At 70.0% G+C, this 57,671-nt stretch carries 45 protein-coding genes, 1 tRNA gene and 3 rRNA genes (2 of these 49 cut by a window edge); 8 read left to right on the top strand and 41 right to left on the bottom strand.

The genetic code is table 11. The annotated features are described in order from the left end of the window. The 15 genes from JOF43_RS12575 to JOF43_RS12505 all read right to left on the bottom strand — a co-directional run. On the bottom strand, positions 1 to 609 hold the start of the coding sequence (locus tag JOF43_RS12575; protein WP_209903307.1) for a CTP synthase. Its footprint begins 1,164 nt before the window's first position; 609 of the gene's 1,773 nt are visible here — the first part of the coding sequence; its start codon is at positions 607 to 609; its stop codon lies beyond the left edge, outside the window. A 62-nt stretch (positions 610 to 671) separates the two neighbouring features. Further along, positions 672 to 1,730, bottom strand: a complete 1,059-nt coding sequence (locus tag JOF43_RS12570) for a glycosyltransferase (RefSeq protein WP_209902478.1) — start codon at positions 1,728 to 1,730, stop codon at positions 672 to 674. Beyond that, positions 1,727 to 3,709, bottom strand: coding sequence for a murein biosynthesis integral membrane protein MurJ (gene murJ / locus JOF43_RS12565; protein ID WP_245354104.1), 1,983 nt, complete (start codon positions 3,707 to 3,709; stop codon positions 1,727 to 1,729). Before murJ ends, JOF43_RS12570 begins: the two co-directional genes overlap by 4 nt. Next, positions 3,706 to 4,566 carry a hypothetical protein gene (locus JOF43_RS12560; RefSeq protein ID WP_209902477.1) on the bottom strand — a complete coding sequence of 287 codons (861 nt, stop codon included), beginning with the start codon at positions 4,564 to 4,566 and terminating at the stop codon, positions 3,706 to 3,708. Before JOF43_RS12560 ends, murJ begins: the two co-directional genes overlap by 4 nt. After that, positions 4,563 to 5,621: a copper transporter gene (locus tag JOF43_RS12555; RefSeq protein WP_209902475.1), complete on the bottom strand. Its 1,059-nt coding sequence runs from the start codon at positions 5,619 to 5,621 to the stop codon at positions 4,563 to 4,565. Before JOF43_RS12555 ends, JOF43_RS12560 begins: the two co-directional genes overlap by 4 nt. Before the next feature lie 14 nt (positions 5,622 to 5,635). Further along, positions 5,636 to 6,814: a putative cytokinetic ring protein SteA gene (gene steA, locus JOF43_RS12550; RefSeq protein WP_209902473.1), complete on the bottom strand. Its 1,179-nt coding sequence runs from the start codon at positions 6,812 to 6,814 to the stop codon at positions 5,636 to 5,638. Next, positions 6,811 to 8,562 carry a DNA repair protein RecN gene (recN, locus tag JOF43_RS12545; protein WP_209902470.1) on the bottom strand — a complete coding sequence of 584 codons (1,752 nt, stop codon included), beginning with the start codon at positions 8,560 to 8,562 and terminating at the stop codon, positions 6,811 to 6,813. Before recN ends, steA begins: the two co-directional genes overlap by 4 nt. Before the next feature lie 16 nt (positions 8,563 to 8,578). Next, positions 8,579 to 9,523: an NAD kinase gene (locus JOF43_RS12540; protein WP_209902468.1), complete on the bottom strand. Its 945-nt coding sequence runs from the start codon at positions 9,521 to 9,523 to the stop codon at positions 8,579 to 8,581. A 4-nt stretch (positions 9,524 to 9,527) separates the two neighbouring features. After that, positions 9,528 to 10,373, bottom strand: a complete 846-nt coding sequence (locus JOF43_RS12535) for a TlyA family RNA methyltransferase (protein WP_209902467.1) — start codon at positions 10,371 to 10,373, stop codon at positions 9,528 to 9,530. Then, positions 10,370 to 11,386, bottom strand: coding sequence for an HAD-IIA family hydrolase (locus JOF43_RS12530; RefSeq protein ID WP_209902464.1), 1,017 nt, complete (start codon positions 11,384 to 11,386; stop codon positions 10,370 to 10,372). Before JOF43_RS12530 ends, JOF43_RS12535 begins: the two co-directional genes overlap by 4 nt. Next, the gene (locus JOF43_RS12525; RefSeq protein ID WP_342592171.1) at positions 11,383 to 12,381 is read right to left on the bottom strand and encodes a hypothetical protein; all 999 of its coding nucleotides are present in this window, start codon (positions 12,379 to 12,381) and stop codon (positions 11,383 to 11,385) included. Before JOF43_RS12525 ends, JOF43_RS12530 begins: the two co-directional genes overlap by 4 nt. A 1,286-nt stretch (positions 12,382 to 13,667) precedes the next feature. Beyond that, positions 13,668 to 13,784 (bottom strand): 5S ribosomal RNA (gene rrf, locus JOF43_RS12520). A gap of 111 nt (positions 13,785 to 13,895) precedes the next feature. Beyond that, positions 13,896 to 16,965, bottom strand: a 23S ribosomal RNA gene (locus JOF43_RS12515). 351 nt (positions 16,966 to 17,316) lie between these two features. Then, a 16S ribosomal RNA gene (locus JOF43_RS12510) occupies positions 17,317 to 18,836 on the bottom strand. The 16S, 23S and 5S rRNA genes sit together here, the layout of an rRNA operon. 501 nt (positions 18,837 to 19,337) lie before the next feature. Beyond that, a complete protein-coding gene (locus tag JOF43_RS12505) occupies positions 19,338 to 20,036 on the bottom strand; it encodes a demethylmenaquinone methyltransferase (protein WP_209902462.1) in 699 nt (232 codons plus the stop codon). 130 nt (positions 20,037 to 20,166) lie between these two features. Between JOF43_RS12505 and serC the strand changes: the two genes are divergently transcribed. Beyond that, positions 20,167 to 21,324 (top strand): phosphoserine transaminase, encoded by a 1,158-nt coding sequence (serC, locus tag JOF43_RS12500; protein WP_209902460.1) that lies wholly within the window; start codon positions 20,167 to 20,169, stop codon positions 21,322 to 21,324. Positions 21,325 to 21,487: 163 nt separating this feature from the next. Here the strand turns inward: serC and JOF43_RS12495 are convergent, their stop codons facing one another. The 15 genes from JOF43_RS12495 to JOF43_RS12425 form a co-directional block, all read right to left on the bottom strand. After that, the gene (locus JOF43_RS12495; protein ID WP_209902458.1) at positions 21,488 to 21,976 is read right to left on the bottom strand and encodes a MarR family winged helix-turn-helix transcriptional regulator; all 489 of its coding nucleotides are present in this window, start codon (positions 21,974 to 21,976) and stop codon (positions 21,488 to 21,490) included. Continuing rightward, on the bottom strand, positions 21,973 to 23,475 hold the full coding sequence (locus JOF43_RS12490; protein ID WP_209902457.1) for an NCS2 family permease: 1,503 nt from the start codon (positions 23,473 to 23,475) through the stop codon (positions 21,973 to 21,975). Before JOF43_RS12490 ends, JOF43_RS12495 begins: the two co-directional genes overlap by 4 nt. 52 nt (positions 23,476 to 23,527) lie before the next feature. After that, a complete protein-coding gene (gene nagB, locus JOF43_RS12485) occupies positions 23,528 to 24,325 on the bottom strand; it encodes a glucosamine-6-phosphate deaminase (RefSeq protein WP_209902455.1) in 798 nt (265 codons plus the stop codon). Between the two features lie 317 nt (positions 24,326 to 24,642). Next, positions 24,643 to 26,016 (bottom strand): NAD(P)/FAD-dependent oxidoreductase, encoded by a 1,374-nt coding sequence (locus JOF43_RS12480; protein WP_209902453.1) that lies wholly within the window; start codon positions 26,014 to 26,016, stop codon positions 24,643 to 24,645. A 135-nt stretch (positions 26,017 to 26,151) separates the two neighbouring features. Continuing rightward, positions 26,152 to 27,111 (bottom strand): Ppx/GppA phosphatase family protein, encoded by a 960-nt coding sequence (locus JOF43_RS12475; RefSeq protein WP_209902451.1) that lies wholly within the window; start codon positions 27,109 to 27,111, stop codon positions 26,152 to 26,154. Beyond that, on the bottom strand, positions 27,108 to 27,683 hold the full coding sequence (locus JOF43_RS12470; protein ID WP_342592170.1) for a DUF501 domain-containing protein: 576 nt from the start codon (positions 27,681 to 27,683) through the stop codon (positions 27,108 to 27,110). The genes JOF43_RS12475 and JOF43_RS12470 overlap by 4 nt, the downstream gene beginning before the upstream one ends. Further along, on the bottom strand, positions 27,680 to 28,366 hold the full coding sequence (locus tag JOF43_RS12465; protein WP_209902449.1) for a septum formation initiator family protein: 687 nt from the start codon (positions 28,364 to 28,366) through the stop codon (positions 27,680 to 27,682). Before JOF43_RS12465 ends, JOF43_RS12470 begins: the two co-directional genes overlap by 4 nt. Before the next feature lie 30 nt (positions 28,367 to 28,396). After that, entirely contained in the window at positions 28,397 to 29,689 is a 1,293-nt protein-coding gene (eno, locus tag JOF43_RS12460; protein ID WP_209902447.1) for a phosphopyruvate hydratase, read from the bottom strand. Positions 29,690 to 29,755: 66 nt separating this feature from the next. Further along, the gene (locus tag JOF43_RS12455; protein ID WP_342592169.1) at positions 29,756 to 30,613 is read right to left on the bottom strand and encodes a MazG nucleotide pyrophosphohydrolase domain-containing protein; all 858 of its coding nucleotides are present in this window, start codon (positions 30,611 to 30,613) and stop codon (positions 29,756 to 29,758) included. Between the two features lie 10 nt (positions 30,614 to 30,623). Next, entirely contained in the window at positions 30,624 to 34,229 is a 3,606-nt protein-coding gene (gene mfd, locus JOF43_RS12450; RefSeq protein WP_209902445.1) for a transcription-repair coupling factor, read from the bottom strand. Next, the gene (gene pth, locus JOF43_RS12445; RefSeq protein ID WP_209902443.1) at positions 34,226 to 34,840 is read right to left on the bottom strand and encodes an aminoacyl-tRNA hydrolase; all 615 of its coding nucleotides are present in this window, start codon (positions 34,838 to 34,840) and stop codon (positions 34,226 to 34,228) included. Before pth ends, mfd begins: the two co-directional genes overlap by 4 nt. Before the next feature lie 200 nt (positions 34,841 to 35,040). Further along, positions 35,041 to 35,673: a 50S ribosomal protein L25/general stress protein Ctc gene (locus tag JOF43_RS12440; RefSeq protein ID WP_209902441.1), complete on the bottom strand. Its 633-nt coding sequence runs from the start codon at positions 35,671 to 35,673 to the stop codon at positions 35,041 to 35,043. 375 nt (positions 35,674 to 36,048) lie between these two features. Next, positions 36,049 to 37,029 (bottom strand): ribose-phosphate diphosphokinase, encoded by a 981-nt coding sequence (locus JOF43_RS12435; RefSeq protein ID WP_209902439.1) that lies wholly within the window; start codon positions 37,027 to 37,029, stop codon positions 36,049 to 36,051. Then, positions 37,026 to 38,525: a bifunctional UDP-N-acetylglucosamine diphosphorylase/glucosamine-1-phosphate N-acetyltransferase GlmU gene (gene glmU, locus JOF43_RS12430; RefSeq protein WP_209902438.1), complete on the bottom strand. Its 1,500-nt coding sequence runs from the start codon at positions 38,523 to 38,525 to the stop codon at positions 37,026 to 37,028. Before glmU ends, JOF43_RS12435 begins: the two co-directional genes overlap by 4 nt. 62 nt (positions 38,526 to 38,587) lie before the next feature. Then, a tRNA-Gln gene (locus JOF43_RS12425) sits at positions 38,588 to 38,659 on the bottom strand. Between the two features lie 168 nt (positions 38,660 to 38,827). Here JOF43_RS12425 and JOF43_RS12420 point away from each other — a divergent pair. The 3 genes from JOF43_RS12420 to JOF43_RS12410 all read left to right on the top strand — a co-directional run bounded on the left by JOF43_RS12420 (position 38,828) and on the right by JOF43_RS12410 (position 42,199). After that, the gene (locus JOF43_RS12420; protein WP_245354103.1) at positions 38,828 to 39,475 is read left to right on the top strand and encodes a TetR/AcrR family transcriptional regulator; all 648 of its coding nucleotides are present in this window, start codon (positions 38,828 to 38,830) and stop codon (positions 39,473 to 39,475) included. 79 nt (positions 39,476 to 39,554) lie between these two features. After that, a complete protein-coding gene (locus tag JOF43_RS12415; RefSeq protein WP_209902436.1) occupies positions 39,555 to 40,091 on the top strand; it encodes a MarR family winged helix-turn-helix transcriptional regulator in 537 nt (178 codons plus the stop codon). A gap of 233 nt (positions 40,092 to 40,324) precedes the next feature. Continuing rightward, complete coding sequence (locus JOF43_RS12410; protein WP_209902434.1) at positions 40,325 to 42,199, top strand: ABC-F family ATP-binding cassette domain-containing protein; 1,875 nt, start codon at positions 40,325 to 40,327, stop codon at positions 42,197 to 42,199. 208 nt (positions 42,200 to 42,407) lie between these two features. Here JOF43_RS12410 and JOF43_RS22640 read toward each other — a convergent pair whose 3' ends face one another. The 6 genes from JOF43_RS22640 to JOF43_RS12380 form a co-directional block, all read right to left on the bottom strand. After that, positions 42,408 to 43,238 (bottom strand): PKD domain-containing protein, encoded by an 831-nt coding sequence (locus tag JOF43_RS22640; protein WP_245354102.1) that lies wholly within the window; start codon positions 43,236 to 43,238, stop codon positions 42,408 to 42,410. A 236-nt stretch (positions 43,239 to 43,474) separates the two neighbouring features. Beyond that, entirely contained in the window at positions 43,475 to 44,113 is a 639-nt protein-coding gene (locus tag JOF43_RS12400) for a DUF6318 family protein (RefSeq protein WP_209902433.1), read from the bottom strand. A 112-nt stretch (positions 44,114 to 44,225) separates the two neighbouring features. After that, a complete protein-coding gene (locus JOF43_RS12395; RefSeq protein ID WP_209902431.1) occupies positions 44,226 to 45,995 on the bottom strand; it encodes an HNH endonuclease in 1,770 nt (589 codons plus the stop codon). Between the two features lie 408 nt (positions 45,996 to 46,403). Further along, positions 46,404 to 47,330, bottom strand: coding sequence for a GHMP family kinase ATP-binding protein (locus JOF43_RS12390; RefSeq protein WP_209902429.1), 927 nt, complete (start codon positions 47,328 to 47,330; stop codon positions 46,404 to 46,406). Next, entirely contained in the window at positions 47,330 to 48,223 is an 894-nt protein-coding gene (gene rsmA / locus JOF43_RS12385) for a 16S rRNA (adenine(1518)-N(6)/adenine(1519)-N(6))-dimethyltransferase RsmA (protein WP_209903296.1), read from the bottom strand. The genes JOF43_RS12390 and rsmA overlap by 1 nt, the downstream gene beginning before the upstream one ends. Positions 48,224 to 48,354: 131 nt before the next feature. Beyond that, positions 48,355 to 49,359: a TatD family hydrolase gene (locus tag JOF43_RS12380; RefSeq protein WP_209902427.1), complete on the bottom strand. Its 1,005-nt coding sequence runs from the start codon at positions 49,357 to 49,359 to the stop codon at positions 48,355 to 48,357. 274 nt (positions 49,360 to 49,633) lie between these two features. On the opposite strand from JOF43_RS12380, the gene rpmF reads away from it, so the two are divergent. Further along, entirely contained in the window at positions 49,634 to 49,804 is a 171-nt protein-coding gene (gene rpmF / locus JOF43_RS12375) for a 50S ribosomal protein L32 (RefSeq protein ID WP_209902425.1), read from the top strand. 181 nt (positions 49,805 to 49,985) lie between these two features. On the opposite strand, the gene rsmI is transcribed toward rpmF, so the two are convergent. After that, positions 49,986 to 50,828 carry a 16S rRNA (cytidine(1402)-2'-O)-methyltransferase gene (gene rsmI / locus JOF43_RS12370; RefSeq protein ID WP_209902423.1) on the bottom strand — a complete coding sequence of 281 codons (843 nt, stop codon included), beginning with the start codon at positions 50,826 to 50,828 and terminating at the stop codon, positions 49,986 to 49,988. A gap of 83 nt (positions 50,829 to 50,911) precedes the next feature. Here rsmI and JOF43_RS12365 point away from each other — a divergent pair, with 83 nt between their 5' ends. Further along, on the top strand, positions 50,912 to 52,513 hold the full coding sequence (locus JOF43_RS12365) for a dolichyl-phosphate-mannose--protein mannosyltransferase (protein WP_342592168.1): 1,602 nt from the start codon (positions 50,912 to 50,914) through the stop codon (positions 52,511 to 52,513). Between the two features lie 85 nt (positions 52,514 to 52,598). Next, positions 52,599 to 54,731: a 4-alpha-glucanotransferase gene (gene malQ, locus JOF43_RS12360; RefSeq protein WP_209902420.1), complete on the top strand. Its 2,133-nt coding sequence runs from the start codon at positions 52,599 to 52,601 to the stop codon at positions 54,729 to 54,731. Here malQ and JOF43_RS12355 read toward each other — a convergent pair. The 4 genes from JOF43_RS12355 to JOF43_RS12340 all read right to left on the bottom strand — a co-directional run bounded on the left by JOF43_RS12355 (position 54,718) and on the right by JOF43_RS12340 (position 57,543). Beyond that, entirely contained in the window at positions 54,718 to 55,191 is a 474-nt protein-coding gene (locus JOF43_RS12355; protein WP_209902418.1) for an S-ribosylhomocysteine lyase, read from the bottom strand. The two genes, malQ and JOF43_RS12355, sit on opposite strands and share 14 nt — an antisense overlap. Positions 55,192 to 55,261: 70 nt before the next feature. Further along, a complete protein-coding gene (locus JOF43_RS12350; RefSeq protein WP_209902417.1) occupies positions 55,262 to 55,807 on the bottom strand; it encodes a LysR substrate-binding domain-containing protein in 546 nt (181 codons plus the stop codon). Between the two features lie 202 nt (positions 55,808 to 56,009). Then, positions 56,010 to 56,834 (bottom strand): alpha/beta fold hydrolase, encoded by an 825-nt coding sequence (locus JOF43_RS12345; RefSeq protein WP_209902415.1) that lies wholly within the window; start codon positions 56,832 to 56,834, stop codon positions 56,010 to 56,012. After that, positions 56,827 to 57,543 (bottom strand): alpha/beta fold hydrolase, encoded by a 717-nt coding sequence (locus JOF43_RS12340; protein ID WP_209902413.1) that lies wholly within the window; start codon positions 57,541 to 57,543, stop codon positions 56,827 to 56,829. The genes JOF43_RS12345 and JOF43_RS12340 overlap by 8 nt, the downstream gene beginning before the upstream one ends. A 64-nt stretch (positions 57,544 to 57,607) precedes the next feature. Between JOF43_RS12340 and JOF43_RS12335 the strand changes: the two genes are divergently transcribed. Further along, on the top strand, positions 57,608 to 57,671 hold the 5' portion of the coding sequence (locus tag JOF43_RS12335; RefSeq protein WP_209902411.1) for a hypothetical protein. 275 nt of this gene lie beyond the right edge of the window; 64 of the gene's 339 nt are visible here — the first part of the coding sequence; the start codon lies at positions 57,608 to 57,610; its stop codon lies off the right edge, out of view.

The following is a 57,671-nucleotide window of genomic DNA, read 5'->3' as shown; positions in this document are numbered from 1 at the left end:
CAGCTCCTGGGAAGGACCGATGAACGGCACCAGGGAGACGTGCACGAAGAAGACGCTGTCGCGGCCGATGTCCTGGCGCACCTGGCGGGCCGCCTCGAGGAAGGGCTGGGACTCGATGTCGCCGACGGTGCCGCCGATCTCGGTGATGATCACGTCGACGTCGTCCCCGGCCTGGGAGCGCATGGACTCCTTGATGGCGTTGGTGATGTGGGGGATGACCTGGACGGTGTCTCCGAGGTACTCGCCGCGGCGCTCCTTGGCGATCACGCCGGAGTAGACCTGGCCCGTGGTCACGTTCGCGTCGGCGCTGAGGTTCTCGTCGAGGAAGCGCTCGTAGTGGCCGATGTCGAGGTCGGTCTCCGCGCCGTCCTCGGTGACGAAGACCTCCCCGTGCTGGAACGGGTTCATGGTGCCCGGGTCCACGTTGAGGTACGGGTCCAGCTTCTGCATCGTCACCCGCAGTCCGCGGCTGCTCAGCAGCATCCCCAGCGAGGATGCGGTCAGACCTTTGCCGAGGCTGGAGACCACTCCACCCGTCACGAAGATGTGCTTGGTGGTGCCGGGATTCCGGAAGGGTTTCGCCGTGGGGACCTGGCCGCCCCGAGGGATGGGGCCGGTGCTGGACTGGGATGCGCTCGCGCTGGTATCTGCCACGGACTCTCAACCTACCATCAGCGCCCGGGCGGGACCAGGATCTCGGTCAGCTGGCGAACCATGTCACGCGCGGTGGGCAGCTCCCGGGCGCGGCGACGGGACCGCGCCTGCGCGTCCCGGCGCCGCTCCGGATCGCGATGGGCGCTGATCGCCTCCGCCAGTGCGACGGGGTCGCCGCTCGGCACCAGCTGTGCCGCCTCGGCGGTGACCCAGCGGGTGCCGCCGGCGTCGGTCGCGACGATCGCGCGCCCGGCCCGCAGCGCCTCCTGCAGGGAGACGGGCTGGCCCTCCCAGAGGGCGGCGGAGACCACCAGGTCGGCGCTCTCGAGCAGGGCGGGGACGTCCTGGCGGCGGCCGAGCAGCTCGACGCTCAGCTGCTCGGCCCGGATCCGGTCGCTCAGCCTCCCGTGCAGGGGCCCGTCGCCCGCCACCCGGATCCTCACCGCCTCGCGATCGAGGAGGGCGGCGGCGTCCAGCAGGTCATCCAGCCCTTTCTGCGGGGCCAGGCGCGCGACCACCAGCACCTCGAGCGTGTCGTCCGGCGTCGCGACCCCGGCGCCCGGGATGGGGACCGAGGGCTCCGGTGCCGGACCCGGCGCGGCCATGCCCGTCGGTGCGGGAGCCTCCGGGGCCGGTATCACGGCGTGGCGCACCTCGCCGGCGCCGGCGCGACGGGCGTCCTCGGCGAGATCCGGGGAGACCGCCAGGACGATCTGCGCACGCCGGGAGAGGACGCGCAGCAGCACCGCGCCGAGGGTCCGGACCGGGAGCGACCCGACGGTGCGATTGTGCAGGGTGACGACCAGGTGCGCGTCGTCGCCCCGGGGCATGGCGCACGCGGCGAGAGCGCCGGCTCGCAGGCCGTGGGCGTGCACGGCGACCGGGGCAGGGGCGGTGCGGACACAGCGCCGCAGGGTGCGGACTGTGCGAAGGTCGGCGAGGGGGCGGGGGCGGTCCTGGATGTGGACCGGCGCCTCGCGCACGTCGAGACCGGCCTCCGCCAGCTCGGCCAGCTCCTGCTCGACGTGGGCGGCGAGACCGCCGCCGGCCTGCGGGCGCACCACGATCACGCTCATCGCTGCGCCCCTGTCTGCGGCTCGTCCGCGTCGGTCGAGGCGTCACCGGTCCAGGCATCGTCCTCGTCGCTCGACGCAGCGGGATCCGTATCGCTCGCGGCGCAGCGGCGACGCGCACGGCGCAGCAGGTCACGCGTGGTCACCGGATCGGCCGCGGCCATCACGGCGCTCGCCAGCACAGCCGCGACGAGGCCGCAGAGGACCCCGGAGGCGACGGCGCCGATCTCCCCGGTGCCCGTGGTCACCAGCCATTTGCCCAGCAGCATGCCGGGGACGCCGCCGACCACGAGGGCCAGGGGGGTGAGGATCGCGGTGCGCCGCACCCGCGGCAGGTCCCCGCCGGGCTCGAGAATGTCGGCGATGCGGGCGAGGCCGACCAGGGCGGAGAGCGCCATGCCGATCGCGATGGTGATGCCGAAGGCGGTGGAGGCCTCCGCGGGCGAGCGGGTCGGACTGGGGATCACCAGCACCAGGATCGCGACGGCGGCGACCCCCCAGCCCACCGAGCCGACCAGCAGCGCATCCCGGGCCCGCAGCGCCGCGGAGAGGATCCGGGTGCACTGGATGGCGACGGCGTACCCGGGCAGCCCCAGGGCGAGCGCCGCCGCGGTGGAGCCGACACCGCTGGCGCCGGCCCGGTCGATCAGACGGAAGAACTGCTCGAGGGCGGGGGCCGCGGCGAACAGCGTCGCCGCCCCGATCACGCCGACGACCATGACGGTGCGCGTCGAGGCGGCGGAGACGCGGGCGAAACCGGTGGTGTCGCCGACCAGACGCAGCTCCGAGAGGTGGGGGAACACGGCGGTGACCAACGGGACCACGAGGACCGCGTAGGGCAGCAGATACAGGGCCTGGGCGTATTGGAACACGGGGAGGGTGCCGGTGCCGCCGGCCCGCATGGCGAGCACCAGCACGAGGGCGAGCACGAGCTGCTGGGCGCCGACGGCACCGAGACCGGCCCCACCCAGGGCCAGGGCCTTGCGCCCGTAGCGCGGGGGCATCGACAGGGTGGGTCGCAGATGCAGGCCCGAGCGCAGCGCGGCGATCAGGACGGGCACCGTCATCGCGGCGACCCCCGCGGTGGTGCCCCATCCCAGCCAGGCGATCGCCGGGTCGTCGATGGTGGTGGTGGTCGCCACCGGCGGCACCAGCCAGGCGTAGACGCGATAGGAGGCGATCACGACCAGGGAGGAGATCAGCGGCATCATCGCGGGCCACAGGAACCGTTTGCGCGCCTGGAGGTAGGCCCCCAGGACCACGGAGATCCCGTACAGGGGGAGCTGGAGCGCGAAGATGCGCAGCAGGACCGCTCCGAGGTGCACGCTGCCGGCGGAGGTGTCCTCGGTGGACAGGAGGAGACCGGCCAGACCCTCCGCGGACACGACGACCACGGCGGTGAGCAGCCCCGTGCCCAGCAGGGTCCAGGTCAGCAGGGCCGAGATGATCCGGTCGGCCCGTTCGGAGCCGTCCCGGCGATCACGACGCGGGGGCAGCTGGTCACGAGCGGGGCGAGGGAGCTGTGGACGCGACGCCGCGGGGTCCGAGGCGGCGGGGCCCACCTGCTGGTGCGCGCCCGCCCGTTGGCCGAGGTCGACCTCCCGCTCGTCATGCCCCCGCCCGCCGTGCTCGTCGTGCGTGGGCCCGTCGGGTTCGACCGTATCGTCCCCGATCTCCGGGTGCTCCGGGTGCTCGGCCGGATCGCGCTCCGGGACCAGACCCGCGATCAAGGGGACGACGACAGCGGCCAGTGCGCCGCCGGCGACGATCTCGAACAGGACGTTGGGCAGCAGGTTCGCGGTGGTGTAGGCGGTGCCGACGTCCCCGGCGCCCACGCTGGCCCCGAAGACGAGGTAGCGCACGAAGCCGGCGATGCGTGCGAGCACGGTGATCACGAGGATCAGCCCGGCACCCCGCAGGACGGCGCGGGCGATACCGGACCGTGCCGGCGTGTCGTCGAGGGCGGGATCGCCGGCGGTCATCGGTCCCCCACCGTCCCGGAGCCGGGCTCCGGCGCCTCGCCGTCCCGCGGAGGCTCGCGTCGCCCCAGGAGATCCACCGCCCGCAGCGCGGGCGTGGTGTCGATGACGGCGCTGAAGCTCACCTTCTCGCTGGCCAGGGTGAGGGCGACGACGACGGTCAGCAGGGCCAGCCGGACGGGACGGGGCAGGGTGCGGGCCGCGGCGGTGCCCACCGCGGCCCCCAGGACGTTGGCGCCGGCGTCGCCGAGCATGCCGTGCTCGCGCAGATCGGTGGGCAGCGCGAGCGCGCCGGGGACCAGTGCGGCCAGGGCGAGCGAGCGGCCGCTGGCGGAGCGGAGGTCCTCGGCGGGGCGGAGCGGGGCGAGCACCGCCAGCGCGGCAGCGGCCGGCAGCACGACCTTCAGGGCGCGGCCCGGCCGCAGGTCCAGCAGGTTCGCGAGGTTCGCGCAGCCCGCCGCGAGGGCACCGTCAGCCAGGACCATCGGCCCGCCGCGCGGGTGCGGCGCGGTCGCCGCGCCGGCCAGGGCGAGCACGGGGATGCCGAGCGCCTTGGCCGCTCCCGTGGTGATCCTCCCCTGCCGCAGGGCACCCAGATGCCCGCGCAGCCCTTTGGAGACCACGCCCCCGGCGCGTCGCTGGCGTGGTTCGAGCAGGTCGTCGATCAGTCCCAGCGCGCCGATGCCGCTCAGCACGGCGGCGTCGGCGGCCCGGCCGGTGCCCAGCGCGATCCCCCCGCCTCCCGCGACCACCAGGGCACCCTCGAGCAGGCTCACCCGTCGTCCGGCGAAGTTGGTGCGGCGCAGCTCGGCCAGGACGGTGCCCAGGACGTCGCGGCAGCTCTCGCTCCCCGCCGTCACTCCGCTCCCCCGCCGTCCGACGGGGCGCCCTGGGCGCCGGTGTCCTGCCCGTCGCCCCCACCCCCGGCCCCGTCCTCGACACCGCGCGTCTCCGGCAGCGCGGGGAGGCGGTCCTGGGCGTCGACCGTGGTGCCGTAGGCGCCCTGCCCGCCGCGGGCCTGCTCGATCAGGGCCAGCACCGACAGCACGGGGCCGTCGGCCTCCTGGAGCCGGTCGGTGGTCGACAGCGCCTCGAAGGCGGCATCGCCGCGGACCGTGCGCAGGATCCCGGTGGAGGCGTCGTTCTGGGGGGTGGCCGCGGAGACCACCGAGGGGATCCCGGCCCCGGACAGGCGGGTGAGCACGGCGGTCTGGGCCGCCAGGAGGCTCTGGGCGCGCTCCGCGGCGACGTCGTCGGACTCGGCCTCGTCGGTGAACTCCTCCGGGGCGGCGCTGGCGACCACGACGCCGTCGACCCCTGCAGGGACCTCTCCGTCCAGGGCGACCATCTCGTGGCCCGTCAGCACCTGCCAGACCTGGGTGCGCAGCTCCTCGGAGAGTTCGCCGGCGGTCGAAGGATTCAGGAGAGCCACCACCACCGCGGTGAGCTGCTCGGAGTCATCCAGCCCGTCCTCCAGCAGCACGGGCGCGATCGCCCGGATCTGCTCGACGGACTCCGTGCGCGCCTGCTCCTGGCCGGGCTCCCACAGCGACGGCTGCAGGTCGACGCGGAGCGTGGACCCGACGCCCGCATCCTCGAGCAGCGAGGTGATCCGATCCGTGTCGGAGCGGGTCGAGGAGTGGTCGGTGAGGATCGCGACGTCGGCCCCCGGCAGGGTGTCGGCCACCAGCTCCGGTCCGATGTCGGTGACGAAGGAGGCCAGCTGCCCGTTGCGGGTGGTGAGCTCGTCGGCCTCCGTGCGCAGCTGGTCCTGCTCGCTGCGCAGCTGTTCGACCTGGCCGGCCAGCTGGTCGCCGAGGCTCTCGCGCAGGGGTCCGGCTCCGAGCACGATGCCGACGGCGAGCGCCAGGAACACGGAGATCAGGGAGACGAGGTGGTAACGGAAATCGATCACGGGTCGAGACCCTCCTACGACCCGGTGGCCCGGGGTGAGAACAGCAAGGTGAACCAGGACAGCAGTGCATCGAGACGGGCGCCGAGGATCTGCACCAGCGCCTGCCCGCCGGGGGTTGCCCAGAGCGCGACCGCGAGGGCGGCGAATCCGGCCAGGGCGAGCAGCACCAGCTGGAAGGTGGAGATCCTCTGACGGTACAGGCGCGAGACCCCTTTGGCATCGACCAGCTTCGAGCCGATGCGCAGTCGGGTGAGGAATGTCGAGCTCATCCCGGCCCGGCCCTTGTCGAGGAACTCCTCGAGCGTGCCGTGGGTGCCGACGGCGACGATCACGGATGCCCCCTTCTCGTCGGCCAGCAGCATGGCGATGTCCTCGCTGGTGCCGGAGGCGGGGAACAGCACCACCTCGTCCCCGAGCCCGAGCTCCTCGAGCCGCTCCGCGCCGGGGGCGCGTCCGTCGCGGTAGGCGTGGACCACCAGCTCGGCGCCGCTGCGCAGGGCCCGGTCGGAGACGGAGTCCATGTCCCCGATGATCATGTCGGGGCGGAACCCGGCCTCGAGCACCGCGTCGGCGCCGCCGTCGACACCGATGATGATGGGCCGGTTCTCGCGGAGGAAGGGCCGCAGCGTCGCGAGGTCCTCCTTGTAGTGGTAGCCGCGCACGACGATCAGTGCCGGTCGCCCGTCCAGGACGGTGCGCACCTCGGGTGCCCCGATCCCGTCGAGCAGCAGGTCGCGCTCGCGCAGCATGTACTCCATCGTGTTCTCGGCGAACAGCTCGAGCTGTTCGGAGAGGCCGGCGCGGGCGATCTCCAGGGAGGCGGCGATCGTGACGTCGTCCTGGTCGGTGCCGTGGGCGATGACGTCACCCTCGAGCAGCACCTCGCCCCCGGCGACCTCGAGGGTCTGTCCGTCGCGGACGCCTTCGAACACCTCGTCGCCGAGACCGTCGACGAGCAGGATCCCGGCGTCGACCAGGATGCGCGGACCGGCGTTCGGGTAACGCCCCGAGGTGGAGGCGGAGACGTTCAGCACCGCGGCAGGGTGCCGCTCGATCAGTGCCTCCGCGGCCACACGGTCGATGTCCTCGTGGTCGATGATCGCGATGTCCCCGGGCTGGAGACGTTTGGTGAGGTCCTTGGTGCGCTTGCCCAGCCGGGCGATGCCGAAGACGGTCGGCGGTGCGGCGCTCATCCGTCGGTCCCGCGCGCCGACAGGCCGCCGGTGGTGACCGTGCGAGCCTCCTCGAGCAGCTCTTCGGCATGGGCGAGGGCCACGTCGGAGGCGTCGTCGCCCGCGAGCATCCGCGCCAGCTCGCGGATCCGCCCGGGTCGCTCCAGGGTCTGGACCGTGGAGCTGGTGGCCCCGTCGTCGTTCGTGGACTTCACGATCTGCAGGTGGGTGCCGGCGTGGGCGGCCACCTGGGGCAGGTGGGTGACGACGATGACCTGTGCGTGACGGGCCAGCTGCGCCAGGCGCTGGCCGACGGCGAGGGCGGCCCGACCGCCGATGCCCGCGTCGATCTCGTCGAAGACGAAGACGGGGGCGGCGGTGCGGTCGCTGCGGGAGGAGGCCAGCGCCACCTCGAGGGCCAGCATGACGCGGGACAGCTCGCCGCCGGAGGCGGCCTGGGAGACCGGGAGGTGCTCGGCGCCGGGATGCGGGGCCAGCAGGATCGCGACCGCGTCGCGACCGTGAGCGCGATGGGTCCGGGTCGAGACGTCGACGCGGAGGGCGGCGTCGGGCATCTCGAGGTGGCGCAGCTCCTCCTGCACGGCCTCGGCGAGGCGCTCGGCCGCGGAGGTCCGTGCGACGGTCAGGGCGTCGGCCGTCTCGTCGAGCTCGTCCTGGACGGTCTCGAGGCGGGCGGCGGCGGTGGCGCGCTCCTGTTCGGCGCCGTCGAAGCGGTCGAGGTCGGCGGCGGCGTTGCGGGAGGTCTCCAGCAGGGCGGTGACGTCCTCGGCGGGGCCATCGGGACCGGGCAGCAGGGCCCCGAGGTCACGGACCAGGACGGTGAGCTCGTGGAGACGCTCGTTCGCCTCCTCGAGACGGCCCGGGGAGGCGTCGATGTCCTCGGCGTAGCGGGTCAGCTCGCCCGAGACGTCCGACAGCTCGAGACGGGCGGCGTCCAGGCGCTCCACCAGCGGTGACAGGGTGGCGTCCGTGCGGGCGGCGCGGCCCAGGGACTCGGAGGCGACGTCGAGCAGGGAGCCGGCGGCGGGGCCGTCGTCATCGCCCACCAGGGCGAGGGCGGCCTGGGTCGCGGCGCCGCGCAGCTCCTCGGCGTTGCCGAGCCGTTCCAGCTCGGCGCGCAGGGCGTCGTCCTCCCCCTGTTGGGGGTCGGTCCGTTCGAGGCGCTCGAGCGCTTCGCGCAGAGCGGTGCCGCGGCGTTCGCGCTCGGCCAGCAGGCCGTCGAGCTCGCTGACGCGCTCGGTCAGCGTGGTGCGTTCTCGCCAGACCTCGCGGTGTCGGGCCAGCAGCGGGCCGATCTCGGTGTCCGCGAAGCGATCCAGCGCCTCCCGCTGGGCATCCGGATCGCGCAGTCGTTGCTGGTCGGCCTGTCCGTGCACGGTCACGGCCGTGCCGACGAGACGGGCGAGCGTGCCGATCGGCACGGGGACCCCGCCGATCTGCGCGCGGGAGCGACCGTCGCGGGTCACGCGACGCACCACCAGGACCTCGCCGTCGTCCTCGTCGGCCCCGAGCTCGTCGAGGGAGGCGGCCAGCTCGTCGTGCCCGGCCAGCGCCAGGGCTCCGTCGACCGTGCTCGACCCGCGGGTGCGGCCACGGTCCAGGCGGTCCCCGAGCAGCATGCTCATCCCGGTGACGATCATGGTCTTGCCGGCGCCGGTCTCGCCGGTCAGCGCGGTGAAGCCGGGGCCGAACTCCAGCATCGCGTCGTCGATCACACCGATCTGGCGGATGCGCAGGGTGGACAGCATGGAACGGATCAGCCCCTCACCGCGTGCGCGGGCTGCGTCCCCGCCAGCCGACGACCGGGAGCTGGAACTTCTCGACGAGGCGGTCCGCGAAGGGAGTCGTGCTCAGGCGGACCAGGCGCACGGACTGCTCGGACAGTCGGGCCTCGACGCGCATCCCGGCGGTGATGTCGGCGGTGCGACGGCCGTCGAGGGTGAGGATGCCGTCCTCGCGGTTGTCGAGGGTCATCTCGATGGCGGCCTCGGAGGAGCGTCCCAGCATCAGCGGGCGGGCGAACAGGGCGTGCGCGGCCAGCGGGATCAGCAGCATCGCGTCGACCTCGGGCCAGATCACCGGGCCGCCGGCGCTGAAGGCGTAGGCGGTCGAGCCGGTGGACGTGGACAGCACCACACCGTCGCAGCCGAAGGAGGAGACCGGGCGGCCGTCGATCTCGATGGCGACGTTGATCATCTTCAGCCGATCGGCCTTCTCGAGCGAGGCCTCGTTCAGTGCCCAGTGCTCTTCGACGGGGCGATCGTCGGCGTCCAGCACATGCACCTCGAGAGCGGCGCGCTTCTCGATCTCGTAGTCGCCGTCGAGCAGCCGCGCGACGGTGATGGAGAGGTCCTCCACCTCGCTCTCTGCGAGGAAGCCGACGTGGCCGAGGTTGACCCCGTGGACGGGGACGTCGGCCTCGCGCACGGCCTCCAGGGCGCGCAGGATGGTCCCGTCGCCGCCCAGGACGATGCCGAGCTCGACGAGATCGGCCGCCGAGACGGCGTCCAGCACGTCGACCCCGCCGTTGGTGAGGAAGGTCAGCAGCTTCGGGGGCGGGACGTCCTCGGGCAGCGCGAAGATCTCGTCGACCTGTTCGTCGACCACGACACCGCGCACGCCGCGCCGGGTGAGCTCCTCGAGGACCGTAAGCATGGCGCCGAGCGCCGCGCGCCGGCCCGTGTGGACGTAGAGGAGGAACCGTCTCATCTGGTCATTCCTCCTGGCTGTCGTTCGGGGCTGCGCGCTGGCGCGGCTGGTTCTCGCGCACGGCGTCCCCGATCATGTCACAGGCGACCTCGTCGGGCGTGCAGGTCACGCCGGTGGGCCGCAGCTGCAGGAAGTACTCGCGGTTGCCGTCCTGGCCGGGCAGGGCGCTGGGGCCGACGGCGCGCAGTCGGAGCCCGGTCTCGGCAGCGGCCTCGGCGACCCCGTGCACGGCATCGACCCGGGCAACGGGGTCGGAGACCACGCCGGTGCGGGGCAGCGCCGCTCGTCCCACCTCGAACTGGGGTTTCACCATGAGCAGGAGGTCGCCGGCGGGGCGGACGACGCGCGCCAGCGGCGCGATCACGGTGCGCAGGGAGATGAAGGAGAGGTCGGCGACCAGGAGGTCGACGACGCCGCCGACCAGCTCCGGGGTGAGGTCGCGCACGCTGGTGCCGTCGAGCACGGTCACCCGGGGATCCGCGGCCACGTGCTCGGCGAGCTGGTCGTGGCCGATGTCCACGGCGATCACCGACCGGGCGCCGCGGCGCAGGAGGACGTCGGTGAATCCGCCCGTGGAGGCGCCCGCGTCCAGGCAGCGCGCACCGGCGGGATCCAGGCCGAGGGCGTCGAGGGCGCCGCGGAGCTTGTGCGCTGCGCGCGAGGCGTATTCGACACCGTCGGGGACGTCGATGACCTGCAGCTTCACGCCGGCGGTCACGGGCGTCGAGGGCTTGGTGGCGAGGTGCCCGTCCACGCGGGCGCGGCCTTCGTCGATGATGCGCCGGGCGTGGGTGCGGGACCGGGCCAGCCCCGCGGCGAGCAGGGCGACGTCCAGACGCTCCGGGCTCACCGGTCGGTGGGGCGCTGCTCGGTGCCGTCGCGGTCCAGGAGGCGGCCGGTCCACGGCGCCCGGGGCGACCGGGCATGGAGGAGGGCCAGGACGGCACGCAGCACCCGCGGGTCCTCGAGCGCACCGGTCAGGACGACGTCTCCGTCGTCCCAGCGCGCGCTGACGGCGCCGCAGCGCGCAGTGTCGCCCTGGACGACGGGCAGCGGGAACGGGGCGCCGAGCTCGGAGAGGTCGGCGAGGATGAAGGTGGGTCGGCGCACGGGATCGGCCCGCAGCGCGGTGTCGATGCCGTCGACGCCCGTGAGGACCAGCAGGGAGTCCATGCCGGCGCGCACCGCGCCCTCGATGTCGGTGTCGAGCCGGTCGCCGATGATCAGCGGCCGCCGGGAGTTCGCGTCGCGAGCGGCGACGGCGAACATGCCGGGCTCTGGCTTGCCGGCGACCTCGGGCACGGCGCCGGTCGCGTGGCGCAGCGCCGCGACCATCGCGCCGTTTCCGGGGGCCATGCCCCGTTCGGTGGGCAGGGTGGCGTCGATGTTGGTGGCCATCCACAGGGCGCCGTGGCGGATCGCGTAGGCGCCCTCGGCCAGGAGGGACCAGTTCAGGTCCGGCGACCAGCCCTGGACGACCGCGACGACGTCCTCGCTGTCGGTCGCCGCGGGCTCGAGTCCGACCTCGCTGATCTCGGCGGCCAGGCTCTCACCGCCGACGACGAGCACCTTCTGTCCCGGCTCGAGACGATCCGCGAGCAGACGGGAGGCGACCTGCGGGGAGGTCACGAACTCCTCGGGCCGGGCGTCGACACCCACCTGGGCGAGGTGGTCGGCAGCCTGGCGCGGGGTGCGGGAGGCGTTGTTGGTCGCGAAGACGACCGTGCGGCCGGCTGTGCGGGCTCGCTCGACCGCTGCCGCGGCGTGCGGGATCGGGTTCCCTCCGTGCATGAGGGTGCCGTCGAGGTCCAGCAGCAGCGCGTCGTGGAGGTCCAGGAGCGACGGGTCGGGCCGACGGATCACGCCCGGCCCTCCGCACTCGATGCCGCGGACTGCGGGACCGAAGTCTCGCCGTCGACCGGAGTACCGGCACCGGCCTCCGCGGAAACGTCCTCGGGGTCCGCGACCTCCGCGGGCTCGTCCTCGGTGGTCGCCACGTTCTCGCTCGCGTCCTCGACGGACGTCGCCCCTGCCGTCGAGTCCTCGGCGGCGGCGGTGACCTGCACATCACCCTCGTCGCCGGAGGACTCGACCCCCGGCCCAGTGCTCGGGCCGCCCGAGGACCGGACCGCCGGTTCCTCGTCCGCCGCATCCGCCTCCTCCGCGCCCTGCTCCTCGGAGCTCGGGTCGTAGGCGTCCAGGACGGCGACCGACTCGTCGTCAGCGAAGGTCGGGTTCTCCTCGACCATCGGCGCGGGCCGTCCCAGGCGCTCGGCGGCGTCGGTCAGCTTTTCGGTGTCGGCATCGGCGGCGAGGGTGAGCCAGCGCTTGGACTCCTCGGTCCGTTCCGCACGGTCCAGCAGATCGGCATATGCGACCCACAGACGAACCTGCCAGCGACCGTCGACCTTGTGCCGGAGGGCGGGGACCTCGAGGGTGCGCAAGGCGGTCTCGACGTCGCCGGTGTCGGCATAGGCGCCGGCGACGACGATCATCAGCTCGATCGCCGCGTCGACCCCGAGCGAGGTGGCGTCGTCGGAGGCCGCGAGGTCGAGGGCGCGCTCCGGGCGTCCCATGCCGCGCTCGGAGTCGGCGATGAGAGGGAGGACATCGGTGCGTCCAGTGATGCGCAGAGAGGTGCGCAGCTCGCGCACCGCGGTGCGGAAGTCACCCGCACGGTAGGCGAGGATCCCATAGGTCTCGCGCACCGCTCCGACCCGGCCGCCGATGCGTGCCGCGAAGCGGGCATGCGCCTGCGACGCCTCGGAGTCGGTGTCCTCCAGGAGGTAGGCCGCGACCAGGTGCTGTGCGACGCGGTCGGCGGTCTCCTTGCTCAGGCCGCGCAGTTCCTCGCGCACCTCCTTGTCGAGCTCGCGCCCGGTGATGCCTTCGGGGATCCTGGGCTCGAAGGGGCGATCCGCTCGCGCCTCCTGGCCGGGCCGCGAGCTGCGACGGTCGTCGTGCCCGCCGCCGGACCTGCCGCGGTCGTCGTGCCCGCCGCCGGACCTGCCGCGGGCGTCGTGTCCGCCGCCGGTCCGTCCGCGGTCGTCCCGGGGTCCCCGCTCACCACGGCGCTCAGGGCCGGAGCCTCGGCCCCGACGGTCACCCGTCGAGTCGCGGTGGGGACGGTCGCCTCCGCCACGTTCATCGCGATCGTTCCCCCGACGCTCATCGCGGTACCCCGCACGGTCACGCCTGTCGCCGGAGCGCCCGTCACGAGGGCCACGCTTCTCCCAGGGACGGTCATCCCGGCGATCGCGCCTCTCCCCCGGACGCTCGTCCCGGCGATCACGCGAGCCGCTGCGATTGCCTCCGCGGTCCTCGGAGCGTGCGCCGCGAGCACCGTCGGTCCGGCGGTCGCCTCGGTACGGACGGTCGCCCGGGCGATCGGAGCGGTACGACCGATCACCCTGCCGCTCGCCGCGATCCTGACGGTTCGGACGATCACCCTGCCGGTCCGGACGCTCGGAGCGAGGGCGTCCGCTCCTCCGACCGTCGTCCGAGCGCTGGGAGGCTTCGCGGCCACGGTCCCCACGCGAAGGACGACCTCCGTACTCCCCCCGCGGCCCACCCCCGCCGGAGGTCGCGGACGAGCCGGACCAGGACTCGCCACCGGGATGCGGAGACCGAGCACGGGGCGCGGACGTGCGCTGGTCGCGCCGCTGGCCGCCCCGGCTGTTGCTGCCGTGCCCGCGGTCGTTCTCGCTGTTGCTGTACTCAGCCACGTGAACCGTCCGTCTCTCGTCGTCTCGCCCTATGCCGTTGTCAGTGGCCCAGCCTAGGGCGTCGGCGGGAATTGACTCACCGGTAGCCCGCCTTCCGTGACTGCTCTCACCGAGCAGGTCACAGCCGGATGAACGCGGGGTGCACCAGGACACAGCGCTCCGCCTCGGCCCCTGCAGAGCCCAGTGAAAAGAACCGGAAGCTCGTCAGGGGCACCCATCGAACCGGTGTGAACGGCGCCGAGCCCTCCCCCAACAGCTCGACTCGACGCCGGCCCGCTGCCACACGCTCAGCGCAGTGCCCACCTGCCGGGGACAGTCCGCTCCACCCGCGACCGCGTCAGGGCATGAAAAAGGGGAGTGGGAGGCGCGAAACCCCGGGGATCCAGGGTCTCCAGCTGCCTCCCACTCCCGTGGAAGATGTCCGGCGGCGTCCTACTCTCCCACACCCTCCCGAGTGCAGTACCATCGGCGCAATCGAGCTTAGCTTCCGGGTTCGGAATGGAACCGGGCGTTTCCTCGACGCTATGACCGCCGTAACACGACGAGACACAACCAGCCCACCAACACCACCCCCAAACGAGATGGCGTCCCGGGGTTGTTTCTCCAGAACCACACAGTGGACGCGAACACAGCACACAATACAAGTGTTGTTAAGTCATCGGCCATTAGTACCAGTCAGCTCCACACATTGCTGTGCTTCCACATCTGGCCTATCAACCCAGTCATCTACTGGGGGCCTCTCACACCACAAGGGTGCATGGATATCTCATCTTGAAGCAGGCTTCCCGCTTAGATGCTTTCAGCGGTTATCCCTTCCCGACGTAGCCAACCAGCCATGCTCTTGGCAGAACAACTGGCACACCAGAGGTCAGTCCATCCCGGTCCTCTCGTACTAGGGACAGGACTTCTCAAATATCCAACGCGCGCAGCGGATAGGGACCGAACTGTCTCACGACGTTCTAAACCCAGCTCGCGTACCGCTTTAATAGGCGAACAGCCTAACCCTTGGGACCAACTCCAGCCCCAGGATGCGACGAGCCGACATCGAGGTGCCAAACCATGCCGTCGATATGAGCTCTTGGGCAAGATCAGCCTGTTATCCCCGGGGTACCTTTTATCCGTTGAGCGACACCCATTCCACAATGGAGTGCCGGATCACTAGTTCCTGCTTTCGCACCTGCCCGACATGTCTGTCTCGCAGTCAAGCTCCCTTGTGCACTTACACTCAACACCTGATTGCCAACCAGGCTGAGGGAACCTTTGAGCGCCTCCGTTACTCTTTAGGAGGCAACCGCCCCAGTTAAACTACCCATCAGACACTGTCCCTGATCCGGATCACGGACCGAGGTTAGGAATCCAGAACGACCAGAGTGGTATTTCAACAATGACTCCACACTCACTGGCGTGAATGCTTCCCAGTCTCCCACCTATCCTACACAAGCCGTCCCGAACACCAATATCAAACTATAGTAAAGGTCCCGGGGTCTTTCCGTCCTGCTGCGCGTAACGAGCATCTTTACTCGTAATGCAATTTCGCCGAGTTCGCGGTTGAGACAGTGGAGAAGTCGTTACGCCATTCGTGCAGGTCGGAACTTACCCGACAAGGAATTTCGCTACCTTAGGATGGTTATAGTTACCACCGCCGTTTACTGGGGCTTAAATTCTCAGCGTCGACCCCCGAAAGGGTCTAACCGGTCCTCTTAACCTTCCAGCACCGGGCAGGCGTCAGTCCGTATACAGCGTCTTACGACTTCGCACGGACCTGTGTTTTTAGTAAACAGTCGCTTCTCCCTGGTCTCTGCGGCCCTCAGAGCTCTCACTCCTCGGGCCCCCCTTCTCCCGAAGTTACGGGGGCATTTTGCCGAGTTCCTTAACCACGATTCTCTCGAACGCCTCGGTATTCTCTACCTGATCACCTGAGTCGGTTTAGGGTACGGGCGACCGTATTCGTCACGCCGGAACTTTTCTAGGCAGTACAGGATCACTCACCTTCGCCCCTACGGGATCCCCATCACGTCTGACCCTCATGGCCCCAGCATTACCCGGGGCCGGGCTGCACGCTTAGACGGACTATTCCATTAAGTCCGCGGAAGCTACCTCACTGCGTCATCCCTCGCGCTGACCTACTACAACCTTGGTTCCCAGCCTCACCACCGACCCATCCCCGAAGGGACAGGAGGCGACTCGGGTGGTTAGCATCAGCTGCCTCGGTATGGGTCCTCCTACGATCGGTTCGGGAATATCAACCCGATGTCCATCGACTACGCCTGTCGGCCTCGCCTTAGGTCCCGACTAACCCAGGGCGGATTAACCTGGCCCTGGAACCCTTGATCAATCGGCGGACGGGTTTCTCACCCGTCTATCGCTACTCATGCCTGCATTCTCACTCGTACAGCCTCCACCACTGGGTTCCCCCGCGGCTTCACCGGCTGCACGACGCTCCCCTACCCACCCCGGCACATACGTCCGGAGTGACACAGCTTCGGCGGTGTGCTTGAGCCCCGCTAAATTGTCGGCGCAGAATCACTTGACCAGTGAGCTATTACGCACTCTTTCAAGGGTGGCTGCTTCTAAGCCAACCTCCTGGTTGTCTCAGCAACTCCACATCCTTTTCCACTTAGCACACGCTTAGGGGCCTTAGCTGATGTTCTGGGCTGTTTCCCTCTCGACCATGAAGCTTATCCCCCACAGTCTCACTGCTGCGCTCTCACGTATCGGCATTCGGAGTTTGGCTAAGGTCAGTAACCCGGTGGGGCCCATCGCCTATCCAGTGCTCTACCTCCGACACGAAACACGCAACGCTGCACCTAAATGCATTTCGGGGAGAACCAGCTATCACGAAGTTTGATTGGCCTTTCACCCCTATCCACAGGTCATCCCCTCCATTTTCAACTGAAGTGGGTTCGCGCCTCCACGCGGTCTTACCCGCGCTTCACACTGCCCATGGATAGATCACTTCGCTTCGGGTCTAGAGCCGGCGACTGAACGCCCCGTTCAGACTCGCTTTCGCTACGGCTACCCCACACGGGTTAACCTCGCCACCGACCACTAACTCGCAGGCTCATTCTTCAAAAGGCACGCCGTCACCCCTCAAGGCTCCGACGGATTGTAAGCACACGGTTTCAGGTACTATTTCACTCCCCTCCCGGGGTGCTTTTCACCTTTCCCTCACGGTACTTGTCCGCTATCGGTCAAGAAGTAGTATTCAGGCTTACCAGGTGGTCCTGGCAGATTCACACCGGATTTCACGGGCCCGGTGCTACTCGGGAACAGCATCACGCCGTACAGCAGTTTCGTCTACGGGGGTCACACCCTCTACGCCATCGCACTCACCACGACTTCGACTACCACTGCACGTCCACGCCGATCCGCCGGCAGACGGACCAGACACGTCCCACAACCCCCAACCTGCAACCCCTGCCGGGTATCACACAGACCAGGTTTAGCCACCTCCGCTTTCGCTCGCCACTACTCACGGAATCACTCTTTGTTTTCTCTTCCTGCGGGTACTGAGATGTTTCACTTCCCCGCGTTCCCTCCACACCACCTATACATTCAGTGGCGGGTACCGCGACATGACTCGCGGTGGGTTTCCCCATTCGGACATCCTCGGATCACAGTTCGGTTGTCAACTCCCCGAGGCTTTTCGCAGACTCCCACGTCCTTCGTCGGCTCTTCTTGCCAAGGCATCCACCGTGCGCCCTTTAAAACTTAGACAACACAAAGACACAAAATCTAAAAATTGCTTACAAGATGCTCGCGTCCACTATGTAGTTCTCAAGAAACAACCCCACACCCACCACCACCGCCAACCAGCGATCCATGGTAAGGGAGGACCAGCCACACACCCCCAGACCCGAAAGCCCAGGAGACGCGTGCAGCCTCACAACCCAATAGCGTGTCTCCACCTCGAACCCGCCACCCCAGCCCGTTCCAGACCCCGAAGGAGTCGTACTAGAGCCGGCCATGACCGGTGAAGTGCCCATCCGTTGATGTTCCACCCGTGAGCAACCACCCCCACCACACTCGGGCAGGAAGATGGCCACCAATACTGGTGATGCTCCTTAGAAAGGAGGTGATCCAGCCGCACCTTCCGGTACGGCTACCTTGTTACGACTTAGTCCCAATCACCGATCCCACCTTCGACAGCTCCCTCACGAGGATGGGCCACTGGCTTCGGGTGTTACCGACTTTCGTGACTTGACGGGCGGTGTGTACAAGGCCCGGGAACGTATTCACCGCAGCGTTGCTGATCTGCGATTACTAGCGACTCCGACTTCATGGGGTCGAGTTGCAGACCCCAATCCGAACTGAGGCCGGCTTTTTGGGATTCGCTCCACCTCACAGCTTCGCAACCCATTGTACCGACCATTGTAGCATGCTTGAAGCCCAAGACATAAGGGGCATGATGATTTGACGTCGTCCCCACCTTCCTCCGAGTTGACCCCGGCAGTCTCCCATGAGTCCCCGCCATAACGCGCTGGCAACATGGAACGAGGGTTGCGCTCGTTGCGGGACTTAACCCAACATCTCACGACACGAGCTGACGACAACCATGCACCACCTGTGCACCAGTCCAAAGAAAGCCACATCTCTGCAGCCGTCCAGTGCATGTCAAGCCTTGGTAAGGTTCTTCGCGTTGCATCGAATTAATCAGCATGCTCCGCCGCTTGTGCGGGCCCCCGTCAATTCCTTTGAGTTTTAGCCTTGCGGCCGTACTCCCCAGGCGGGGCACTTAATGCGTTAGCTACGGCGCGGAGAACGTGGAATGTCCCCCACACCTAGTGCCCAACGTTTACGGCATGGACTACCAGGGTATCTAATCCTGTTCGCTACCCATGCTTTCGCTTCTCAGTGTCAGTAATGGCCCAGAGACCTGCCTTCGCCATCGGTGTTCTTCCTGATATCTGCGCATTTCACCGCTACACCAGGAGTTCCAGTCTCCCCTACCACACTCTAGCCTGCCCGTACCCACCGCACGCCCGAGGTTGAGCCTCGGGTTTTCACGGCAGACGCGACAAGCCACCTACAAGCTCTTTACGCCCAATAATTCCGGACAACGCTTGCGCCCTACGTATTACCGCGGCTGCTGGCACGTAGTTAGCCGGCGCTTCTTCTGCAGGTACCGTCACTTTCGCTTCTTCCCTACTGAAAGAGGTTTACAACCCGAAGGCCGTCATCCCTCACGCGGCGTCGCTGCATCAGGCTTTCGCCCATTGTGCAATATTCCCCACTGCTGCCTCCCGTAGGAGTCTGGGCCGTGTCTCAGTCCCAGTGTGGCCGGTCGCCCTCTCAGGCCGGCTACCCGTCATCGCCTTGGTGAGCCATTACCTCACCAACAAACTGATAGGCCGCGAGTCCATCCCTCACCGAAAAACTTTCCAGAAACCACCATGCGGCGGAAACTCGTATCCGGTATTAGCCTCGATTTCCCGAGGTTATCCCGAAGTGAGGGGCAGGTTACTCACGTGTTACTCACCCGTTCGCCACTAAATCAGACCAGGCAAGCCCGGTCGTCATCGTTCGACTTGCATGTGTTAAGCACGCCGCCAGCGTTCGTCCTGAGCCAGGATCAAACTCTCCATGAAAACATAGAAAAAATCCCGGCAAACAACAAACAACCAGCATAAACTGCTGTATCATCCGTTAAAATTTGCCATTCAAAAAAATGGCATCAACAAACAGACACGCTATTGAGATATCAAGCAACACGCGCACTCGGCCGTCCAAGCCTTTCGGCTCTTCCGCTCCGGGGCAACCCTTATAACTTAGGGCGTCCGGTCCTCCATGTCAACTCGGTGGGATGTGATCCGCGCCGCGCCGACTGCTGTCGGAGAGACCTGCTGTGCCAGTTCAGTGCCGGTTTCCTGGTCGAACCTCTCGGCTCTTCCGCTGTCCCGTTCTGTTGGGCACGAGGAAGAACATTACGCAGGTCGCTCAGGGCCCGTCAAGCCAGAACGGCTCGTCCGGCCGTGTGCTGCGCCACATCCGTCGTGTGATGACAGCATTGCAGGTCACGCCGTTGATCGCACCTTCCGCGGTGTGCCCGTCGACTCTGGCGAGCGAGGGCGACCCTCGGGAATGCTCCGTCAGGTGTGAGGCACGACGCCGCGATGGAGCGCGACGATCCCCCCGGTCAGGTTCCGGTACCGCGCTCGGGTGAGGCCGGCCGCGAGGAACCATCGGCGCAGCTCTTCCTGATCCGGCCATTCGAGAATCGACTCGGCCAGGTAGTCGTAGGCCTCGGCACTCGTGGCGAGCCGGCGCGCCACCGCCGGCAGGGCTCGCAGCAGATACCTCTCGTAGACCGTGCGGAACAGCAGAGAGGTGGGAGTGGAGAACTCGCAGACGACCACGCGACCTCCCGGTCTCACCACGCGCGCCATCTCGGCCAGGGCGTCCTGCGGCCTGTGCACGTTGCGCAGCCCGAAGGAGATCACGGCGGCGTCGAAGGAGTCGTCGGCGAAGGGGAGGTGCTGCGCGTCGGCCCCGATGAAGGGGACCGGCGCTCCGCGACGCCGGCCCTCTGCCATCATCCCCAGGGAGAAATCGGCGGCGACCACCCGCGCGCCGCTCCGTGCGATCGCCGCGGAGGACGTGCCGGTGCCCGCCGCGAGGTCCAGGACCGTACCGTCGGTCTCGATCTCGAGCGCGTCGACCATGGCCGCGCGCCACATCTGGACCTGTCCCAGGGCGGCGACGTCGTTGATGAGGTCGTATCGTCCGGCGATGCTGTCGAACATCCCCGCGACGTCGTACGGCTGCTTGTCGAGATCGGCACGGTTCATGTCCTGATCTTCCCATGACCCGGGCGCGCGCACGGACCGATCGCGAGCTCGATGCCGAGGCCTGGCAGGATGGGCACGCCTGCCGCCGGATCCGCCGACGGCATCGCTCACGCATCTCGAGGAGCAGCCGATGTCCGATGCCCGTACCGCACGCGCCGAGACCATCCGCGGTCTGTCGATCCCCGGGGAGCTGCTCCCGGTGGACGGTCGATTCGGCTCCGGTCCCTCTCGCATCAGGGCCGCGCAGATGGACGTGCTCAGCTCCGTGTCCGGCTCGGTACTGGGCACCTCGCACCGCCAGCCGCCGGTCAAGCAGCTCGTCGCGCGCATCCGGGCCGGGCTGCGCGAACTGTTCTCCCTGCCCGAGGGGTACGAGGTCGTCCTGGGCAACGGCGGGTCGACGGCCTTCTGGGACGTCGCCGCTCTGGGTCTGATCGAACGTCGCTCGCAGCATCTGGTACTCGGGGAGTTCTCCGAGAAGTTCGCGACCGAGGTCGCCGATGCCCCGCACCTCGACTCACCGGAGATCCTGCGGGCCGCCCCCGGCGGCCTTCCCGTCCCGGTGGCTCGCGAGGACGTCGATGCCTACGCGTGGCCCCACAACGAGACCTCGACAGGCGTGATGGCCCCCGTCCGACGTCCCGAGGGGTCGACCGAGGGCCAACTGGTGCTCGTCGATGCCACCTCCGCCGCGGGCGGGGTGGAGGTCGACGTCGCCCAGACCGATGCGTACTACTTCGCGCCGCAGAAGGCCTTCGCCTCCGACGGCGGCCTCTGGCTCGCGCTGCTCTCCCCCGCCGCGATCGCGCGAGCCGAGCGCCTCGCGGCCGACGGGGACCGATGGATCCCCTCGTTCCTCTCGCTCACCAGCGCGATCGACAACTCCCGGAAGGACCAGACCCTCAACACCCCGGCGGTCGCGACCCTGGTGCTGCTGGCCGAACAGATCGACTGGATGCTCGACCAGGGCGGGCTCGCCTGGGCGGATGCTCGCACGGCCGCCACCAGCGGGATGCTCCAGGACTGGGCCGCCCGACGGGAGGAGATCACTCCCTTCGTGACGGACCCACAGGCTCGTTCCCAGGTCGTGACCACGCTGGATGTGGACGAGGCCGTCGACGCCACCGCGATCACCGCGGTGCTTCGCGCCCACGGGGTGCTCGACATCGAGCCCTACCGCAAGCTCGGCCGCAACCAGCTGCGGATCGCGACCTTCCCGGCCGTGGGCGAGGACGACGTCGCGGCCCTCCTGGCCGTGCTCGACCACGTCCTGGACCGCTCCGCCTGAACCGATCCTGAGCCTGTCGGCTCCCCGGGCCCTGGACGAGATCGGCCGGACCACCCCACCGGTGGTCCGGCCGTTCTCGTCGCTGCGGCGATCAGGTCCTCACGCCCCGCGCTCAGGGATCCGGCGGGACGGGTCCCGTCCCCGCCACGGCGGACCTCGACGCTCAGTCGCGCCGTTCGATGAGCGTCCGACGCAGCAGCGCGGTCGCCTCGCGCAGGGTCTCTCGTTCCTCCGGCCCGGCCGCCTGGAGCCGACTGCGCAGCCACGCGTCCCGCTCGGCGCGCCCCTGAAGCACGACCTGCTCCCCCGGTTCCGTGAGCGTCACCCGCACCTGGCGCCCGTCCCCGGGATGCGCGGCGCGCCGCACCAGGCCGGCCTCCTCGAGCCGGCCCAGGATCCGCGTCATGACCGGGGGGCTGACGTGCTCAAAGTCGGCGAGGGCCCCGGGGGTCGACTCCCCCGAGCGCTGGAGGTAGGCGAGCACCGAGTACTGGGAAGCGGAGACGTCCTCGGACGCGGTGTGGGAGCGGAGGATGCGGGAAGAGACGAGCAGCAGCCGGCGCAGCTCGCCCGCCAGCTCCGTGACCTCGTCATGGCCCTCGCCGGGTCCGTCGACCCCGACGGACGGCCCGTCCTCGCCCTGCGGCGTCACAGCAGCAGACCCTCGAAGGCACCGCGCAGGAAGTACACGACGAAGAGCACTGCGATGACGTACATGAGCCAGTGCACCTCGCGCGCCTTGCCGCGCACCACGCGGATCAGCACGTACATGAGGAAGCCGGCGCCCATGCCGACCGTGATCGAGTAGGCGAAGGGCATCAGGATGATGGTGAGGAAGGCCGGCAGCGCGACCTCGACGTCGGTGAAGTCCAGGTCAGCGACCTGCGTCATCATCAAGAAGCCCACCATCACCAGGGCCGGGGTGGCCGCTTCGTAGGGCACCAGCGCGACCAGCGGGGACAGGAACGTCGTGAGCAGGAACGCGATGCCGACCACGACGGAGGCGAGTCCCGTGCGCGCCCCTTCGGCGACACCCGAGGTGGACTCGACGAAGCTGGTGTTGGAGGAGACGCCGCCGGCGCCGCCGGCGATCGCGGCGACCGAGTCCACGACGAGGATCCGCTGCGAGTACGGGATCTCCCCGGCGTCGTCGACGAGGTCTGCCTCGGAGCCGACGGCGACCATCGTGCCCATGGTGTCGAAGAAGTCGGCCAGCAGCAGCGAGAAGACGATGACGATCGCCCCGATGCCTCCGGCGGCCGTGATCCCGCCGATCGGGTCGACGGTGAACAGGGTCGCGAAGTCCGGCGTCTGGACGGGGAACTCCGTGATCGCCGGGACGTTCATGGCCCAGCCCCCGGGATTCCCGCCGGCGCCGGTGTCATCGGGGGCGGCGAAGGCCCCGAGGTGCGTGAAGCGTTCGATGACGATAGCCAGCACCGTCGCCGAGACGATCGCGATGAGGATGGCTCCGGGGACCTTGCGCACCCACAGGACGAACATCAGCAGCAGCCCGGCGACGAACACGAACGTCGGCCAGCCGGTCAGCGAGCCGTCGTTGCCCAGCTGGACGGGGGTGCCGGCAGCAGTGGTCACGAACTTCGCGTTGAACAGGCCCAGAAAGGCGATGAACAGGCCGATGCCGACCGCGATCGCTGTCTTGAGGAAGGGCGGGACCGCGTTGAAGACCGCCCTGCGGAAGCCGGTCAGGACGAGGATCAGGATGACCACGCCCTCGAGCAGGACCAGGCCCATCGCGCCGCCCCAGGTCATCCCGGGCAGGGGGACCACCGAGTAGGCGATGTACGCGTTCAGTCCGAGTCCGGTCGCCAGGGCCAGTGGGAACTTCGCCCATGCCCCCATGAAGATGCTCAGCAGCCCTGCGACCAGCGCGGTGCCGGCGGCGACTGCCGGCAGGTTGGGCTCCGCCCCTCCCCCGAGGTACTGCCCGGTCGAATCCGGCACGGTCCCGATGATCAGCGGGTTCAGGACGACGATGTAGCACATCGAGAAGAACGTGACCAGGCCGCCGCGGATCTCGCGGGCCAGCGTCGAACCGCGCTCGGAGATCCGGAAGAACCGGTCGAAGCCGCTGGGCGGTGCCGTGACCGCCGGGGAGGGGGACGAGGAGGAGGGATCGACCTTCTGCATGAGATCGATCGTATCCGGCCCTCCCCTGCCCGGTCGCCCCCGGCGGTCCTGCTCAGCTGTGAGGTGCGACGGGACCGGAGTGCTCGAGGCCGCGGGCGTACCGGTAGTAGTCGGCCAGTTCGAGGCGGGAGGCGGCGGCCTCGTCCACCACGACGGTGACGTCCGGGTGCAGCTGGAGGCTGGTGGCAGGCCAGCGCGCGCTGATCGCGCCCTCGGCGAGCTGCGCCACGGCCTCGGCCTTGCCCTCCCCGGTCGCCGTCAGCACGATGCGGCGTGCTTCGCGGATCGTGCCCAGCCCTTGGCTGAGGGCGCGGACGGGGACGTCCTCGGAGTTCTCGAAGAAGCGCGCGTTGTCCGCGATGGTGCGCCGGGTCAGACCGACGACGCGGGTGCGGGAGGCCAGCGAGCTGCCGGGCTCGTTGAAGGCGATGTGCCCGTTGGAGCCGATGCCGAGGATCTGCAGATCCACGCCACCTGCCTCCGTGATCCGTCGGTCGTAGGCCGCGGCCTCCGCCGCAGGATCGGCGGCGGAACCGTCCGGTGACAGGACCGCCGAGTCGTCGATGTCGACATGGGAGGTGAAGTTCTCACGGATGAAGCGGTGGTAGCTCTGCTCGTGCCCGGGCGGCAGGCCCACGTACTCGTCCAGCAGGAAGGCGCGAACCCCCGCGAAGGAGAGTCCCTCCTCGCGGTGGCGGCGGATCAGCTCGGTGTAGGCCGGGACCGGAGAGGAGCCGGTGGCCAGCCCCAGGACCGTGCCGCTCCCGACGCTCTCCTGCAGCGTGCGCACGAAGACGTCGGCGACGACCCCCGCCCGCTCGACCGCGTCCGTCACGATGTGGATCTCCATGAGGTCCTTTCCTCCCGGCCCTGCCGCCCTGACAGCGGTCCCTGGCCATACCTGCTCACGTAATGGTGCAAATGAGCATACTCCGTCATCCGTGGGGAGTCGTCTCTCGACGAGCATGAGGTGGACCACCGGTGTCGGGACCACCAGTGTCGGGACCACCGGTGTCGGGACCACCAGTGTCGGGACCACCGGTGTCGGGACCGCAGGGGCCGCGCACCGCGATCATCACCCCGTACGCGAGGAGACACCGCCGCGCAGTGCGCGACGGTGCCTCGATCAGCGACGGGAGCGGCGGCGGTCGGCGGCTCCCGACCGGATCACTTCTTCTTGCCGGTGTTCGCGGCGTACTCGAAGGCGGCGCGCGGGGTCGAGGACTGCGGGATGCCGATGATGTCGCGGCGGGAGATCAGGTTCGTCGCCCAGCCCGCGATCACCGCGGCCTTCCGGCCGAGGGTCGGCATCGCGTACACGTGGTAGGCACGGGCCATGGCCCACGCCGGCAGCCCGCGGATGTCGAGCTCCTTGTCTGCCACGTTCAGGCGGCCGACGCCCTTGTACATACCCAGGGTCGCCATGACGCCGAGGTTCTTGTGGTAGTAGTCCACCAGCGGCCGGCCCTGCACGGAGCGGGCGATGTTGTCGGCCACGCGCTTGCCCTGACGCACGGCGTGCTGTGCGTTGGGCGGGCAGAACTTGCCCTCGCCCGAGGCGAGGTCCGGCACCGCGGCGCAGTCGCCGCCGGTGAACACGTTGTCGAACGGGCCGTCGGTGCCGTTGACGCGGAGGTCCGCCAGGGCGTCGAGCTTGCCCATCATGGGGCCGCGTTCGGTGATCACCGGGAGATCGGAGGACTCCTCGTCGCCGAGCACCGGATTGGGCTTCACACCGGCGTTCCACACCAGCAGGCCGGACTCGAACTCGTCGCCGTCGCTGGTCTTGATGACGCCGTCCTCGGCGGAGTTGAGGAAGGTCTCGAGCTTGACCTCGACGCCGCGCTCACGCAGCTGGTTCAGCACGTAGGCACGCTGGTCCTCGGTGAGCTCGGGGAACACGAACGGCGCGGCGTCGATGAGCACGAAGCGGATGTCCGAGGCGTGCAGATCGGGGTAGTAGCGCAGCGCGTCGCGGACCATGTCCTCGGTCTCGGAGACGGCCTCGCCGCCGGCGAAGCCACCGCCGATGAAGGTGAAGGTGAGCAGGCGCTTGCGGATCTTCGGATCCTTGGTGGAGGCGGCCTCGGCGAGGTTCGCGAGGATGCGGTCGCGCACGGCCACGGCCTCCTCGATCTGCTTGAAGCCGATGGCGTTCTCCGCCAGGCCCGGGATGGGCAGCAGACGCGGGACGGAGCCGAGGCCGACGACCAGGTAGTCGTAGGAGATCTCGAGCTGGACGTCCTCATCGGTGGTCACCACGACGGTGTTCTCCGCGCTGCGGATCTGCGACACCGAGCCGGTGACGACCTTGGTGCCCGCGAGCACCTTGCGCAGGGGGGCGAGGACGTTGCGGGGGTCGATGCTGCCGGCGCCGACCTCGGGGAGGAAGGGCGCGTAGGTCATGTACGGCCGCGGGTCGACGATGGTGATGGCGACCTCGGAGCCGAGGGTCTTGCGCAGATCGGACGCGGTCGTCAGACCGACGGAACCGCCGCCGAGGATCAGGACATGGGGCTTACCGCCGAAAGTGGTGTTCATGGACCCCAGCCTAGAACTGTGTGGGCCCTGAGACAAAAACGACGTCGCCCATGGACAGGCCGTGACGTGCCACGACCCGTCGACAGTCCCGCCACGCGGCGTCCCGTGCGCGCGAGGGAGCCTGTCCTGGGTGGTTCAGCCCACGTGATCCAGCAGGTCCAGGGCGATTCCGTCGAGGATGTCGTGCTCGCTGGTGCGGGTCTGCGTGATCCCGGAGGCCGCAGCCACCCGCTGCATGATCCGCGACCAGATCAGTGCCCCGGCGCCGATCACGTCGATGCGACCGGGGTGGATCAGCCGGTGCTCCGCGCGCTGGACGCGGGTGCGCGAGAGCAGGTCACGACACTCCCGCTCGACGTCCTCGATCTGCAGGGTCGCGCCGTGGGTGACGTCGGGTCGATAGTCCTGCAGGCCCTCGGCCACGGCCGTGATGGTGGTCACGGTGCCGGCGACGCCGACCAGTGCGGTCGCACGCTGGAGCGGCACCGCCGCCGCGGCCTCGTCGAGCAGGGCGTCGATGTCGACGGTGGCTGCGGCGATCTCCGCGGCCGTGGGCGGGTCGGTGGCCAGGTGCCGCTCGGTGAGGCGGACCGAACCGATGTCCAGGCTGATGCGGTGGGTGGGGGTCTCCGTGCCGAGCACGAGCTCGGTGGAGCCGCCTCCGATGTCGACCACCAGGCGCGGTCCCTCGGGCAGTCCGTCGACCGTGCTGACGGCGCCGCGGAAGGAGAGAGCCGCCTCCTCGTCGCCGGTGATCACCTCGGGGCGGACACCGAGGATCTGCTCGATGCCGCCGATGAACACCTCCCGGTTGGCGGCGTCGCGCGTGGCGGAGGTCGCGACGAAGCGCACGTCCCGTGGGGCGACCCCGTGGTGGGTGATGAGCTCCTGGTAACCCCGGGCCGCCCCGAGCGTGCGCTCGATCGCCACGGGGTCGAAGCGGCCGGTGCGGTCCACGCCCAGGCCCAGGCGGACCATCTCCAGGCGCCGTTCGAGGTCGACGAGCGCACCGGTGGTCGGGTCGCGGCGGGCGATGAGCAGACGGATGGAGTTGGTGCCGCAGTCGATGGCGGCGACCGGCGCTGACAGGCTCATCGTGCCTCCCCCTCTCCGCGGGCCTCGGGGTCGGGGCCGGCCCCGGCCTCCGCGCTCTCGCAGCGGCAGACCAGCTCGGGGATCACGCCGTCGAGCCCGGCGAGCACCCGGTCGGCGACTGGGTTGACGCCCGGGCCCTCGGCCAGTGCCTGCCCCGCCAGGGCATGGAGGCATTTCACCCGGGTGGGCATGCCGCCCGCGCTGACGTGGCGGACCTCCTCGGCCTCCCCGATCTCCGCGCGGCGGGCGAGATAGCGCTCATGGGCGCGGCGGTATCCCGCGGCCAGCCCCTCCTCGCCGCTGAGCCGGTCGGTGAGCTCGGCCATGGCGCCGGTGGCCTCGAGCCGGGAGAGGACCAGGGTGAGCCACGGGAGCGTGAGGTAGAACGAGGTGGGGAAGGGGGTGCCGTCCTCCAGCCGGGGTGCGGTGCGGACCACGGCGGGGCGGCCGCAGCCGCAGCGGCGAGCGATGGAGACCACCCCGCGCATGTCCCGCCCCAGCTGCTGCCGCATCACCGCCAGATCGTGCTCGTCCGCGGGGGTGTCGTAGGGAAGAGGAGGGAGTGCTGTCACTGGTCGGGGTCCTGGTCGGTGGTGTCGGCGGGTTCTTCGTCGGGGACGTCCTCGTCGGTGGATCCGGTCTCGTCGGGGATGTCCTCGGGGGTCAGACGGCTGGCACCCTCGACGCTCTTCCAGAGGGTCGAGTACCACTCACCTTCCTGAGCCTTCTCCGCGGCCTGCTCCGCCTCGGTGAGGGGGACGTCCTGCCCGGACGTGTCGGTGAGGCGGTACTGGGTCTCCCCCGGCATCGCGAAGAGCAGCCGCTCGCGGGCACGGGCGGCGACGAAGGCCGGGTCCTCCCAGCGGGCGACCTCCTCGCGCAGAGTCTGAACGTCCTGCTCCTGGCGTTCGACCTGGGTGCGCAGCTCCGCCATCTGCTGACGCTGGGCGACGTAGTTGTTGATCGTGGGGACCAGCGCGGCCAGCGCGATCACCACGAGGGCGACCAGGGCGAGGGTGCGACGGGTGATGGTGATGCCCGGGCCGTCCTCCTCGGGACCGCGCGGGGCGGTGCTGCGAGGACGGGAGGCGGGGGCCGGACCGCGACTGCGGGAGGCACCCGGGCCCTTCGACGCGGCCTGGCGCGAGGGGCTGCCGGAACCGCGTGCGGACGGTCTCGCCCCGGAGCGACGGGCCCCGGACGCAGAGACCGGGCGCCTCGCTGATCGCGGGGCACCCGGTCGTCTGCTGCTCATGCCCCGAGGTTACAACCTCGGGCTGGGCGTTCAGGCGGAGAAACGCGTGAAGCGGGGGAATGCTGCCGCGCCCGCGTAGCGCGCGGCGTCGTCCAGCTCCTCCTCGATGCGCAGCAGCTGGTTGTACTTGGCCACGCGCTCGCCACGGGCCGGGGCGCCCGACTTGATCTGGCCGCAGTTGGTGGCCACGGCGAGATCGGCGATCGTGGTGTCCTCGGTCTCGCCGGAGCGGTGGGACATCATGGCCTTGAAGCCCGCACGGTGCGCGAGGTCCACGGCGTCGAGGGTCTCCGACAGCGAACCGATCTGGTTGACCTTCACCAGCAGGGCGTTCGCGGAGCCCTCGGCGATGCCGCGACCCAGACGCTCCGGGTTGGTGACGAACAGGTCGTCGCCGACGAGCTGGATCCTCGACCCGACGCGGTCGGTCATGGCCTTCCAGCCCTCCCAGTCGTCCTCGTCCAGCGGGTCCTCGATGGAGACCAGCGGGTACGCGTCGACCAGCTCGGCGTAGTAGTCGATCATCTGGGCCGAGGTCTTCTTCTCGCCCTCGAAGGTGTAGGCACCGTCGGCGAAGAACTCGGAGGCGGCCACGTCCAGGGCCAGGGCCACGTCCTTGCCCGCCTCGAAGCCCGCGCGGCCGATGGCCTCGACGATCAGGTCGAGGGCCGCCCGGTTGGAGTCGAGGTTCGGGGCGAAGCCGCCCTCGTCGCCGAGTCCGGTGGCCAGCCCGCGCTCCTTGAGCACGCCCTTGAGGGCGTGGTAGACCTCGGCGCCGACGCGCAGCGCCTCGCTGAAGGTCTCCGCCCCGATCGGGGCGATCATGAACTCCTGGATGTCGACGTTGGAGTCCGCGTGGGAGCCGCCGTTGAGGATGTTCATCATCGGCACCGGCAGGATGTGGGCGTTGGGACCACCGACGTACTGGTACAGCGGCACGCCCGCCGAGTCGGCGGCGGCACGGGCCACGGCGAGGGAGACGCCGAGGACGGCGTTGGCGCCGAGGGTCCCCTTGTTCGCGGTGCCGTCGAGCTCGATCATCGCGGCGTCGATCGCGCGCTGCTCCTGGACGTCCATGCCCAGGATCTTGGGCTGGATGTCGGTGATGACCGCCGAGACGGCCTCCTCGACGCCCTTGCCCAGGTAACGGTTCTTGTCGCCGTCGCGACGCTCGACCGCCTCGAAGGCGCCGGTGGAGGCGCCGGAGGGCACCGCGGCACGGGCCACGATGCCGTCGGACAGGAGGATCTCCACCTCGACGGTGGGATTGCCTCGGGAATCGAGGATCTCGCGGGCGTGAACGGCATCGATCAGAGCGGCCATGGGCTGTTCCTTCCTTCAGGGCGACAAGCGGTCACGGCGGTCGTCGCTGACCGTCCGCAGGCAAGTCTAGGCCGTCGGGCCCTCGGTGCCCGACCCCGGACCGTCGGCCGTGCTGCCGCGCTCCCCCGCACCCTCGTCCGAGCCCGCGCCCGCGTTCCCGCCGAGTTCCTGCATGCGCAGCCGCGCGAGCAGCGCCCGCAGGGCGGTCTCGGGGTCGTCGTCCCGGCCCTCCGCGGCCACGACGAGATCGAGCAGGGCCCGCCCGAGGTCACCGCCCCACTGGGCGGCGTCCGGGGCGTCGGCCGCGACGTCGGCGGCGACCAGCAGCTGCTCGAGCTTCCCGTCGGAACGGGCGCGGTGGACGATCTTGGCCGCGGTCTGGAGGGCGGGCAGCCGCGCGGGGATCCCGTCGGCCCATCCGCGGGGGCCCGTCCCGGAGGCCCGGCGCTCGGCCGCCTTCACGGCGTGCCACTGCGCGATGATCTCCTTGACGTCCTCGTGGTCCGTCAGCGCCTGCTCCCGCTGCGCGGAGAAGATGTGAGGGTTGCGCCGCTCCATCTTGGCGACGAAGCACCGGGCCACGTCGTCGACGTCCCAGGCGGGCTCCTCCCCGCGGCCGATGCGGGCGTGGAAGAGGATCTGGAACAGCAGGTCCCCGAGCTCGTCGGCCAGCGCGCCGGGGCCGTGGGCCGTGGGATCGTCGATCACCTCGAGCACCTCGTGGGTCTCCTCCAGCAGGTACCTCGCGAGCGAGGCATGCGTCTGCTGATGGGTCCAGGCGTCGCCGTCCGACGCGCGCAGGGCATCCATCACCTCCACGGCGCGCAGCAAGGCCGTCCCGCGGGGCGCGGGCTCTCCGCAGGTGTCTCCTGGCTGGTTCCCGGTCGGGTCTGAGGTCCGGTCCCCGGTCTGTTCGTCGCTCACAGGGGCGAGGTTACTGCGCTGTGCCCTCGATCGTGGGCGGCGTCATCGCGTCGGCCGCCGCGGGCACCAGAGTGCGCAGCACCTGACGGGCCCACTCCAGCAGCTCGTGGTCACGCAGCTCCGTGCCGCCGAAGCGGGAGGTCATGGGCCGGGGCACCAGCACCTGGCGGGTGGCGGGCTTGAGCAGGGTGCCCGGGTAGAGGCGCTTCATCCGCATCGCGGCGGAGTCGGGCACCTCGAGGTGGGCGAAGCGGATCATCTTGCCCTGGGCCTGCACCTCGTCCACGCCGGCCGTCCGGGCGTCGATCCGGAAGCGCGCCACGTCCAGCAGCACCTCGACGGGCTCGGGCGGCGCGCCGTAGCGGTCGGTGAGCTCGGCCCGGATCTGGTCGATCTCGGAGACCTCGCGCACCGCGGAGAGCTTGGAGTAGGCCTCCAGCCGGAGTCGTTCGGAACCGATGTAGTCGTGCGGGACGTGGGCGTCCAGCGGCAGCTCGACCCGGATCTCCTTCTCGGGGGCGGCGGACTCGCCGCGGAAGGCGGCCACGGCCTCCCCCACCATGCGCACGTAGAGGTCGAAGCCGACCCCGGCGATGTGCCCGGACTGCTCGCCCCCCAGCAGGTTCCCGGCCCCGCGGATCTCGAGGTCCTTCATCGCGACCTGCATGCCGGCACCGAGGTCGGTGTTGGTCGCGAGGGTGGTGAGGCGATCGTGCGCGGTCTCCGTCAGCGGCTTGGAGGCGTTGTAGAGGAAGTAGGCGTAGGCACGCTCGCTCGACCGTCCGACGCGACCGCGCAGCTGATGCAGCTGGGAGAGCCCGAACTTGTCGGCGTTCTCGACGATCAGGGTGTTGGCGTTGGCGATGTCCAGCCCGGTCTCGACGATGGTGGTGCACACCAGCACGTCGAAGTCGCGCTCCCAGAAGTCGATGATGACCCGCTCCAGCTGCGCCTCGTTCATCTTGCCGTGGGCGACCTGGACCCGGGCGTCGGGCACCAGCTCACGCAGGTGCGCGGCGACCCGATCGATGTCCTCGACCCGGTTGTGGATGTAGAAGACCTGGCCCTCGCGCAGCAGCTCACGGCGGATAGCGGCGGTGACCTGCTTGTCCTCCTGGGCGCCCACGTAGGTGAGCACCGGGTGTCGCTCCTCCGGCGGGGTGGCCAGGATCGACATCTCCCGGATGCCGGTGACGGCCATCTCCAGGGTGCGCGGGATCGGGGTGGCGGACATCGCCAGCACATCGACGTCCGTGCGCAGCGCCTTCAGGGTCTCCTTGTGCTCGACGCCGAAGCGCTGCTCCTCGTCGACGATCAGCAGACCGAGGTCCTTGAAGCGCACGTTGCCGGTCAGCAGACGGTGGGTGCCGATGACGATGTCGACGCTGCCGTCGGCGATCCCCTCGATGGTCCGCTCGGAGTCGGCGGGGCTCTGGAAGCGCGAGAGCCCCCGCACCGTGACCGGGAATCCGATGTACCTCTCGGCGAAGGTGTCCAGGTGCTGCTGGGCCAGCAGCGTGGTCGGGGCCAGGACGGCCACCTGCTTGCCGTCCTGGACGGCCTTGAACGCGGCCCGCACCGCGATCTCGGTCTTGCCGTAGCCGACGTCGCCGAGGATCAGCCGGTCCATCGGGACGGTCTTCTCCATGTCGGACTTGACGTCATCGAGGGTGGAGAGCTGATCCGGGGTCTCGACGAACTCGAAGGCGTCCTCGAGCTCACGCTGCCACGGGGTGTCGGGACCGAAGGGATGACCGGGGGCGGACTGTCGGGCGGAGTACAGGCGCACCAACTCGTCGGCGATCTCCCGGATGGCCTTGCGGGCGCGGGACTTGGTCTTCGCCCAGTCGGCTCCGCCCATGCGGTTGACGCTCGGCTCCTCGCCGCCCACGTACTTGGTGACCTGGTCGAGCTGGTCGCTGGGGACGTAGAGGCGGTCCCCGGGATGGCCCTTCTTGGACGGGGCGTACTCGATGACCAGGTACTCGCGGGTGGTGCGCTTCGCACCGGTGCCGACGGTGCGGCTGGTCATCTCGACGAAGCGGCCGACGCCGTGATGGGCATGGACGACGTGGTCGCCGGGCCGCAGCTGCAGCGGGTCGACGACGTTGCGCCGCCGCGAGGGCATCTTGCGCTCCTCGCCGCGGCGGGCCCCGGACTTGCCCGTCAGGTCGCGCTCGGAGGCGAGGACCAGTCGCAGGTCCTCGACGACGAGGCCGTCGGGGAAGGGGCCGACGGTCACGACCGCCTCGCCGCCGGCGACCGGTCCCTCGAGGTCGGGGGCGAACACGGCCGGCATGCCCTCGGCGCGGAGGTTCTCCGCGACGTGGCGCGCACCTCCGGGCCCGACCATGGTGGCCACGACGCTCCAGCCGTCCGCGCGTCGCGTCTCGAGGTCCTTGGCGGCGTCTCCCGGTTTGCCGGAGTACCCGGGATGGGTGCGGGCGCCGGTGGTGAGGTCGACGTCGGCGTCCAGGCCGAAAGCGGCAAGGGTGAACCACGGGCGTCCGCCCTCGCGAGCATGGCCCTTCGCCTCGGCCAGCGGTACGAAGCTCGCCGCACCCACGTCGAGGGGCAGGCCTCCCCCGGCCGCGGCGCTGGACCAGGCGGCGGCGAGGAACTCGTCGGTGGTGGCGACCAGCTCCTCGGCGCGGGCGCGGGCGCGCTCGGGATCGAGCACCAGGAAGCGGGCCCCGGCGGGGAGGACGTCGGCGACCTGCTCCATGCCGTCGACCAGGACCGGGCTGAGCGACTCCATGCCGTCGGCGGCGATCCCGTCGGCGATGCGCAGCAGCAGGTCGCGGGCTCCGGGCAGCTCCTCGGCCGCGGTGCGGGCGCGCTCGCGCACCGCCGGGGTCAGCAGGATCTCGCGGCACGGCGGGGCGTCGAGCCCGCGCGGGGCCGGGTCCAGGGACCGCTGATCGGCCACGGAGAAGTAGCGCACGTCGTCGATCTCGTCGCCGAAGAGGTCCACGCGGACCGGGTGCGGCTCGGTGGGCGGGAAGACGTCGAGGATCCCGCCGCGCACCGCGAACTCGCCGCGCTTCTCGACCATGTCCACGCGCGCGTAGGCGGCGTCTGCGAGGTCACGCACGAGGTCGTCGAGGGGATGGACGTCGCCGACGGCGGCGCGCACCGCCCGCAGGTCGCCGAGGCCCTTCGCGATCGGCTGCAGCAGTGAGCGCACCGGCATCAGCAGCACGTGCACCGGGTCCTCGGACTCGGGATGGGCGATCCGTCGCAGGGTGGCCAATCGGGCCGCGACGGTGTCCGCGCGAGGGGACAGACGCTCGTGCGGGAGCGTCTCCCAGGCGGGCAGCTCGGCGACGTGCTCGATGCCGATCAGCACCGACAGCGCCGCCCGGAGGTCCTGGAGCGCGCGGGTGGTCGGGGTGACGACCACGAGCGGGTTCTCCGCGGTGGCGCGACGGGCGAGGTCGGCGACGGCGAAGGGGAACAGCCCGGTCGCGGCGACGATGCTGCCGCCCTCGCCGGAGCTCGAGCCCTCCTCGACGAGGTCGCGCAGGGCGGTGAGGTCGCGTCCGTCGGCCAGCTGCTCGAGCAGCGGGCGCAGCGGGGCGCGGGTCGCCGTGGCGGGAAGCGTGTTCGTGGTCATCGTGCCTCTTTGGAGTGGAATCGCTGCTGGGAGGCGGTGAGGCCCTCGAGGACCACGGCCTCCACCGCATCGGCGGCGTCCGCGATCAGCAGCTCGAGGGTCTTGCGCTCGGTCGCGGAGAACGGGGCGAGGACGTGGTCGGCGGTGTCCCGCCCTCCGGCGGGGCGGCCCACGCCGACGCGGACGCGCAGATAGTCCTTGGTGCCCAGCGCCTTGGTGATGTCGCGCAGACCGTTGTGCCCGCCCTCTCCGCCACCACGCTTCATCCGCAGGGTGTCGAAGGGGATGTCGACCTCGTCGTGGACGACGACGATACGCTCCGGAGGAATGTCGTAATAGGCCGCGAGGCCCTTCACGGGACCGCCCGAGACGTTCATGAACGTGGTGGTCTTGGCGAGGACCACCCGCTCGTCGGCGCCGGGCAGGCCGAGGCACCCTTCGACCACGACGGCCTGGGCGCGGCGTGCGGCCGCGAAGCGGGCCCCCGCAGCGTCCGCGATGTGGTCGAGCACCATCTGACCGATGTTGTGCCGGGTCGCGGCATACTTCGGGCCGGGATTGCCGAGCCCCACCACCAGGTGCGGCCCGTGTCGACGGTCGCTCACGGTCATGGACTGCTCCTCGCTGCAGCGTCGACGCCGCCGCCGGATCTCCTGCCGGCGCGGCCTGGTCCCGGCCGGGGCCCTCGGGGCGCCCACCGGCCCCGGACACCGTACCGGGGCGCCGCGCAGTGCGCGACGCCCCGGGCGATGGGTGTGAGGTAACGAGCGGCCGACGGGACCGTGGCCGCGTCAGGTTCCGCTCGGACGGGTCACTCCTGCTCGGAGGACTCCTCGGAACCCTCGGTGCTCTCCTCGTCCGAGGCCACGGCGCCCTCCTCGGACTCCTCGGTCTCGGGCTCCTCCTCGACGCGCGGGGTCTGGACGGAGACGACGAGCAGCTCGGCGTCGGTGACCAGCTCCGCGTCGCCCGGCAGGGTGACGTCGCCGGCGAAGAGCTGGAAGCCGTCCTCGGCCTCCTCGACCGAGATCTCGACGTGCTCGGGGACGTGGAGCGCGTCGACGGAGAGGGTCAGGGCCTGCAGGTCGACGACGGCGATGGCCGGGGCGACGGGCTCGCCGGAGACGGAGACCGGGATGTCGACCTCGACCTTCTCGCCACGACGGACGGTGATCAGGTCGAGGTGGGTCAGGCTCCGCTTGAGCGGGTGACGTTGGATCTCCTTGATGAGGGCCAGGTGCTGGGTGCCGTCGGCGAGCGCGAGCTCGAGCAGGGCGTTGGGATTACGAGCGGCGAGTGCGGTCTCGTGGCCCGGCAGGGAGAGGTGGATCGGGGCCTCGCCGTGGCCGTACAGGACGGCGGGGACGCGCTGCTCGGCGCGGAGACGGCGGGCAGCGCCCTTGCCGAAGCCTTCGCGCAGCTCGACGTTCAGCTTCTCAGCCATGTTGGTGCTCCTCGTGGATGCGGTTGCTCGACGATGAGCGACGCCACGGGGCTCGGGAGACTCCTCCCGATATCCGCACCGCGTCGATCACGGAGGGGCATGGTGCCCGCTCCCTCGCCGAAGTGACCCGGTGAGGATAGCACGCGGTCAGGAGCGGACGCCCGTTGACGTGACGGTCATCGCGGAGCGCCCAGGAGTCCCGCGCCTCTGCTGCCGGGAAGTAGAGCGAGCGCGCCCTGTATCGCCCCGATCAATCGACTCTCTCGCCGTGACGGCAGGTCGAGATCGACATGGGGACCACTTTGCGTGACGAAAAGTGGTCCCCATGTCGATCTCGATGGAGCTCGATGGAGGGAGACGCTCGCAGTACGTCGATCAGACTTCACCGTCGAACAGGCTGGTGACGGAGCCGTCGTCGAAGACTGCCCGGATCGCCCGCGCCAGCAGCGGGGCGATCGACAGCTGGGTGAGGCGGTCGAACTGCTTCTCGGCGGGGACCGGCAGGGTATTGGTGCACACGACCTCGCGCACCGAGCTGCTCTTGAGCCGCTCGGTCGCGGGGTCCGAGAGGATCGCGTGCGTGGTCGCGATGATCACCGAGTTCGCCCCGTTCGCGATCAGGGCATCGGAAGCCTGCACGATCGTGCCGGCGGTGTCGATCATGTCGTCGACCAGGATGCAGGTCTTGCCCTCGACGTCGCCGATCACGCGCTTGGCGACGGCCTGGTTGGGTCGCGTGGAATCCCGGGACTTGTGGATGAAGGCGAGGTTCACGCCACCGAGCTTCTTGGCCCACTGCTCGGCCACGCGGATCCGACCGGCATCCGGGGAGACCACGGCGATGTCCTCCTCGCCGTACTTCTTCTGGATGTAATCGGCCAGGATCGGCAGCGCCATCAGGTGGTCGAGCGGGCGGTTGAAGTAGCCCTGCACCTGCGGCGCGTGGAGGTCGACGGAGATCATGCGGTCGATGCCGGCGGTCTCGTACATGTCGGCGACCAGCCGGGCGGAGATCGGTTCGCGGCCGCGGTGCTTCTTGTCCTGGCGGGCGTACGGAAAGCTCGGGGCGATCGCGGTGATCCGCTTGGCCGACGCGCGCTTGAGCGCGTCGATCATGATCAAGTGCTCCATCACCCACGTGTTGATGGGCGCGGGATGCGACTGCAGCACGAAGACGTCGGTGCCGCGCACGGACTCGCCGTAGCGCACGTAGATCTCCCCGTTGGCGAAGTCCCAGGCGTCCATGGGGAGCACCTCGACGCCGAGTTCCTCGGCAACCTCCTGCGCGAGGACCGAATGGGCCCTGCCCGAGGCGAGGACCAGCCGCTTCTCCCCCGTGGTGACGATTCCGCTCATCGCTGCTCGTGCTCCTTGTGCTCCTCGGCATCTGTACTGGCCGGCGCATCGGCAGCGGACCGGTCCGCCGAGTCAAGGGCGGCGCGTGCCGCGTCCTCGGCCGCGGTCCCCGCGCGGCGTCGCAGGGTCCATCCTTCCACGTTCCGCTGCGAGACCGCGTTCACTCCCAGCGCACCCGGGGGAACGTCCTTGCGCACGATGGTCCCGGCTCCGGTGGCCGCGCCGTCGCCGATCGTGACCGGTGCGACGAGCACGTTGTCGGAGCCGACGCGCACGTGCTTGCCGACGCTGGTGCGGCTCTTCGTCACGCCGTCGTAGTTGGCGAAGATCGTCGCCGCACCGATGTTGGTGCCCTCGCCGATCTCGGCGTCGCCCACGTAGCTGAGGTGCGGGACCTTCGCGCCCTGGCCGATCTGCGCGTTCTTGGTCTCGACGAAACCACCGATCTTGCCCTTCACGCCGAGGTCGGTGCCCGCCCGCAGGTAGGAGAAGGGGCCGACGCTCGCCTCCGCGCCGACCACCGCGAGCACCGCATGGGAGCGGACCACCTCGGCGCCGGCGCCGACCTCGGTGTCCCGCAACGTCGTGTCGGGGCCGATCACGGCGTCCGCGCCGATATCGGTCGCGCCGTGCAGCTGGACGCCCGGCAGGATCACCGCGTCCTGGGCGATCGCGACGTCGGCGTCGATCCAGGTCGTGGACGGGTCGACGATCGTGACCCCGGCTCGCATGTGGCGCTCGAGGGTGCGGCGGTTCATCTCGGCGCCGAGCTGGGAGAGCTGGACGCGGTCGTTGACACCCTCGACCATCATCACGTCCTGGGTGACGACTGCGCGCACGGAGCGGCCATCGGCCCGAGCGATCGAGAGCACGTCGGTGAGGTACAGCTCGCCCTGGGCGTTGTCGCTCGTGATGCGTCCCAGGGCGTCCCGCAGCACGGCCACGTCGAAGGCGTAGATGCCGGAGTTGATCTCGTCGATCCCGCGCTGCTCGTCGGTCGCGTCCTTGTGCTCGACGATGCCGAGCACCTCGGTGCCGTCGTCGCTGCGCAGGATGCGGCCGTACCCGCCGGGGTCGGGGACCCGGGCGGTCAGCACGGTGACCGCGGCTCCCGCGTCCTCATGGGCGCCGACGAGCTCCCTCAGGGTCGCCGGGTCCAGCAGGGGCACGTCGCCGTAGGTGACCAGTACCGTGCCTTCGCTCGCGGTGACCTGCTCGAGGCCGCACTGGACGGCGCGACCGGTGCCGGGGATCTCGTCTTGATCGGCGACGGCCACCTCGGAGGCGTGCTCGGCGAGGTGCTCGGCGACCCGGTCCCGCTCGTGGCGGAGCACCACGACCAGTTCGGAGGGGCCGGTGCCCTCGGCGGCGGTGACCGCGTGCACGAGGAGGGATCTGCCCCCGATCTCGTGGAGGACCTTCGGCGTCCGGGACTTCATACGGGTCCCGGCGCCTGCGGCCAGAACGATGACAGCGGCGGGGGCGGGGGATTCCACGTCGGCAGCTCCTCGGGATCGACGGGTGTTGTGCGGCGACACCACCTGCACGGCGGTGAGCGTTCCGCCATCAGGACTCGAACCTGAAACTTCAGAACCAAAATCTGAGGTGTTGCCGATTACACCATGGCGGACCGCACCCGAGGCACCCGCGTCCGACGGGCGTCGACCTCCGAAGGGTCGGCGGGTGGGAGCGGAGGCTTCGTGAGCGCGAAAGAATCCTAACGTCCGCCCGCGGGGGCCCGGACCGGATCCCCGCCGAACCCGGGTGCTCCTTGCCACGCCTGTGGGAGACTCGCGCCATGGTGGAGAACGGTGCCCCTCGCGGTCGATCGACCCGGATGACGGGACGGGAACGTCGTGAGCAGCTCGTGACCGTGGGCAGGCAGGTCTTCGCCGAACGAGGCTTCGACATGGCCAGCGTCGAGGAGATCGCCTCCCGGGCGACGGTCTCCAAGCCGATCGTCTACGAGCATTTCGGCGGCAAGGAAGGGCTCTACGCGGTCGTCGTCGACCGTGAGGTCTCCACCCTGCTGGCCGCTCTCGAGCACTCCCTGCGAGACCAGCGCGCCCATCCCCGTCTGCTCATGGAGCGGACGGCGACCGCCTTCCTGACCTACATCGACGAGAACGAGGACGGGTTCCGGATCCTGGTGCGGGACTCCCCGGTCAGCCAGACCGGCGGCACCTTCTCCTCCCTGCTGACCGATGTCGCCCAGCGCGTCGAGGAGATCCTCGCCGCCCAGCTGAAACTGCACTCCTACCCCACGCAGGACGCGACGATGTACGCGCAGATGCTGGTGGGGATGGTCGCCTACACGGGCCAATGGTGGCTGGAGTCCCGCAGACCGTCGAAGGGGATCGTCGCCGCCCGCATGGTGAACCTGTCCTGGTACGGGCTGGGGGCGCTGCAGAAGACGCCGTCCCTGCACGCCGGCTCCCGGGGCTGAGCGCGCCGTGCCGTGGCACGGACCACCTGAGGCGGACCGGCCTCTCCCCCTCGCTCGGGCTGCGCCCTAGACTCTGCGCATGCCCACCACGCCTGATGACGCCGCCGTGCCGCGCCTCGACGAGGTCGACCGCATCATCGAGGGCTGGGAACGGGCACGGGGCGATCTGGACATCGAGCCGCTGGCCGTCTTCTCCCGCATCTCGCGACTGGCCCGCTATCTGGAGACCGCGCGCCGCGACTCCTTCACGGCCGCCGGGCTCGAGGGCTGGGAGTTCGACATGCTCTCCGCGCTGCGACGCAGCGGTGACGACGCCCTCTCCCCCGGCGCCCTCATGCACCAGACGCTCGTCACCAGCGGCACCATGACGACCCGGATCGACAAGCTGGTCACCCGGGGCCTGGTCCGCAAGAACCGCAGCCCTCGCGACGGTCGCGCTGTCGAGGTGCGTCTGCAGCCCGAGGGCGTGCGTCGGGTCGACGACGCCATGGAGAGCCTGCTCGCCGCGGAGCGCGACCTGCTCCGCCCCCTCAGCGCGGACGGTCGGACGGCGCTCGCCGACACCCTCCGGTCACTCCTGCTGACCTTCGAGGTGGACGACCCCGTGGGACGTTGAGGGCCGACGGCTCCTCGGCGGCCGCAGCACCGGCCCGGCCGGCTTCGATCCCGTCCGTCAGCGGATCACGGCGATCCGTCGGCAGCTCTCCTCGCACGGTCACTCCGTCGTCCGGCTCATGTCGACCCGGCGACCCGTCGGCGAGCTCACCGGGCTCGTCGGCACTTCGGCCGAGATCCTCGCTCGACCCCCGCACTCACCCCGACACCCTGCTTCCTGAAGGACACTCCTGAATGGCCCATCTGCTCGGCACACAGTCCCTGCACGTCTCCCTGCCCGATCGCGTCCTGCTCGAGGACGTCACCGTCGGGATCGACGAGGGAGACCGCATCGGTGTGGTCGGCCGAAACGGCGACGGCAAGTCCACCCTGCTGCGCCTGCTCGCCCGGCTCCAGGACCCTGATTCGGGCCGGGTCACCGTGCGCGGCGGAGTACGGGTCGGCGTGCTCAGCCAGCAGGACGAGGCCACCGAGGACACCACGGTGCGCCAACGGGTGGTGGGCGAGCGCCCCGATTACGAATGGGCCTCGGATCCGCGGATCCGGGACGTGCTGGCCGGTCTGCTCCAGGAGATGGATCTGGAGACACCGCTCGGGGACCTCTCCGGCGGACAGCTGCGCCGCGTGCACCTCGCGGAGCTGCTAGTGGGCGATTGGGATGTGCTGCTGCTGGACGAGCCCACCAACCACCTCGACGTCGAAGGTATCGCCTGGCTCGCCGAGCACCTGCGTCGCCGGTGGACCGCGAAGGACGGCGGACTCGTGGTGATCACCCACGACCGCTGGTTCCTCGACGCGGTGTGCACCCGGATGTGGGAGGTGCACGACGGCGTGGTCGACCCCTTCGAAGGCGGATACGCGGCCTATGTGCTGCAGCGGGTCGAGCGAGATCGCCAGGCCGCCGCCGTGGAGGCGAAGCGGCAGAACCTCATGCGCAAGGAGCTCGCCTGGCTGCGGCGAGGAGCTCCGGCCCGGACCTCGAAGCCGAAGTTCCGGATCGACGCCGCGAACGAGCTGATCGCCGGCGAGCCACCGATGCGCGACAGCGTGGAGCTGACGCAGCTGGCGACTTCGCGGCTCGGACGCGACGTGATCGACGTGCTCGACGTCGATGCAGGGTACGGAGACGTACGAGTGCTTCACGACGTGACGCTGCACATCGGCCCGGCGGACCGTATCGGGGTGCTGGGCCCCAATGGTGCCGGCAAGTCGACGCTGCTCGCACTGATCACCGGTGACCTCGCGCCGCAGGCAGGTCGGGTCAAGCGCGGCAAGACGGTCACGGTGCGCCAGGTGTCGCAGCGGATCGAAGGGCTGCAGGACCATCTGCGCTCGCGGGTCAGCGACGTGGTGGGCCGGTACCGCAGCTCCTTCCGCGCGGGGAAGGACGAGGTCTCCCCCGGCCAGCTGCTGGAGCGTCTCGGCTTCACCACAGCGCATCAGAAGGTCCTGGTCGGGGCACTGTCCGGCGGACAGCAGCGGAGGCTGGACCTGCTGCTGACGCTGCTGGAGGAACCCAATGTGCTGGTGCTCGACGAGCCGACGAACGACATGGACACCGACATGCTCGCGGCCATGGAGGACCTGCTGGATACCTGGCCGGGCCCGCTGATCGTGGTCTCCCACGACCGGTACCTGCTCGAGCGCGTCACGGACACTCAGTACGCGGTGCTCGATGGCGAGGTGCGGCACGTGCCGGGCGGTGTGGAGCAGTACATCGAGCTGCGCCGCGCGTCCGAGGCGGCGTCGGGCTCGGGGGCGACGAGTGTGGGGGCAACGTCCCGCACGCAGGAGTCGGGCTCGGTGAGTGCTGCCGGTGCGACGACGTCGTCCGCAGGAAGCGGGGCCGGTGGGTCGGCCCTGGAAGCGTCCGCCGCTCCGGCGCTGTCCGGGGCCGAGGCGCGCGCTGCCCAGAAGGAGCTCAGCGCCGTGGAGCGGCGCATGGAGAAGCTGTCGGGACAGACCCGGAAGCTCCACGAGAAGCTCGCGGCGCACGACCAGTCCGACTACCAGGGACTGCAGTCGATCACGGAGGATCTGCGAGCGGTCGAGGCCGAGATCGAAGGGCTCGAGGAACGCTGGTTGGAACTGTCCGAGCAGGTCGGCTGAGGTAGCTCGAGCGCGCATCCGTTCAGTGCAGATCGATTGAGCGCACAATGGTCGAGATCTCGCTGGCTGTGAGTTCGTCTTCTGAAGCGAACTCGCCTGCTGAACTGCAGATACCCGCGCTCAGCTTCCAGATCGTGGTCGCGCCAGGCGATCGCGCGCGCCCGCCGCACGGGCACGCTTCCTACTCCGCTGACTTCTATCGGCGCCCTCAGAGTTCGCGCGCGGTCGCCTCCGGATCGGCCTGCCCCTCGGTCTCGGAGGTCCGCTCCGGAACCCACGGGTCCCCCTCTTCGTCGACCGGGACATCACCATCGACCAGTCGCGATTCGAGGCTCTTGGCGAAGAGTTCCACGGGGTCGGATTCCACGGTCACCGTTCCGACGATGTCCTGCCACTCGCCGCCGTCGACGGAGAACTGCCCCGTGAAGGTCGTGGTCAGCGTGATGTCGTACCAGCCCTCGGACGAGTAGGTGGTCGCCACGTCGCGGCTGGGGAATGGCTTGCCCGGATCGGACGTGACGAGCGTGTTTCCGTCGCCCATGTCCCACTCGTACTCGGTCGGCACTGCTCGCACCGCGACCGGGGTGCCGAGAAGTTCTGTCTGGAGCATCTGCGACTCACCGGTGGCGTAGAGGACGACGTCCATGTTCACGGGGATCCAGCCGGCTTCAGGTCCCGCATGCGCCGACATCGCTTTGATCGGAAGTTTGGCGAATTCGGTCACGCTCATCGTGATCTCAACCGGCTCTGCTTCCGCGGCCGCAGGCGTGCGAGGCTCGCCCGGGGCTCTGCACCTGTATCCCGCGAAGTCCCTGTCGCCGGTCTTCGTGTCCAGCGTATTCACCTCGAAGTTCACGCCGTCCTCCGGGGCATCGGTGGCGCCGCCCGTGTCGACCATCTGGAACACATCGGTGGCCACCTGGCGGGTCTGCGTCCCGTTGGACTCGCAGGTATTACGCGGAGCCCCACACATAGTCGCGCCACTTCCAGTTTCGCGACAACCGGTCAGATCTTCCGTTGCGCGATCGAGGATCTCCATGAAGCGCGGGGGCGGCGGGGAGTCTCGGTTTTCTGTCGTCGATACCCCAGTGCCCGCAGGCTCCTTCGGCGCACTTGGATCGACCGGAGGCGTCGCGTCACTTTGTTTAACTGTTCTACACTCGGCCTCTGGCTCGAAACAAGTCGCCGTAATTTCTGCGTACGCAGTCGGACCCCACAAGGCAGCTACTAAAACAACCAGAACAGCTAGCCACTTTCTACTATTGGGCATTAGAGTCACTCATCTAGTGGGAGGATTGCAAGTCCAGAGACGAGCCATTTTTCACCCTGCCAAAGCATTCCGCCCGCCGATCTGTATTTTTGTACTGGCTCCACACTTTTCACACCGGTCTCTGCGTCAACCTCAGTATGTTCCGACACTCTGAATTCATAGGAGACCATGACGTCAGCACCGTCTTCTGTGCCAGTGTGGCGCACGCTAAGGTCGGTAGACGATACATTACCCCAGAGAGCATCATTGGCTTTTCGGTCACGATGCTCCGCAGCGAATTGGCTACAGCCTTTGCAATCATCGGTCGCCAAATCCGCCAGCGCATCAGTCTCCCCGGTTTGATACGCCCACATCTGCATTGCCCAGTAGTACCGAAACGATTGCTCCGCACCTTCAGGCGTCTCCTCGTCCATTCCCGCAAAATCCGCAGGATCCGGTGCTGGGATGTCGGCCGCAGCGGCGGTCGAGCCTTCATCGGCTCCCCCATCACTCGCTCCGCCGCCGTCGCTTGCGCCTCCCCCGTCGCTCGCGTTCGAGGCGTCAATCGTGGGAGGAGTACGCGGCTCGTCATCTCCACCGCAGGCGACGAGGCTGAAGGAGAGGGCAACAGCAAGGGAGAGGGCGCCGAGGCGACGATGCGACATACGCGTGGACTCCTGAGGAGGGAGAGGGACTCGCTCAACGTAGCGGGCCCCAGGTCCGCTCACCACCGGTTCCTTGAAATTGTGGACAACTCCAGAATTGCCGGGGGTCTTGTCATGTGGGTCGGGGCGGGCGCTGGGAGTCGTCGAAGACGTAGTCGATGTTGCCGCGGGGGAGGTGGTGGCGGTTCAGTCGCACGCCCCGCCAGGCGGGGTGGGGATCCGTCGCCTCGAAGGCACGTCGGCCGATCCAACGCAGCCCGCGATACAGAGGGGATTCGCCGTCCTCTCCTCCGTGGGGGCCGAAGACGTCATCGAGGGTCCAGGTGGTCCACGACCTCGACGCGAACCCCGCCTGCGCGTCGCTTTCGTCCGCAGGTTCGTGTGCGGACTGCTCGCGGGCACGTCGTCGGCGTCGGGCAGTGCCGAGGGGGTCGAAGTTGTATCCCGACCGGCGGGCTTTCTGCCCGTACCGGGTGGTCCACTCCACGCTGCGGCGTTTGCCGTTCTCGTCGCCAACCACCCGGGCAGTGACTCCGGCTTCTTCTTTCTGGTTATCGCCCGCACACAGCCCGTTACCGTTGTCCAGCGATGTCTCCCCGCCTCGGGAGTGGGGCGTGATGTGGTCGTTCTGCCGGATCGGCGCGTCACAGTACGGCGCCCGACACGTCAGATGACTCCACCGCAAGAACCGTGACAGGGCCGGCGGGAACACTCGCGACCGGGCCTGGACAGCGACCAGCTGCCCGTCCTCGGGACCGGTGTAGAGCTGGCGCAACGCCACCCGCAACTGTGGATCCTCCTCGGCAGCGGTGACAGCCTGGAGCATCTCCTCACGCACGTGTTCGTAGGGCACAGAGCCGATCCCCTCGACCGTCGCCGCATCAGCATGCCCCGGTGCCAGCAGCGACCGGTCGGTGATGATCACCCCGATCTCCATCGTCGTCACCAGTTGCCCCGACCCCCGACCCAGCAGCACATCGGTGAAGTCATCGGCCATGATCTGCTGGTGACCCCGCCCATCCCCCCGGGCCCTGGCCTTCTCCGCCCCCAGCGAGAGGGCCTTCCGGATCCTCGCCCCGTCCAGAGCGGTCACCGTCGCCGTCAGCGTGCACATCCCGTGGTCCCCACGACGGACTGTGACCCCACGTGTGGTCCTGGCCCGCAGATGCCGCCCCATCACCCCCTCCGGATCCAACGCATGCATCACCCGCTCAGCCTCCCCCGCCCACTCCTGGACCCCACACCCCTCCAGATAGGCCAGATTCTCGATCAGGACCTCATCGACCTGCCGCCGCAACCCGGCACTGGCCGCCGCGACGACTTTCCCCACCCGGTGCGCGGCCGCGGCCGAGATCCGCCCCTGCGCCATCGCGGCCAGCATCCCCGGCATCGACTGCACCAACCGCCGCGAACTCGACATCGTCTGCCCAGCAGCCGACGGGGAGGCCCGCAACGCGAACGAGGCCTCCTTTCGCGCCACCTTCAACGCAGCACGCGGCCTCTCTCCCCGCGCCAACGCATCCGCCTTGGCCGCCGCCTCCAACTGCACCAGCGCCCGAGCCTGCACCCCCGCGATCGCGGTCGACAGCTCCCGCAAGCCCGCCAGCACATCCACCGTCTCCGGCGCCGACAACCCGTCCAACGACACCGACCCCTTCGCGCCCAGCTCCGCCAGCACGCCCGTGGCCGAGGACACGTCAACCTCCCCCACCTGCAACTGCCCCACCCCCGCCGCAACGACCAACCCCCTGAGCCTCGCCAAGTCGCTGACGCGCCCGCCGGCGGGCGTGGAAGCGACGTCGGCAGCCGGGGATGCATCACCACTCCCCGCAGAGCGGTCCCTCGCTCCCTCGGTGTTCACACCCTCGACCTCTTCATCCATGCCACCTATTATCGCACTCCCGTTCGACTTACCCAAGAGTCACCAATAGATTTCTTCATTCGACGCAAAATGTGGATAACCACCCACCAGGGAGGAACGATGAACCGGCGCCCGACAGCAGAGCACGCAACGTGCCCACGAGGTGAGGCCCGGCTCCGGAGTGTCGGGCGGGACTTTCAGGCTGTGAGCTACATCGGAGGTGACGGCGAGAAAGTTGCTGCTCGTCGCGGCCCGCACGAGGGCCAGCAGGTCTGTCCCGCAGAAGCGCCTTACTGCTCGTCACTGCGTTCGCGACCCCACACCCGAGGCAGCAATCCGAAGGACCATCATTCGGAAACCTGTCAAGAGGCCCCGCAATATTGTGGATAACGCACTACTGTGGAGGGCCAGCGATCTCCGGAAAGCACCTCAGCTCTCCTCGAGCACACCCACCCCGGGTGCCGACCCCCGCACCACCCGGCACGTCTCGACGAGCTTCTCGCTCGTGAGCAGAGCGGCGACCTCCTGCGCCTGCGCGTCGTCCTCGACGAGCACCGCGACCGTCGGCCCGACTCCCGAGACGACGGCACCGAAGGCGCCGGCTCGTTCCGCGGCCTCGACCAATGATTCGAGGTCCGGCAAAAGAGCGAAGGCGGCCGCTTGCAGATCGCTGTGCAGGGTGCGGCCGAGCAGGGAGGCATCGCCGCTGCTGAGCGCCTGGAACTGCTGCTCGTCGATCTCGGGCCGCGCGGCAAGGTCGCGGCCCACGGCCAGGGCGATCTGATCGTGGCGCCGGTACACCTCGGCGATCGACAGCCGGCCACTCGGGCAGGCCAGCAGCCACGTCCACTCGCCATGGGTGAGGACGGTGGTGAGGTCCGCGCCGGTGCCGCGAGCGAGCGCCGTGTGGCCGAGCATCGCGAACGGGACCTCCGCCCCGAGCCGTGCCCCGAGACGGCGTAGCTCCTCGCCGGGCAGCGCGAGGCCCCACAGCCGGTCGAGTGCGACCAATGTCGCGGCGGCGTCGGCCGCTCCTCTGCCCAAGCCGCCCGTGTCCGGCACCTGACGTCGGATCCGGAGCGCGGCCCCGTCGGTCACTTCGTGCTCCTCGCGCAGGAGCTGCGCAGCGCGGAGGGCGAACTCCGTCCCGTCCCGGGGCTCCTCGCGCAGGCTGACGTCGTCGATGCCGGCCACGAGCCGGTCGTGCCGGGTCGCGGTGATCATCTCGTAGACGTCCACTGCCTGGAACATCGTGGCGAGGCGACGGTCCCCGCGACCGTCAGCGGCGCCCACGGCGAGGGACACGGTGATCGTGCCGGGGGCGCGCACCACCACCCGGTCCAAGCCCTCCGTCATCAGGTGATCCCGCCGCTCGCGCGGGCGATCGCGCGGAACTGCTCGATCCCGAGCGTCTCCCCACGCACACCCGGGTCGATACCGGCGGCGCGCAGGATCTCCTCGGACCGCACCGCGCTGCCGGCCCAGCTCGCGAGCGCGGCGCGCAGGGTCTTGCGACGCTGAGCGAAAGCGGCGTCGACGACGGCGAACACCTGCTCACGCTCCTCGGGTCCGCCGAGCGGCTCGTCGTACCGCACGAGCTCGACCAGGGCCGAGTCGACGTGAGGGACCGGCCAGAAGATGTGCCGTGAGATGCGGCCGGCGTTCACGGCGCGGCCGTACCACGCGGCCTTGACGCTAGGGCCGCCGTAGGTACGCGACCCGGGACCCGCGGTGAGCCGGTCGACGACCTCGGACTGGACCATGACCAGCGCGGACCGGATGGACTCGAAGCGCTCCAGGATGGTCAGCAGGATCGGGGTGGCCACGTTGTAGGGCAGGTTCGCGACCAGGACGGTCGGCGCTCCGGTGCGGGGCAGCTCGGGGAGCTCGGTGATCCTCAGCGCGTCGTCGTGCACGAGACGGAATCTGTCCTCGGCGACGCCCCGGGCCCGCAGCGTCAGCGGCAGCAGCTCCGCGAGGCCGCGATCCAGCTCGACCGCGGCGACGTCGGCCCCGGTCTCGAGCAGACCGAGGGTGAGCGATCCCAGGCCCGGTCCCACCTCGAGCACGGCCCGGCCCTCGGCGACGTCGGCGCGGCCGACGATGGTGCGCACCGTGTTGGGGTCCATCACGAAGTTCTGGCCGCGCTGCTTCGAGGGCCGGATCCCGGCTTCCTCGGCGAGCTGGCGGATGTCGCGCGCTGTCAGCAGCAGATCCCCGGCCGACGGGTCGTGATCCGGACTCCCCACCGTCGGGTCCCGATCCGACCCCGCGGCCGACGGCTCCCGTCGCTGGTCCAGTCGTCCGGCCTCCGCACCCGGGCCGGCCTCCGCACCCGGGCCCGTCTCCGCTCCCTGCGCGCCCCGCGGCGTGGAGCTGCTCATGCGCTCGTCGCTTCCGGCCATCGGTAGACCTGCTCGGTGGTGGCGCGCACGGCGCGGCAGGCCTCCTCCAGCCCGGTCTGCGTGACCTCGGCGATCGTCGCCATGGTGAGCGGGATGAGGTAGGAGGAGTTCGGCCTGCCCCGGTACGGGACGGGGGTGAGGAACGGGGCGTCGGTCTCGACCATCACGCGTCCCAGTCCCACCTCTGCGAGCGCACCACGCAGGCCGGCAGCGTTCTTGAACGTCACGGTGCCGGCGAAGGAGAGGTACCAGCCGCGGTCGACGCAGGCGCGCGCGAACTCCGCGTCGCCCGAGAAGCAGTGGAAGACGGTACGTTCGGGGGCGCCGTCCGCCTCGAGGATCTCGAGAACGTCCTGGTGGGCGTCACGGTCGTGGATCTGCAGCGGCAGGTCGAGCTCCTTGGCGAGCGCGATGTGCGCCCGGAACGACTCGATCTGCGCGGCGCGGGCCTGCTCGTCCTCGCGGGAGGTGCGGAACCAGTCCAGTCCCGATTCCCCCACCACGACCATGCCGGGACCGGTCAGCAGTTCGGAGACCTCGGCGATCGCGGCGTCGAGCCCGATCAGCGCCTTCCCGTCGTGGTCGGAGCCGCGGGCGTGCAGCGCCGCCTCGTTGGGGTGCACGGCGACGCCGCCGCGCAGGGTGGCCGGGCAGGTGTCGGAGGCCAGCAGCGCGGCGGTCCAGCGCACGGCCTCGAGGTCCGAGCCGATGGTGATCTGCGCGTCCACGCCGGCTGCCTCCGCGCGGGCGACGTGGTCGTCGACGCCCAGCGACTGCTCACCGTCGGCGAAGTCGAGGTGGCAGTGGTTGTCGATCACCGGGAACGGCAGCGGCTCGGGAGTCGGCGGCCAGGAGCGGTCGCGGGAGCGCCCGCGGGGATCGATGTCCTCGCGGCTGCGCACCGGGGCCGGGGAGCTCGCCGCGGGAGCGGCCCCGGGAGCCGGGGTCGCTGCGGTCTCTGTCTCGTGCGGTGACGGCATGCGACCATGGTAGGAGGGTCACCGACCCCACCGGCGCGTTCGCCCGCACCTCGAGCAGGTCGCACGGGCCGCCCGGCACCAGGTGGGCAGGGCACCGGTGGGATAGCTCACGGGCCCTCAGGGGCGCGAGTTCACGCCCGATGTGACAAGATGGGTCGTCGTTGCGCGTCCTTTCGTGCACCCGAGCGCCCCGATTCCGCTGGACCGGGTTCGGGTCGCTGCTCGGGACGGATGCCAACGCTCGTTCATCTCCGGACCGTCAAGGAGCGTCCTCATGGCAGTGCCCAAGTTCAAGTTGTCCCGCGCTCGGACCCACGCCCGTCGCTCGCAGTGGAAGGCCAACAACGACGGCCTCGTGCAGGTGACGGTCCGTGGCCGCACCGCGTCCGTCCCGCGTCGTCTGGCCAAGGCGTACCAGCGCGGCCTCCTCCAGATCGAGGACTGATCCCCGCGGGCCCTCGGCCCGTGCAGTGATCCACCTTCCGAAGCCTCCGGCACCTGGTGCCGGGGGCTTCGTCATGTCCGCTCCGGGGCCGGGCCACCAGGCAGGGCCGACGATCCTCACCCGCGCGCCCCGGCCGACGCCACGGCGCCCGCGGTCCTCGCCCGCGCCCCAACCCGGGCTGCTACTCCCGTCGGCGCACCGCCAGGTCGTAGAGCTCGCTCGCGCCGACCCCGGGGCTGGTCCGGGCCAGCTCCTTGGCCGCGGTCTTGAGCCGCTCCCCCGCCGCCGCGCGGGCCAGGACCTCCTCGACGAGGTCCTCGGCGTTCTTCGCGACAGGTTCCGCTCCCGCCACCACGATCACGATCTCGCCCAGCACCTCGGTGGACTCCGCCCAGTCGGCGAGCTCGCCGAGGCCTCCGCGGATGATTTCCTCGTGGGTCTTGGTCAGCTCCCGCGCCACGGCGGCCCCGCGGTCTCGCCCGAAGGCCTCGGCCATCGCGGCGAGCGTGGCCGCGGTGCGGCGCGGTGACTCGAAGAACACCATCGTGCGCTGCTCCTCGCCGAGCGGTTCGAGCGCATTCGCGCGGCGGCCCTCGCGGCGCGGCGGGAATCCCTCGAAGGTGAAGCGGTCCGGGGCGATCCCCGAGGCCGCCAGCGCCGTGAGCACCGCGGAGGGTCCCGGGATCACGGTGACCGGGTACCCCGCCTCAGTGGCGGCGCGCACCGCACGGAACCCCGGGTCGGAGACCGCGGGCATGCCCGCGTCGGTGACGATCAGGACGCGCCGACCGTCCTCGAGCGCCTCGAGCAGCACCTCGGTGCGCTCGGCCTCGTTGTGCTCGTGGTACGAGATGATCCGGCCGGTGGTCTCCACCTCGAGGGCGGCGACGAGGCGCGCCAGGCGCCGGGTGTCCTCGGCGGCGAGGAGGTCGGCCTCCCCCAGTGCCCGCATCAGGCGCACCGAGGCGTCGAGCGGGTTGCCGATCGGGGTGGCGGCGAGGGTGAGGACTCCGGGCTCGAGCATCCGGCCATGCTAGCCACCCGTCGGCCCCGGAGCCCGCCCGGGGGCCACCCGGGGCGCGGAGACAGATGTCCTAGCATGTGCAGGTGCACACGGAGGAGGAGACGAGCCACCGGGCCGACGTCCAGGACGAGCCCGCCGCCCTGGAGTCCTCCTACCGTCGGCGTCTGAAGACCTTCGATCTCCCGGTCTCCCGAATGGCCTGGGCCGGGGCGATGGCCCTGTTCGGCCTCGCGCTCGTGCTGCGGCTGTGGGGCCTGGGCGGGATCGACGAGCTGATCTTCGACGAGACCTACTACGTCAAGGACGGTTACGCCCTCACCCAGGAGGGCGTGGAGATGTCGTGGCCGGACGACCAGGACGACGTCTTCGAATCCGGCGATGTCGATTCCTACGAGGACACCGCGTCCTACGTCGTCCATCCACCGCTGGGCAAGTGGCTGATCGGCCTGGGGATGATGGTGCTGGGCGCCGACAACCCCGTGGGCTGGCGGATCTCGACGGCCGTGCTCGGGGCCGTCGCCGTCCCGATGCTGGCGTTCATCGCGCGGCGTCTGTTCCGCTCCACCACCGTCGGGCTCATCGCGGGGCTGCTGCTGGCGGTCGACGGCCTGGCCATCGTGCACTCGCGCACGAGCTTGCTCGATCCCTTCGTGATGTTCTTCGCCCTGGCCGCGTTCGGGGCGCTGCTGATCGACCGCGACCGCTTCCGCGAGCATCTGGCGGTCCAGGCGGCCCGGTTGCACACCAGTGCCACGGTCGCTCCCCCGCTGGGGATCTCCGGCGGACTACGTCCGTGGCGGCTGACGGCCGGGGTGCTGCTGGGCATGTCCTGCTCGGTCAAGTGGTCCGGTCTGTACTTCCTGGCGGTCTTCGGGATCATGACAGTGCTGTGGGACTGGTGGGCCCGACGCACCATCGCCCAGCGGCGCTGGCTGCTGGGCGGGCTGGTGCGCGACGCGATCCCCGCCTTCTTCGCCACCGTGGGCACGGCGGTGGTGGTCTACCTCGCCTCCTGGAGCGGCTGGTTCGCCTCGTCGGTGGGGTACAACCGACACCTCGCGGAGCAGGACGGCGCGAGCACCGGGAACGGGGTGCTGGACTCGCTGCTGTCCTTCTGGTTGTACCACCGGCAGGCTTACGAGTTCCACATCGGCCTGGACTCCGAGCACCCCTATGAGGCGAATCCGCTGGGGTGGCCGCTCATGCTGCGGCCGACGAACTTCTACTACCGCACCTACGAGTACGGCGAGCACGGTTGCTCGGTCGCCGAGTGCGCCTCGCACGTGCTCTCCGTCGGCAATCCGCTGATCTGGTGGCTGGGCACGGTCGCCGTGCTGGTCACGCTGGTGATCGCGATCGTGCGATTCGACGGCCGGGCCTGGGCGGCGCTGGCGGGGATCGCGGCCGGGTACCTGCCGTGGCTGATGTACATGGACCGCACGATCTTCACCTTCTACGCCATCGCGTTCGAGCCGTGGCTGCTCATGTGCCTGGCCTACGTACTGGGTCTGGTGATCGGTCCGTCCGGGTCCGACGGGGAGAGACGCCTGGCCGGAGGTCTCTTCACGGGCTCCCTGCTGGTGCTGATCGTGCTCGTCTCCGCGTTCTTCTGGCCGATCTGGAGCGGCGAGGTGATCGACCTCGAGCAGTGGAGGTTCCGCATGTGGCTGCCGTCCTGGACCTAGAACGACGCCGGCGCCGTCGCTGAGTGAGCTGCTGCCCATCACCGGCACGGCGCCACCCGCGGCACCCGATGTGATCGCCGTTACGATGAGCCGCACGGCTTCGGACTCCTCTCCGCTGCGCGATCTCGCCCGGGACCTCGGCGTCGGCACCGACTACCGGGGATGGGACGGCACTCGCCGGGACGTCGCCGACGCCACCTTGCGCGCGGTCCTCACGGCCCTCGGGGCGGAGGTCTCCTCCGAGCAGGACATCGCCCGCATCCGCGCCGAGCACGAACGCGCACCCTGGGAGCGCACCCTGCCGCCGGTGACCGTGCTGCGCGAGGATCTCGGCACCACGGTCCCCATCCACGTCGAGCACGGCGCAGCGGTGGCGGCGCACCTGCTGCTCGAGGAGGGCGGGCGAGAGGATCTCGCGCAGGTCGAGGACTTCACCCCGCCCTACGAGCTGGAGGGTCACCTGCGTGGTCGTGCCCGGTTCCGTCTTCCCGCCGGGCTGCCGCTGGGCTGGCACCGTCTGGTCGCCGAGACGGCGTCCGGCCCGTCTCAGGCGGACGTGGTCGTCACCCCCGCCCGGCTGACCACCCCCGATGCCTTCGTCGCGCGGCGGGGCTTCGGCCTGCAGGCGCAGCTGTACTCCGTGCGCTCACCACGGTCGTGGGGCATCGGTGACCTCGGTGACATGCAAGATCTCGCGGCGATCGCGGCCACCCGGCACGGTGCGGACTTCCTCTTGGTCAATCCGCTGCATGCCTCGTATCCGACCCCGCCGGTCGAGCCCTCTCCGTACCTGCCCGTCACGCGCCGCTTCGCCAGCGTGCTGTACCTGCGACTCGAGGACGTCGCGGAGTACCGGGACCTGCCGGACGTCGCCCGGCAGCGGGTGGAGCTCCTCCGGCGCCGGGTCGCGGGCTGGAACGCCCGGGCGGACCATCTCGAGCGCGACGGGGTGCTCGCGGCGAAGCTGGAGGCGCTGGAGGCGCTGTTCGCCGTGCCGCTGACGGCGGGGCGGCGTGCCCTGCTGGAGGCCTATCGCCGGCGGGAGGGGCAGGGCCTCGAGGACTTCGCTCTGTGGTCCGCGTGGGCGGAGCGGGCGCGCGGCACCGTCGAGGAGTCCCCGCTGGACGCCCTCGACGACGCTGCCGTCGGGCGTGCGCGGGATGAGCTGTCCGGGCGGATCGAGTTCCACATCTGGACCCAGTGGCTGCTCGACGAGCAGCTGGGGGCCGCGCAGGCCGCCGCGCAGGAGGCAGGCATGCGCCTGGGCATCATGCACGACCTCGCGGTCGGGGTGGAGCAGATCGGTGCGGACTCCTGGCGTCTGCGCGAGGTGCTGGCCCGGGGCGCCTCCGTCGGGGCGCCGGCGGACCAGTACAACCAGCAGGGGCAGAACTGGCATCAGCCGCCCTGGCACCCGGAGCAGCTGCGCGAAGCCTCCTACCGGCCCTGGCGCGACATGCTGCGCACTCTCATGCGCCATGCGGGAGCGCTGCGCATCGACCACGTGCTGGGGCTATTCCGTCTGTGGTGGATCCCCGAGGGCCATGAGGCGTCCGACGGCGCCTACGTCTCCTACGACCACGAGGCGATGATCGGCATCCTGGCGCTGGAGGCGCATCGCTCCGGCACCGTGGTGGTCGGCGAGGATCTCGGCACCTTCGAGCCGTGGGTGCGCGACTACCTGGTCGATCGGGGGATCCTCGGCACCTCGATCCTGTGGTTCGAGCACGACGACGCAGGTCGCCCGCTGCGGGCGGAGGACTACCGCACCCTGTGCATGTCCTCGGTGAACACGCACGACCTGCCCCCGACCGCGGGCTATCTGGCCGGTGACCACGTCGCACTGCGCCATGAGCTGGGCCTGCTCGAGCGCGATCTGGAGCAGGAGCAGGCGGCCGACGCCGCCGGGCGCGAGCAGGTCCTCGACGTCCTGCGCGAGGAGGGTCTGCTGGAGCCCGGGGCCGACATCGAGGCCACCGTGATCGCCCTGCACCGGCATCTGGCGCGCACGACGTCGATGCTGCTGGGGGTCTCGCTGGTGGACTGCGTGGGCGAACGCCGGATCCAGAACCAGCCGGGCACCGACGAGGAGTACCCGAACTGGCGCATCCCGCTGGCCGATGCGGACGGTGAGGTGGTCGGCGTCGACGAGATCGCCGACGACGAGCGCACCGCGCGGTGGCTGACGGCGGTCCGCGAAGGGCTCAGCTCGCGGTGACCTGGCCCCATTGCTCGCGGGCGTCGAGGAAGGCGCGCGCGGCGTCCTTCGCACCCTGCAGCGTGTGGTGAGCACCCCAGCCGCACTGGATCTCGTTGGCGGCGGGCACCTCGCCGGCCGCGAGGAGATCCACCAGCGTGGCCTCCAGGACGGGGGCGAAACCCTCCGGGGCGTGGTCGCCGGCCAGCAGCACGTAAAAACCGGTGCGGCACCCCATCGGGGAGACGTCCAGGACGTCGTCCGAATGGTTGCGCATGTGCTCGGCCATCAGGTGCTCGAGCGAGTGCACGGTCTCGGAGTCCAGGTGCTCGGTGTTGGGCTGGGTGAAGCGCACGTCGAACTTGGTCAGCACGTCGCCGCCGGGTAGTTCCTTGCGGTCGGCGATGCGCAGGTAGGGGGCGGCGACGGTGCGATGGTCGAGGTTGAAGCTCTCGACGTTCATGCGGGGCTGCTCGGTCATGGGGTCTCTCCTCGGGAACTCGCTGTCTGGACTGATCTGCCTGGGTCGGTCTGCCGTGACTGGTGCCGTCTCAACGGCTGGAACGGGGGGTGCGGCCGCGGACGACCCCGACGAATTCCTGGCGCAGCTCGTCGTCGTCCGCGCGGGGCCAGGCCAGGGCGATGCGGGTGGGGTCGGCGTCTGTCAGGGGCCGGTGGACGACGTCCTTGCGATGGTGGAGTCGGGCCAGTGACAGCGGGAGGCGGGTGTAGCCGACCCCGCTCGCGACCACCGCGACCTGCTCGGCGGCGTCGTCGGGCCCGGCGGTGGGGATCTCCGTCTCCTGGGCGAGCTCGGTCTCCGACAGCTCCTCGTACAGGCTCAGCACGTTCTCGGCGCTGACGACGATCGCGGGTCGCTCCTCCCACAGGGGCACCAGGTGGAGGTCCTCGGAGGGAAGTGGCAGCCGCACGAAGCACATGTCGACCTCGCCGTGTGCGAGCGCCTCGCGCTGGGTCGAGACGGGCACGGGGACGGTGTCGAGCATCGCCGGTCGGCGGCCCGCGCGCCACCGGCGCACGAAGCGGTCGGGTTCGACGCCCGGGACGAAGCCGACGCGCAGCACGGGATGGGTCATGGCCCCAGCCTACGGCGGGGCGAGGCGGGGGATGTCGTCGGCGTTCACAGTCCGTCGGGCGGGGCCGCCGGCCGACGCGCCGTGCAGAGGATCCCGGCTCGAGGAGCGCGCCATGGCTGGAACCCGCTCCTCCCTGCCCTGCGCCACCGCGCTCGGTCCCTCGGCCATCTCCTGCGCACGGGCCACCTGCCGGGCCGAGGGGTCAGTGCGACGGCGGGGTGCCGTCGAGCACGCGCAGCAGATCTTCGGTGAAGCGCTCCGGCTGTGTCAGGTTCACCAGGTGGGTGCCGTAGCCGAGCGTCACCACCCGTCCGCGCGGCGCGGCTCGGGCGAAGGAGCGTTCGTGCATCCGCAGCTGGTCGAAGCGGGGGCTGAGGATCGTCACCGGCACCGGGATGCGGCGGAGCTCGGCGCGCAGGTCGAGCCCGGTGACCGCCGCCATAGTGGGGACCACCACCTCGGGTCCGGCCCGGCCGCCGCGCCGGTAGGCCTCCACGCCGCGCGGGCCGAGCACGAGGGAGTGGATCAGCGGGACGGAAGAGTCGCCGGCCCGCTCTCGTCCGGACCGGCGGGGGCCCCGAGGCCCGGAACCCGGCAGGTGGTCGACCGCCCGTAGGGCGAAGCCGTACAGGCGTGCACTGCGCGGGCTCGGCTGCACGGCGGAGCCGCAGAGGGTGAGGCTCGCGAGCGGGCTCCGCATCGCCGTGTCGGACGAGCCGTGGGCGCCCGTCCCTGGGGGATCGATGTCGGACCCGTACAGCGCGGCGGCCGCATGGATCGCGAGCATGCCGCCGAGGGAGGATCCGACCAGGTGCACCGTACCGGGGCCGGCGCCGGCCCCGTGCACCGCTCCCAGGAGCGTCGCGGTCGCCGACGAGAGGGTGAACGGTTCGCCGCGACGCATGCCATGACCGGGCAGGTCCGGGGCGACGGTCCTGTACCCGGCCTGCTGCAGCCCGGGCAGCTGCAGGTCCCACTGGCTCGAGGAGGTCCGGGCACCGTGGACGAGCACGACCGCCTCAGACACCGCTCACGCTCCTGGCACCGGCTGCGCGGCGCAGCACCTTGGCGAAACGCTTGGGCCGGGAGAGGTTCGCGATGTGCCCGGCGTCGTGCAGCACCACCAGCTCGCCGTCACCTGCCGCCCGCAGGAACAGGTCCTCGTGCCGGCGGAAGGGGTCGTGCTCGCCGTTGACGAAGGTGATCGGCACGTCGATCGCGCCGACGTCGGCGAGCAGGTCGAGGGACCCGATCATCCGCACCACCGTGGGCACCACCCCGCGGGCGCGGCCGCCGCCGTAGTACCGGCGCGCCGCCTTGCGGGTGTGGCGTCGGGCGAAGGCGCGCGCCACGCGGGAGTCCGAGTCCCCGGGCAGCCAGTCCTTCATGCTCATCCACAGTCCGTACAGGCGGGCGCTCGCGGGGCCGGGCACGATCGTGCAGTCCGCAGCGACCACCGCTGTCAGTCGCTGAGGGTTCTGCGCTGCCCAGTGCAGGGTCAGGTACCCGCCGAGGGACAGACCGACCAGCAGCGGAGGCTCCTCGCAGGCCGCGACGGCCCCGTCGAGGGTCGCCAGCGCACTCTCGAGGGTGAAGGGCTCGCCACGACGCCGGCCGTGTCCCGGCAGATCGGGGGCGATCACCTGGTAGCCGCGCTTGCGCAGGCGTCGCACCTGCCCCTTCCACATGGTGCGCGAGGAGCGGATGGCGTGGATCAGCACGATGCTCGTGGTCATCGCACCCCTCCCCCGGTCCGTGGCTCCCGCAGGGAGCGTACCCGGGCGGGGCTACGCTGGCGAGGTGCCCAGCTACCGTATGCATCTGCCCGTCGGCGCCCTGCGTCCCGGCACCTCGCCGGTCCAGG

Origin of the sequence: Brachybacterium sacelli, from assembly GCF_017876545.1 — a bacterium.
GTDB classification, from domain to species: Bacteria; Actinomycetota; Actinomycetes; order Actinomycetales; family Dermabacteraceae; genus Brachybacterium; species Brachybacterium sacelli.
Note: the sequence above shows the minus strand (reverse complement) of the source record. Positions and strands in the feature narration are given on the sequence as shown.

What these genes read in the sequence shown, in the direction of transcription:
- JOF43_RS12570 (WP_209902478.1), bottom strand. Translation starts at nt 1,730, where the DNA reads ATGAGCGTGATCGTGGTGCGCCCGCAGGCCGGCGGCGGTCTCGCCGCC.
- murJ (WP_245354104.1), bottom strand. Translation starts at nt 3,709, where the DNA reads ATGACCGCCGGCGATCCCGCCCTCGACGACACGCCGGCACGGTCCGGT.
- steA (WP_209902473.1), bottom strand. Translation starts at nt 6,814, where the DNA reads ATGAGCGCCGCACCGCCGACCGTCTTCGGCATCGCCCGGCTGGGCAAG.
- recN (WP_209902470.1), bottom strand. Translation starts at nt 8,562, where the DNA reads ATGCTGTCCACCCTGCGCATCCGCCAGATCGGTGTGATCGACGACGCG.
- JOF43_RS12540 (WP_209902468.1), bottom strand. Translation starts at nt 9,523, where the DNA reads ATGAGACGGTTCCTCCTCTACGTCCACACGGGCCGGCGCGCGGCGCTC.
- JOF43_RS12505 (WP_209902462.1), bottom strand. Translation starts at nt 20,036, where the DNA reads ATGAACCGTGCCGATCTCGACAAGCAGCCGTACGACGTCGCGGGGATG.
- serC (WP_209902460.1), top strand. Translation starts at nt 20,167, where the DNA reads ATGTCCGATGCCCGTACCGCACGCGCCGAGACCATCCGCGGTCTGTCG.
- JOF43_RS12490 (WP_209902457.1), bottom strand. Translation starts at nt 23,475, where the DNA reads ATGCAGAAGGTCGATCCCTCCTCCTCGTCCCCCTCCCCGGCGGTCACG.
- nagB (WP_209902455.1), bottom strand. Translation starts at nt 24,325, where the DNA reads ATGGAGATCCACATCGTGACGGACGCGGTCGAGCGGGCGGGGGTCGTC.
- JOF43_RS12480 (WP_209902453.1), bottom strand. Translation starts at nt 26,016, where the DNA reads ATGAACACCACTTTCGGCGGTAAGCCCCATGTCCTGATCCTCGGCGGC.
- JOF43_RS12475 (WP_209902451.1), bottom strand. Translation starts at nt 27,111, where the DNA reads ATGAGCCTGTCAGCGCCGGTCGCCGCCATCGACTGCGGCACCAACTCC.
- JOF43_RS12465 (WP_209902449.1), bottom strand. Translation starts at nt 28,366, where the DNA reads ATGAGCAGCAGACGACCGGGTGCCCCGCGATCAGCGAGGCGCCCGGTC.
- eno (WP_209902447.1), bottom strand. Translation starts at nt 29,689, where the DNA reads ATGGCCGCTCTGATCGATGCCGTTCACGCCCGCGAGATCCTCGATTCC.
- mfd (WP_209902445.1), bottom strand. Translation starts at nt 34,229, where the DNA reads ATGACCACGAACACGCTTCCCGCCACGGCGACCCGCGCCCCGCTGCGC.
- pth (WP_209902443.1), bottom strand. Translation starts at nt 34,840, where the DNA reads ATGACCGTGAGCGACCGTCGACACGGGCCGCACCTGGTGGTGGGGCTC.
- JOF43_RS12440 (WP_209902441.1), bottom strand. Translation starts at nt 35,673, where the DNA reads ATGGCTGAGAAGCTGAACGTCGAGCTGCGCGAAGGCTTCGGCAAGGGC.
- JOF43_RS12435 (WP_209902439.1), bottom strand. Translation starts at nt 37,029, where the DNA reads ATGAGCGGAATCGTCACCACGGGGGAGAAGCGGCTGGTCCTCGCCTCG.
- JOF43_RS12420 (WP_245354103.1), top strand. Translation starts at nt 38,828, where the DNA reads ATGGTGGAGAACGGTGCCCCTCGCGGTCGATCGACCCGGATGACGGGA.
- JOF43_RS12415 (WP_209902436.1), top strand. Translation starts at nt 39,555, where the DNA reads ATGCCCACCACGCCTGATGACGCCGCCGTGCCGCGCCTCGACGAGGTC.
- JOF43_RS12410 (WP_209902434.1), top strand. Translation starts at nt 40,325, where the DNA reads ATGGCCCATCTGCTCGGCACACAGTCCCTGCACGTCTCCCTGCCCGAT.
- JOF43_RS22640 (WP_245354102.1), bottom strand. Translation starts at nt 43,238, where the DNA reads ATGGAGATCCTCGATCGCGCAACGGAAGATCTGACCGGTTGTCGCGAA.
- JOF43_RS12400 (WP_209902433.1), bottom strand. Translation starts at nt 44,113, where the DNA reads ATGTCGCATCGTCGCCTCGGCGCCCTCTCCCTTGCTGTTGCCCTCTCC.
- JOF43_RS12395 (WP_209902431.1), bottom strand. Translation starts at nt 45,995, where the DNA reads ATGGATGAAGAGGTCGAGGGTGTGAACACCGAGGGAGCGAGGGACCGC.
- JOF43_RS12390 (WP_209902429.1), bottom strand. Translation starts at nt 47,330, where the DNA reads ATGACGGAGGGCTTGGACCGGGTGGTGGTGCGCGCCCCCGGCACGATC.
- JOF43_RS12380 (WP_209902427.1), bottom strand. Translation starts at nt 49,359, where the DNA reads ATGCCGTCACCGCACGAGACAGAGACCGCAGCGACCCCGGCTCCCGGG.
- rpmF (WP_209902425.1), top strand. Translation starts at nt 49,634, where the DNA reads ATGGCAGTGCCCAAGTTCAAGTTGTCCCGCGCTCGGACCCACGCCCGT.
- rsmI (WP_209902423.1), bottom strand. Translation starts at nt 50,828, where the DNA reads ATGCTCGAGCCCGGAGTCCTCACCCTCGCCGCCACCCCGATCGGCAAC.
- malQ (WP_209902420.1), top strand. Translation starts at nt 52,599, where the DNA reads ATGAGCCGCACGGCTTCGGACTCCTCTCCGCTGCGCGATCTCGCCCGG.
- JOF43_RS12355 (WP_209902418.1), bottom strand. Translation starts at nt 55,191, where the DNA reads ATGACCGAGCAGCCCCGCATGAACGTCGAGAGCTTCAACCTCGACCAT.
- JOF43_RS12350 (WP_209902417.1), bottom strand. Translation starts at nt 55,807, where the DNA reads ATGACCCATCCCGTGCTGCGCGTCGGCTTCGTCCCGGGCGTCGAACCC.
- JOF43_RS12340 (WP_209902413.1), bottom strand. Translation starts at nt 57,543, where the DNA reads ATGACCACGAGCATCGTGCTGATCCACGCCATCCGCTCCTCGCGCACC.